Origin of the sequence: Mobiluncus curtisii subsp. curtisii ATCC 35241, assembly GCF_000146285.1 — a bacterium.
Lineage (GTDB): Bacteria > Actinomycetota > Actinomycetes > Actinomycetales > Actinomycetaceae > Mobiluncus > Mobiluncus curtisii.
The window spans coordinates 317,777-375,447 of record NZ_GL385912.1; the positions used below are offsets into that span (position 1 = coordinate 317,777).

48 protein-coding genes (1 of these 48 cut by a window edge) are annotated in these 57,671 nt (G+C 56.2%); 20 read left to right on the forward strand and 28 right to left on the reverse strand.

Annotated elements, in window-relative coordinates:
• The first annotated feature begins 180 nt into the window (after positions 1-180).
• Together HMPREF0574_RS09340 and HMPREF0574_RS09700 are read left to right on the forward strand one after the other, a co-directional pair.
• Positions 181-447: a hypothetical protein gene (locus HMPREF0574_RS09340; protein ID WP_211574966.1), complete on the forward strand. Its 267-nt coding sequence runs from the start codon at positions 181-183 to the stop codon at positions 445-447.
• A 90-nt stretch (positions 448-537) separates the two neighbouring features.
• On the forward strand, positions 538-750 hold the full coding sequence (locus tag HMPREF0574_RS09700; protein ID WP_172460971.1) for a PIN domain-containing protein: 213 nt from the start codon (positions 538-540) through the stop codon (positions 748-750).
• 720 nt (positions 751-1,470) lie between these two features.
• On the opposite strand, the gene HMPREF0574_RS01430 is transcribed toward HMPREF0574_RS09700, so the two are convergent.
• A complete protein-coding gene (locus tag HMPREF0574_RS01430; protein ID WP_004006888.1) occupies positions 1,471-2,427 on the reverse strand; it encodes a tyrosine recombinase in 957 nt (318 codons plus the stop codon).
• Between the two features lie 96 nt (positions 2,428-2,523).
• On the opposite strand from HMPREF0574_RS01430, the gene tkt reads away from it, so the two are divergent.
• Entirely contained in the window at positions 2,524-4,605 is a 2,082-nt protein-coding gene (gene tkt, locus HMPREF0574_RS01435) for a transketolase (protein ID WP_004006889.1), read from the forward strand.
• Between the two features lie 71 nt (positions 4,606-4,676).
• Here the strand turns inward: tkt and secG are convergent, their stop codons facing one another.
• Positions 4,677-5,024 (reverse strand): preprotein translocase subunit SecG, encoded by a 348-nt coding sequence (gene secG, locus HMPREF0574_RS01440; protein WP_004006890.1) that lies wholly within the window; start codon positions 5,022-5,024, stop codon positions 4,677-4,679.
• A 74-nt stretch (positions 5,025-5,098) separates the two neighbouring features.
• Here secG and HMPREF0574_RS01445 point away from each other — a divergent pair, with 74 nt between their 5' ends.
• From HMPREF0574_RS01445 to HMPREF0574_RS01455, 3 genes are all read left to right on the forward strand, one after another.
• Positions 5,099-5,578: a fluoride efflux transporter FluC gene (locus HMPREF0574_RS01445; RefSeq protein ID WP_236585874.1), complete on the forward strand. Its 480-nt coding sequence runs from the start codon at positions 5,099-5,101 to the stop codon at positions 5,576-5,578.
• Positions 5,575-6,069, forward strand: a complete 495-nt coding sequence (locus HMPREF0574_RS01450) for a fluoride efflux transporter FluC (RefSeq protein ID WP_004006892.1) — start codon at positions 5,575-5,577, stop codon at positions 6,067-6,069. The genes HMPREF0574_RS01445 and HMPREF0574_RS01450 overlap by 4 nt, the downstream gene beginning before the upstream one ends.
• 190 nt (positions 6,070-6,259) lie before the next feature.
• A complete protein-coding gene (locus HMPREF0574_RS01455) occupies positions 6,260-7,711 on the forward strand; it encodes a hypothetical protein (RefSeq protein WP_236585873.1) in 1,452 nt (483 codons plus the stop codon).
• A 109-nt stretch (positions 7,712-7,820) separates the two neighbouring features.
• On the opposite strand, the gene tpiA is transcribed toward HMPREF0574_RS01455, so the two are convergent.
• From tpiA to gap, 3 genes are all read right to left on the reverse strand, one after another.
• Entirely contained in the window at positions 7,821-8,597 is a 777-nt protein-coding gene (gene tpiA, locus HMPREF0574_RS01460; protein ID WP_004006894.1) for a triose-phosphate isomerase, read from the reverse strand.
• 2 nt (positions 8,598-8,599) lie between these two features.
• Positions 8,600-9,793: a phosphoglycerate kinase gene (locus HMPREF0574_RS01465; protein ID WP_004006895.1), complete on the reverse strand. Its 1,194-nt coding sequence runs from the start codon at positions 9,791-9,793 to the stop codon at positions 8,600-8,602.
• 93 nt (positions 9,794-9,886) lie between these two features.
• A complete protein-coding gene (gene gap, locus HMPREF0574_RS01470; RefSeq protein WP_169760214.1) occupies positions 9,887-10,894 on the reverse strand; it encodes a type I glyceraldehyde-3-phosphate dehydrogenase in 1,008 nt (335 codons plus the stop codon).
• Positions 10,895-11,206: 312 nt separating this feature from the next.
• Between gap and HMPREF0574_RS01475 the strand changes: the two genes are divergently transcribed.
• From HMPREF0574_RS01475 to HMPREF0574_RS09885, 3 genes are all read left to right on the forward strand, one after another.
• Positions 11,207-12,640 (forward strand): leucyl aminopeptidase, encoded by a 1,434-nt coding sequence (locus HMPREF0574_RS01475; protein WP_004006897.1) that lies wholly within the window; start codon positions 11,207-11,209, stop codon positions 12,638-12,640.
• A 101-nt stretch (positions 12,641-12,741) separates the two neighbouring features.
• Positions 12,742-14,109: a dihydrolipoyl dehydrogenase gene (gene lpdA, locus HMPREF0574_RS01480; RefSeq protein WP_004006898.1), complete on the forward strand. Its 1,368-nt coding sequence runs from the start codon at positions 12,742-12,744 to the stop codon at positions 14,107-14,109.
• 38 nt (positions 14,110-14,147) lie between these two features.
• Positions 14,148-15,860, forward strand: a complete 1,713-nt coding sequence (locus HMPREF0574_RS09885) for a biotin/lipoyl-containing protein (RefSeq protein WP_050748341.1) — start codon at positions 14,148-14,150, stop codon at positions 15,858-15,860.
• A 23-nt stretch (positions 15,861-15,883) separates the two neighbouring features.
• On the opposite strand, the gene HMPREF0574_RS01490 is transcribed toward HMPREF0574_RS09885, so the two are convergent.
• Positions 15,884-17,527 carry a protein kinase domain-containing protein gene (locus HMPREF0574_RS01490; RefSeq protein ID WP_004006901.1) on the reverse strand — a complete coding sequence of 548 codons (1,644 nt, stop codon included), beginning with the start codon at positions 17,525-17,527 and terminating at the stop codon, positions 15,884-15,886.
• Positions 17,528-17,651: 124 nt separating this feature from the next.
• Between HMPREF0574_RS01490 and HMPREF0574_RS01495 the strand changes: the two genes are divergently transcribed.
• The 4 genes from HMPREF0574_RS01495 to HMPREF0574_RS01510 all read left to right on the forward strand — a co-directional run bounded on the left by HMPREF0574_RS01495 (position 17,652) and on the right by HMPREF0574_RS01510 (position 21,414).
• Positions 17,652-18,365 (forward strand): DUF4191 domain-containing protein, encoded by a 714-nt coding sequence (locus HMPREF0574_RS01495; protein ID WP_236585872.1) that lies wholly within the window; start codon positions 17,652-17,654, stop codon positions 18,363-18,365.
• Between the two features lie 147 nt (positions 18,366-18,512).
• A complete protein-coding gene (locus HMPREF0574_RS01500) occupies positions 18,513-19,448 on the forward strand; it encodes a transporter substrate-binding domain-containing protein (protein WP_004006903.1) in 936 nt (311 codons plus the stop codon).
• A gap of 107 nt (positions 19,449-19,555) precedes the next feature.
• Positions 19,556-20,479: an amino acid ABC transporter permease gene (locus HMPREF0574_RS01505; protein WP_004006904.1), complete on the forward strand. Its 924-nt coding sequence runs from the start codon at positions 19,556-19,558 to the stop codon at positions 20,477-20,479.
• Positions 20,476-21,414, forward strand: coding sequence for an amino acid ABC transporter ATP-binding protein (locus HMPREF0574_RS01510; RefSeq protein ID WP_004006905.1), 939 nt, complete (start codon positions 20,476-20,478; stop codon positions 21,412-21,414). Before HMPREF0574_RS01505 ends, HMPREF0574_RS01510 begins: the two co-directional genes overlap by 4 nt.
• On the opposite strand, the gene HMPREF0574_RS01515 is transcribed toward HMPREF0574_RS01510, so the two are convergent.
• From HMPREF0574_RS01515 to glgA, 6 genes are all read right to left on the reverse strand, one after another.
• The gene (locus HMPREF0574_RS01515) at positions 21,409-22,044 is read right to left on the reverse strand and encodes a phosphatase PAP2 family protein (protein ID WP_004006906.1); all 636 of its coding nucleotides are present in this window, start codon (positions 22,042-22,044) and stop codon (positions 21,409-21,411) included. The two genes, HMPREF0574_RS01510 and HMPREF0574_RS01515, sit on opposite strands and share 6 nt — an antisense overlap.
• A 62-nt stretch (positions 22,045-22,106) precedes the next feature.
• Positions 22,107-22,811: a histidine phosphatase family protein gene (locus HMPREF0574_RS01520; protein WP_036324827.1), complete on the reverse strand. Its 705-nt coding sequence runs from the start codon at positions 22,809-22,811 to the stop codon at positions 22,107-22,109.
• 117 nt (positions 22,812-22,928) lie between these two features.
• Complete coding sequence (locus tag HMPREF0574_RS01525; RefSeq protein WP_004006908.1) at positions 22,929-26,129, reverse strand: bifunctional [glutamine synthetase] adenylyltransferase/[glutamine synthetase]-adenylyl-L-tyrosine phosphorylase; 3,201 nt, start codon at positions 26,127-26,129, stop codon at positions 22,929-22,931.
• 55 nt (positions 26,130-26,184) lie between these two features.
• Positions 26,185-27,528, reverse strand: a complete 1,344-nt coding sequence (locus HMPREF0574_RS01530; protein WP_004006909.1) for a glutamine synthetase family protein — start codon at positions 27,526-27,528, stop codon at positions 26,185-26,187.
• 60 nt (positions 27,529-27,588) lie between these two features.
• On the reverse strand, positions 27,589-28,377 hold the full coding sequence (locus HMPREF0574_RS01535) for an ABC transporter ATP-binding protein (protein WP_004006910.1): 789 nt from the start codon (positions 28,375-28,377) through the stop codon (positions 27,589-27,591).
• A 36-nt stretch (positions 28,378-28,413) separates the two neighbouring features.
• Positions 28,414-29,643 (reverse strand): glycogen synthase, encoded by a 1,230-nt coding sequence (gene glgA, locus HMPREF0574_RS01540; RefSeq protein WP_004006911.1) that lies wholly within the window; start codon positions 29,641-29,643, stop codon positions 28,414-28,416.
• Positions 29,644-29,810: 167 nt separating this feature from the next.
• Here glgA and glgC point away from each other — a divergent pair, with 167 nt between their 5' ends.
• Entirely contained in the window at positions 29,811-31,049 is a 1,239-nt protein-coding gene (gene glgC / locus HMPREF0574_RS01545; RefSeq protein ID WP_004006912.1) for a glucose-1-phosphate adenylyltransferase, read from the forward strand.
• Between the two features lie 3 nt (positions 31,050-31,052).
• Positions 31,053-31,973 carry a phosphoserine phosphatase SerB gene (gene serB, locus HMPREF0574_RS01550; protein ID WP_004006913.1) on the forward strand — a complete coding sequence of 307 codons (921 nt, stop codon included), beginning with the start codon at positions 31,053-31,055 and terminating at the stop codon, positions 31,971-31,973.
• 52 nt (positions 31,974-32,025) lie between these two features.
• Here the strand turns inward: serB and HMPREF0574_RS01555 are convergent, their stop codons facing one another.
• The 13 genes from HMPREF0574_RS01555 to HMPREF0574_RS01615 form a co-directional block, all read right to left on the reverse strand.
• Positions 32,026-33,165, reverse strand: a complete 1,140-nt coding sequence (locus HMPREF0574_RS01555) for a cell division protein FtsQ/DivIB (RefSeq protein WP_004006914.1) — start codon at positions 33,163-33,165, stop codon at positions 32,026-32,028.
• Positions 33,162-34,661 carry a UDP-N-acetylmuramate--L-alanine ligase gene (gene murC / locus HMPREF0574_RS01560; protein WP_004006915.1) on the reverse strand — a complete coding sequence of 500 codons (1,500 nt, stop codon included), beginning with the start codon at positions 34,659-34,661 and terminating at the stop codon, positions 33,162-33,164. The genes HMPREF0574_RS01555 and murC overlap by 4 nt, the downstream gene beginning before the upstream one ends.
• 2 nt (positions 34,662-34,663) lie before the next feature.
• Complete coding sequence (locus HMPREF0574_RS01565; protein WP_004006916.1) at positions 34,664-35,836, reverse strand: UDP-N-acetylglucosamine--N-acetylmuramyl-(pentapeptide) pyrophosphoryl-undecaprenol N-acetylglucosamine transferase; 1,173 nt, start codon at positions 35,834-35,836, stop codon at positions 34,664-34,666.
• Positions 35,837-35,950: 114 nt separating this feature from the next.
• The gene (locus HMPREF0574_RS01570) at positions 35,951-37,303 is read right to left on the reverse strand and encodes an FtsW/RodA/SpoVE family cell cycle protein (RefSeq protein ID WP_004006917.1); all 1,353 of its coding nucleotides are present in this window, start codon (positions 37,301-37,303) and stop codon (positions 35,951-35,953) included.
• On the reverse strand, positions 37,278-38,765 hold the full coding sequence (gene murD / locus HMPREF0574_RS01575) for a UDP-N-acetylmuramoyl-L-alanine--D-glutamate ligase (protein ID WP_004006918.1): 1,488 nt from the start codon (positions 38,763-38,765) through the stop codon (positions 37,278-37,280). The genes HMPREF0574_RS01570 and murD overlap by 26 nt, the downstream gene beginning before the upstream one ends.
• Positions 38,762-39,862: a phospho-N-acetylmuramoyl-pentapeptide-transferase gene (mraY, locus tag HMPREF0574_RS01580; RefSeq protein WP_004006919.1), complete on the reverse strand. Its 1,101-nt coding sequence runs from the start codon at positions 39,860-39,862 to the stop codon at positions 38,762-38,764. The genes murD and mraY overlap by 4 nt, the downstream gene beginning before the upstream one ends.
• A complete protein-coding gene (locus HMPREF0574_RS01585; protein ID WP_004006920.1) occupies positions 39,859-41,310 on the reverse strand; it encodes a UDP-N-acetylmuramoyl-tripeptide--D-alanyl-D-alanine ligase in 1,452 nt (483 codons plus the stop codon). Before HMPREF0574_RS01585 ends, mraY begins: the two co-directional genes overlap by 4 nt.
• A 73-nt stretch (positions 41,311-41,383) precedes the next feature.
• A complete protein-coding gene (locus HMPREF0574_RS01590; RefSeq protein ID WP_004006921.1) occupies positions 41,384-42,934 on the reverse strand; it encodes a Mur ligase family protein in 1,551 nt (516 codons plus the stop codon).
• A gap of 6 nt (positions 42,935-42,940) precedes the next feature.
• Positions 42,941-44,836, reverse strand: a complete 1,896-nt coding sequence (locus HMPREF0574_RS01595; RefSeq protein ID WP_004006922.1) for a peptidoglycan D,D-transpeptidase FtsI family protein — start codon at positions 44,834-44,836, stop codon at positions 42,941-42,943.
• Between the two features lie 3 nt (positions 44,837-44,839).
• Entirely contained in the window at positions 44,840-45,256 is a 417-nt protein-coding gene (gene ftsL / locus HMPREF0574_RS01600) for a cell division protein FtsL (RefSeq protein WP_236585871.1), read from the reverse strand.
• The gene (gene rsmH, locus HMPREF0574_RS01605; RefSeq protein WP_004006924.1) at positions 45,249-46,388 is read right to left on the reverse strand and encodes a 16S rRNA (cytosine(1402)-N(4))-methyltransferase RsmH; all 1,140 of its coding nucleotides are present in this window, start codon (positions 46,386-46,388) and stop codon (positions 45,249-45,251) included. Before rsmH ends, ftsL begins: the two co-directional genes overlap by 8 nt.
• A gap of 150 nt (positions 46,389-46,538) precedes the next feature.
• A complete protein-coding gene (gene mraZ / locus HMPREF0574_RS01610; RefSeq protein WP_036324503.1) occupies positions 46,539-46,970 on the reverse strand; it encodes a division/cell wall cluster transcriptional repressor MraZ in 432 nt (143 codons plus the stop codon).
• A 297-nt stretch (positions 46,971-47,267) separates the two neighbouring features.
• The gene (locus HMPREF0574_RS01615; protein ID WP_236585870.1) at positions 47,268-47,687 is read right to left on the reverse strand and encodes a DUF3040 domain-containing protein; all 420 of its coding nucleotides are present in this window, start codon (positions 47,685-47,687) and stop codon (positions 47,268-47,270) included.
• Positions 47,688-47,850: 163 nt separating this feature from the next.
• Here HMPREF0574_RS01615 and HMPREF0574_RS01620 point away from each other — a divergent pair, with 163 nt between their 5' ends.
• Positions 47,851-49,161 (forward strand): hypothetical protein, encoded by a 1,311-nt coding sequence (locus HMPREF0574_RS01620; RefSeq protein WP_004006927.1) that lies wholly within the window; start codon positions 47,851-47,853, stop codon positions 49,159-49,161.
• 30 nt (positions 49,162-49,191) lie between these two features.
• Here HMPREF0574_RS01620 and HMPREF0574_RS01625 read toward each other — a convergent pair whose 3' ends face one another.
• The gene (locus HMPREF0574_RS01625; protein WP_004006928.1) at positions 49,192-50,241 is read right to left on the reverse strand and encodes a PAC2 family protein; all 1,050 of its coding nucleotides are present in this window, start codon (positions 50,239-50,241) and stop codon (positions 49,192-49,194) included.
• 115 nt (positions 50,242-50,356) lie between these two features.
• Here HMPREF0574_RS01625 and HMPREF0574_RS01630 point away from each other — a divergent pair, with 115 nt between their 5' ends.
• From HMPREF0574_RS01630 to HMPREF0574_RS01640, 3 genes are all read left to right on the forward strand, one after another.
• Positions 50,357-52,744: a HelD family protein gene (locus tag HMPREF0574_RS01630; RefSeq protein ID WP_236585869.1), complete on the forward strand. Its 2,388-nt coding sequence runs from the start codon at positions 50,357-50,359 to the stop codon at positions 52,742-52,744.
• 68 nt (positions 52,745-52,812) lie between these two features.
• Positions 52,813-54,054 (forward strand): phosphoglycerate dehydrogenase, encoded by a 1,242-nt coding sequence (serA, locus tag HMPREF0574_RS01635; RefSeq protein ID WP_004006930.1) that lies wholly within the window; start codon positions 52,813-52,815, stop codon positions 54,052-54,054.
• A gap of 122 nt (positions 54,055-54,176) precedes the next feature.
• Positions 54,177-55,970 (forward strand): AMP-binding protein, encoded by a 1,794-nt coding sequence (locus tag HMPREF0574_RS01640; protein WP_004006931.1) that lies wholly within the window; start codon positions 54,177-54,179, stop codon positions 55,968-55,970.
• Positions 55,971-56,032: 62 nt separating this feature from the next.
• Here HMPREF0574_RS01640 and nrdR read toward each other — a convergent pair whose 3' ends face one another.
• Positions 56,033-56,485, reverse strand: a complete 453-nt coding sequence (nrdR, locus tag HMPREF0574_RS01645) for a transcriptional regulator NrdR (RefSeq protein ID WP_036324506.1) — start codon at positions 56,483-56,485, stop codon at positions 56,033-56,035.
• Positions 56,486-56,579: 94 nt separating this feature from the next.
• Entirely contained in the window at positions 56,580-57,026 is a 447-nt protein-coding gene (locus HMPREF0574_RS09780; RefSeq protein ID WP_236585868.1) for a LysM peptidoglycan-binding domain-containing protein, read from the reverse strand.
• A 237-nt stretch (positions 57,027-57,263) separates the two neighbouring features.
• Between HMPREF0574_RS09780 and lexA the strand changes: the two genes are divergently transcribed.
• On the forward strand, positions 57,264-57,671 hold the 5' portion of the coding sequence (gene lexA / locus HMPREF0574_RS01655) for a transcriptional repressor LexA (protein WP_004006934.1). Its footprint extends 276 nt past the window's final position; 408 of the gene's 684 nt are visible here — the first part of the coding sequence; the start codon lies at positions 57,264-57,266; its stop codon lies off the right edge, out of view.

Sequence of the window (57,671 nt, forward strand, 5' to 3'; positions counted from 1 at the left end):
ACGGCTCCACCACTGCCACCAAGCCCACCCACACACCACCCACCACCAGCAAACACCACCTGCAAACGCAACCCGAACTGGGTATCGGGCGCGACCGGAGCAGGAGGGCGACTCAGCGACGAAGCACCCACAGCGAACACCACCCTTGTGCGATAAACCCGTGTTTGCGATAATTAACATATGAGTACCACCGTGGAATTACCCCCTGACTTGGCAGAGAAAGTTAGCCAACTCGCTTCTGCACGCGGTGTCGACTCCAGCGACTTAGCTGCCAGTTTTATCCGTGAGGGCATCGCCTCCGTGCGATTCACCCCAACGCCTCCCCCGTTTAGGGTCGTGAAAGACCCCAATACCGGATGGTCATCGCTTTCCCTAGGACACACGGTAACTTCCGCGGAAGTCAAGGCACTCCTAGCGCAAGACGAAGATGACGAACTACCTGATTGACGCCAATGCGCTGATAGCTTTCAATGTCAGCACCCACCAACATCACGATGTGGTTCTGCGCTGGTTTGCACAGGCGGATACAGTCCTGCTGTGTCCCATCACGGAGGGCGCGCTATTCCCAAAGTGCAGAGAATCCCTGACGACCTACACTACGACAATGCCGACTGGACAGGAGTTCAGGGACACCGCCAAGTTACCGATGTTTACTTGACCGAGCTCGCACAGCATCACGATGCCTTGCTGGCAACTTTCGACCAAGGCATTGCCTCCCTACGCCCAGACGCAACATTTCTGATTCAATAGACGGCTCAGAACCTTTGTCGCGGCGTTTTCATTACTCCCGACGGCAATGCGCCGACTGGTTCAGTGCGCACTGTTTTCACCCAGGTTTACGCCCCGAGGTTTCCGACCGGCAGGCTCAACCCTATTAATTTGCGTCGGTGTGCCATATATGACATACCTACGCGTTATAAATAGTTTTTATCCCAGTTACTTCGAGAAGCTCAGGGCACCGTCAGTGTAGATAACTAGGGGGATTTGGGCTGTAGCTGCCATTATTGGCAGCTACAGCCCAAATCCCACCCTTTATCACCCAACGCAAGCAAACTTGGTGTCGGGCGCGACCAGAGCAAGGGAGGCGACTCAGCGCCTCCACTAAAAGCGATACCTCGGCAGAGGGCATATGCACGAACGACCGATTTCAAACCAAAAAAACACGCCATTACCCCACCAAGAATTTCTAAAACCCCTGGTAGACACGTTTCCGAAGTGATTGAGTTGCGCCAAACCGAACCGAAATCGGTCATTCACGCACCGGACACACCAAACCAGACTCACTGTATTACGCACCATGAACGCAAGCCGAACCAGGATGCTGGGCGCGACCGGAGCAAGGGGGCGACTCAGCGAGAGGCTGGGGGGTGAGAGTTTTGCGACAATAGTCGCGCAAAACGCGAGGGGGTACTCCCCCTTCCGCCTCTCGCGAGCGCCCCCGCGACGAAGCGCCCAACGAAGACCGATACTTCACCATCGCGCACGCGGATGTGCCGAAGCGTAGACTTCCCGGAGCATGTCGTTCGAGACTTTCGTATAAATCTGAGTGGTGGTGACCGAGGCGTGGCCGAGCAATTCCTGTACCGCGCGGACGTCCGCGCCACCTTGCAACAGGTGCGTAGCAAAGCAGTGTCGCAGAGTATGTGGGCCAACCGGAACGGTAATCTGAGCGCGCTGCGCCGCGGCTTGGATGATCGCCCAGGCACTTTGCCGACTGAGGGGTCGCCCCAGAGTATTCAAAAAGACCCGCCCTTGTGAACGACCTTTTTCTGCCAAACGCGGACGCACCCGCACCAGGTATGCTTCCAGGGCATCTTTGGCGAGGTGACCCAACATGGACAGGCGTTCCTTACGACCCTTGCCGAACAGTCGGACCAGCGGAATTTCCTCATCGAGATTAATATCATCCACCGCCAGATTAACCGCCTCAGAAATTCGGGCTCCCGTCGCATAGAGAAATTCCAACAACGCCCGATCTCGCAGCGCATTGTCGTCACCGGGCGCGCTCGCGGCCTCCAGCAACGTTTGGACTTCTTCCACCGTCAACACCGTGGGCAGATGAGCGCCGACTTTGGCTGGTGCGATACCTTTTGTCGGATTGGCGCGAACAACCCCGGTTTCATAAGCATAGCGATGCCAAGAGCGTACACTAGCGATGACACGGCGCGCCGAGGAGGGCGCCACCGCGGCATAATCGCCAAAACCCGCTTCTAGGGCTCGCGCAAACGACTCCAATACCGGCAAGGTGACTTCATCGAGACTGTTGACACCGTTAGCAATCAGGAACGTGATGTAACGACGCAAATCCCTGGTATATGCCGCCACGGTATGCGGGGAGGCACCGCGCTCCACCGCCAGATAGTCCAGGTAGGGTTGAGGATTCAACAGTTCGGGACACATGAAATCGGGGGCAGGTCGTGAGCCCATGTATTCCCCCTTTCGCCCGGTTTTTTTATAGTATCGAGTGGTGGGACAAATTCCGCGAGTATCTATCCAACTTTCCGATATTTTAGGTGATGAGTTATGTCTTTTGTGGCAAGTGAGCTAGACAAACAAGCTATTAAAGCTGCCAAAGCTCTGGCGGCAGACGCAGTGGAAAACGCCGGTAATGGGCATCCGGGAACCCCGATTTCTTTAGCCCCCGCTGCTTACCTGCTCTATCAATATGTGATGCGCAGTGACCCGGCAGACCCCTGGTGGTTGGGTCGAGATCGTTTCGTTTTGAGTGCCGGGCACGCCTCGGCACTGCAGTATGTCCAGCTGTTTCTGGCTGGCTACGGGATAGAGTTGGAGGATCTGAAACGGTTCCGTCAATCGGGCGGGCTGTTGACCGGTCATCCTGAATACCGTCACCAGCCGGGTGTGGAAGTGACCACCGGACCTTTGGGCACCGGCATAGCGGCAGCGGTCGGGATGGCTATGGAACAGCGACGCTTGCGCGGACTGCTGGACCCAGACGCAGCACCCGGCGAAAGCCCCTTTGACCATCATATTTATGTGGTATCCGGAGACGGCTGTCTGCAAGAAGGCATCAGTTACGAGGCGATGTCCCTGGCGGGTACTCAGGAACTCGGAAACCTCATCTATCTGTATGATGAAAACCGGATTTCTATTGAGGACGATATTGAGATTGCTTTCACGGAGGATATTCGCGCCCGGTTTGAATCTCAGGGTTGGCACTACCAAGAAGTGTCCTGGTTGCAAGACGACGGGTCTTACGTGGAAAACCTGGAGGCTCTGTTTGCCGCTTTCGAGACTGCAAAAGCCGAAACGCGCAAACCCTCAATCATTAAGTTGCGTACCATTATTGGCTGGCCGTCGCCGAACAAACAGAACCAGGGGGGCATTCACGGCTCCGCTCTGGGCGCTTCAGAGCTGGAGGGTCTTAAGGCCGCGCTGGGGCTGGACCCCACAAAGATGTTCGACATTCCTGCCGAAATTGTTGCCGCGACCAGGGAAAACGTCGCGAAACGGGCACAGGCATTCCGCTCCGAATGGGACCCGCGCTTTGCCACCTGGCAGCAATCCCACCCGCAGCAGGCTGCCTTGCTGAAGCGTCTACAGGATGGGAAGTTGCCCGCCGACGTGGAATCAGCACTGCCGCAGTTCGAGCCCGGCAGCGCAATCGCCACCCGCGCCGCCTCCGGCAAAGTCATCAACGCTTTGGCAGGCGTGCTGCCCGAGTTGTGGGGCGGCAGCGCGGACTTGGCAGGTTCCAATAACACTGCCATTGCTGACGAGTCGTCTTTTGCTCCTGCCGACCGCGCCACGAAGGCGTGGACGAACGTTAGCGAATGGGGGCGTAATCTGCATTTTGGGGTGCGCGAGCACGCTATGGCAGGGATTCTCAACGGCATCGCTACCAGCGGTTTGACCCGTCCCTACGCGGGTACTTTCCTGGTATTCTCAGACTTTATGCGCGGGGCGGTGCGCCTCTCGGCGTTGATGAAGCTGCCGGTCACTTACGTATGGACCCACGATTCTATCGGGGTCGGTGAGGATGGGCCGACTCACCAGCCGGTAGAGACGCTGACCAGCTTGCGCGCTATTCCGAACCTGGCGGTGGTACGTCCTGCGGACGGCGCGGAAACCGCGTATGCCTGGTTAGAAATCATGCGGCGACGCGGTCCGGCAGGGTTGGCGCTGAGCCGTCAAAAGCTGCCCAATCCTGCCCGCGGGGCAGACACCGGCTTGGCGAGTGCAAAAAATGTGGCGCGCGGTGGTTACGTGCTGAAAGACTTTGGGGACAATCCCGCGGTCATTTTGCTGGCGACCGGTTCCGAGGTCGCTCTGGCTCTGCAGGCTGGCGAGAAGCTAGCGGAGGAAGGCGTGGTGGCACGAGTGGTTTCTCTGCCTTGCCTGGAGTGGTTCGAGGAACAGGACGCAGCTTATCGGGAATCGGTTTTGCCGACGTCAATCCGAGCCCGGGTGTCCATCGAGGCTGGACTGGCGATGCCGTGGTATCGCTATCTGGGCGACGCGGGGACAGCCGTCTCGGTGGAAACGTTTGGTACCCCGGCAAGTGGTGCGGATAACTTTGCCCACTTCGGGTTCACCGTGGAAAACGTAGTCGCGAAAGCCAAAGAGAGCTTGGTTAAAGCCTAAGCAAAGGTCCCAGAAACCAGTGGAAGCCCCGGATATATTCCGGGGCTTCCACTTTTAAGTTTAAACGTGACTTACTTTTGAGCCGGAGCGGGACTGGTCGGCAATGCCGGAGTCGGGTTGGCAGGAGCCGTAACCGGCGCGGTAGGCGCGTGGTTTCCTTTGGCGTCGGGCGCTGCCGGTTTATCCATAGTGAATGCAAACAGCACGATGGCAAAAAGCCACACTAGGGACACCACAACGGTCAAAATATTCAGATTGCGCTGACCCACACCAGAAGAGGACATTGCCGAGGTCAAGCCGCCGCCGAACATATCGGACATGCCACCACCTTGACCCTTATGCATCAAAATGGACAATATCAGCAGCAGCGAAGTAATGACCAAAAGCACCTGCGCCACAATGTTGAAAGCAAATAACATGTTTTCCTCTGCGTTTATCAGTTCATGAACTCAGCCTTGCAATGATACCACGACCCAGGTATTAAGATAGTTTCGTGCCCGCAACACCCAAAGATTTATCGGCTCTCAATGCCACTCTCGTTGTCTTTATCGGCGGGGCACTAGGCGCGATGCTGCGATGGGGTGGGTCTTTAGCGGCTCACGGTGTCGCCACGTCGCCAATATGCCGGGGAATGTGTCAAAGCATTGTCGGGGGCGGCGGAGTCAACATCGACACCTGGATATTGAACCTACTGTCGGTGCTGGTACTGGCATATTTAACGGGTCGTTTAGTGTCCAATCCACATCGGCGTCATTCCCAAGCCCTGAAATTGTTAATCGGCACGGGTTTTTGCGGAGGTCTGGGAACGTACGGGGGTCCAGTCTGGCAGATAGTGGTCTATCAGCAGTTTCATTTGAGTCACCTGCTGGAATTATTGGCGATGTTTGCTGTGTCTCTGCCGCTCGGGCTATTTGCGCTGTGGCTGGGGACTCGGCGGGCTTTCGTGTCTGGCGATGACGGGAGGTTGGCATGATTCCCCTGTTGATAGCTCTCGGTGGAGGACTGGGCGCCATTGCCCGCTTTGGCATGGATAAGATGACCACGCACTTTATCGACAAGTTACGCGACCGATGCAGCACCAAACACCCCAGTGAAACCGTGACCGGAAAACGCTTGTGGGGTGGCTGGGGAATTATTTTCGTTAACGTCACGGGGTGTTTCCTGGTGGGCTGGGTCGCGACCGCGCCGTGGCTCGATGTTGTCATGAGTGGACCTTTGCAAGCGCAGCTGCCCACGCACACGGTGGCGGACGTGCTGCAAGCCGGTTTCCTGGGTGCCTACACGACCTTTTCCACCGCCATCATGGACACTATCGGCTATACCTGGAAACCCCAGTTTGACTTGGGTTACGCCATGAAAGCCACGCTACTAATTGGTGTGGTCATTTTTGTCTGTATCGGCGCGGCGCTGGCAGGCGTGGCGCTGAATACCGGCGTTTTCGTCCTGCCGAACTTGCATTCCTAGGGGTGCCGGCGACAAAACGCCAGTTCGAACACGACACCAAGAGGACTTCTGGTGGGCTGGGGGTCGGGCATCTGCGCGCCGGAGTATGTCACATCTAAGCACATAAAAAACCTGTACTTTTGCGGAATCTAGACGTAAAATTGCGCCATCGCGCTCTGTACAAGATGAAGCGAAAGTGAGGGAAGTTAACATGGACGTTTTTAGCATTAGAACTCATACTCCTCCCCCAGATTATTTGATGGTTAATTCCACCCAGATAAACTCAGCACCGAGTTTCAAGGTCGATAGTCTAAATCTGGGTTCACTGATTACTGACAATATAGAAATTAGTGATGCCGCTAAATTGGCAGCAGCAGCTTTCAAGGACTTTTCGAGCGTAGACAACATTCTGCGCCGTGCCGATAATTCTTTAAACGCTTTCGCAAAAGAATATGTTCGGCGACGCGATTTAATAATTAAGGCTGGACAAACTGATGAAACCTACAAAGCCAATCAAGCGAAGTTGATTGACGCTCTCGATACCGCGATGCGAGATCGAGTTTCAGCCTTTGCTGATGACTGTGTGGCGCTGATTAGTAATGCAGCTTCTATTGTCTCAGCTGGGGATGCGGATTTGGTGCAATCTGGCTGGGTGCGAGGCTATAAAGGAAGCGAAAAACTCTGGCTTTCAAGCTCTGAAGAACGCGGCATTAAGGCTGATATCAAAGAAATGTTCTCTCAGGTCATGAAGTCCGGGGGCGAGTCCGTGCCGTCTGGCAAAAACGACAGTTCGGTCCCTAATGGTCGATTCTTAGCCTCTTCTGATTTTGCGGGGCGCTCTTTTTACCGAAAGCTGGAGGATTTTTCCAGTGCGATAATCGATAAAGGGTTTACTCGTTGGGCTATGAAAGGAACCGAGGAAGGGCAACGTTCCGTACGGGCGATTAACGATCAAAGAGCAGCTCAAAATTCGGATTTGCAACGTCTAGACCTTAAAGCCTTTCAACATGATTGGGAAAGCTTTATTGTCGATATGGAGGATACCTCGGCAGTTGACAAATTCTCTGACGGTCTCAAAGCCATTTTGAGCCGATTCGATGAAGCAGCGAGCGTACACAAGAGACATAGTGATCTCGAATATGACCAAAGCCCAGCTGTGGACGAGTCAATGAAAAAAGTCGCGGATAAATTGGACCCAAAGGTTCTCGCTGCGGGGACCAAGACCTTTGAGAAATATGCTCCACGCCTAGCGCTATTTGCCGATAAACTGTCCGATTCTCAAAAGTCTTTGCTCGGAGTCATGTATCACGATGCTGAAACTCTGGGGACAAAAAACGCTTTTAAGAAAGTCGACGCATTCGCGAAAGCTTTGGCGACTAAAAACTTTTATGGGTTCAGGTTCGAGCCGCTCAACAACCCCAAGAATCTGACCATATTGAACCTGTTGCAATGGTCTAATGATGACGAAGCGAGCACGGGAATCCCTAAGGATCGCGCTCCACAAAAGTTGACAGCTGATGAACGAAAGGCGTTAATTACCCAGAAATACCTCCCTCACATGGTAGTTGGCAATGAGATAACCCAAAATGAGCTTGCTCACGCCCTGTTCAAACTAGGCAAAGCCGACGAGGTTAAGAGATTGAATCTGAAATACTCTAAATAGCTTTACCGCTCAGGCGGTGATGACTGGCTCAGAATCATAAAAACTTTCCCGGGGAGGCTACTGGTTATCAATAGCCTCCCCGGGAAAGTTTAGGGTGTGTGCCGTGGCGTTACTCGCCGAGGCGGCAGATTTTCCCGAATTCTTCAGCCTTCAGAGAAGCGCCGCCGACCAGGCCGCCGTCCACGTTGGGTTGAGCCATGAGCTCCGCCACGTTCGCGGATTTCACCGAACCGCCGTAGAGGACGCGGATTCCCTCAGCGGTTTCCTGACCGTAAAGCTCTGCAAGCTTGGCTCGGATAGCCCCACAAACTTCCTCGGCGTTTTCCGGGGTCGCGGTCTCGCCCGTGCCAATCGCCCAGATAGGTTCGTAGGCAACCACGCACTTGGCGGCATCCGGGGTGGGAATAGCGTCAAAAGCCGCTGCAATCTGTGCCAAGACGTGCTCGACGTGCTTTCCTGCCTTGCGCACCTCCAAAGCCTCGCCACAGCAAACAATCGGCACCATACCTGCCGCCAGAACCTTGCGCGCCTTTTCATTAACGACGGCGTCGCTTTCCTGGTGATATTCGCGGCGTTCCGAGTGCCCCACTACCACGTAGGTGCAGCCCAGCTTGGTCAGCATCGCGGTGGACACTTCGCCGGTGTAGGCACCGTTGTCGTGAGTGGAGACGTCTTGAGCGCCATACTTAATTTTCATGTCGTCGCCGTCGATGGTGGTTTGCACCGAACGAATGTCGGTAAACGGCGGAATGACTGCCACCTCTACTTTGCTAAAGTCGTGACGATGATCTTGCAGATCAAGGTTCAGCTGATTGACCAACTGAATTGCCTCGAGGTGGTCGAGGTTCATCTTCCAGTTGCCTGCCATCAGGGGAATACGTGCCATGCTTAGGCCTCCAATACTTCAATACCGGGCAAGACTTTGCCCTCCAACAATTCTAGTGATGCTCCACCACCGGTAGAGATGTGGCTGAACTTGGACTCATCAAAGCCCAGTTGGCGCACCGCCGCCGCGGAGTCTCCGCCGCCAACGATGCTAAAGGCCGTGCCGTCCTGCATTGCCTTTGCTACCGCTTTGGTACCACCCGCGAATGCCGGGAACTCAAACACGCCCATCGGTCCGTTCCACGCGACGGTCTTTGATTCAGCAATCTTGGCAGCAAAGAGTTCGCGCGATTTCGGTCCAATATCCAGCCCCATCTGGTCTTCAGGGATAGCATCAGCAGCCACTACGGTGGTTGGCCCATCAGGTTTAAACTCGGGCGTCACCACAACGTCAACCGGCAACACCAGTTCAACCCCGTTTTGTTTTGCCTGGTCCAGGTAGCTTTTCACGGTGTCAATCTGGTCAGCTTCCAGCAGGGACTTGCCTACCGCATATCCTTGTGCCGCCAGGAAAGTGTAGGTCATTCCTCCCCCAATCAGCAGGGAGTCAGCTTTCGTCAACAGATTCGCGATAACGCCGAGCTTATCGGAAACTTTCGAGCCTCCCAGCACTACCGTGTAGGGGCGTTCCGGGTTGTCGGTAGCTTTACGCAGCGATTCAATCTCTTTTAACACCAGGAAACCGGCTGCTGCGGGCAGCAGTTTCGCCACGTCATAGACCGAGGTTTGCTTGCGGTGTACTACCCCGAAGCCATCGGACACATAGCAGTCAGCCAACGCCGCCATTTCCGCGGCAAAAGCAGCACGTTCAGCGTCATCTTTCGAGGTTTCACGAGGGTCAAAGCGGACATTTTCCAACATCAAGATTTCACCGGTCGCGAGGGCCTCAGCTTTTGCTTTCGCGTCCGCACCGGTCGTGTCCTGGGCTAAAGTGACTTTGACCCCAATCAACTCAGCGAGTCGCTGCACCACCGGAGCCAGAGAAAATTCGGGCATGACCTGACCTTTGGGACGCCCCAAGTGCGCCATAGTGATGACTTTGGCGCCACTGTCCAGCAACTTTTGCAAGGTGGGCAGAGCCGCGCGAATACGCCCATCGTCAGTAATCTTGCCTTCCTTGAGGGGCACATTAAAGTCGCAGCGCACCAAAACGCGCTTACCGTTCAAATCTCCCAAGGAATCAATAGTTTTCAGCATATTTTTCCTTCCTTATACACTCTGAGGATGCGAAAGGACGCCCGCAAGTCACAGAGAAATGCAGGCGTCCTATCTCAACTCAAGACCCCAAAATTAGAGCTGCTTGCCCATGAACATGGCCAGGTCGACCACGCGGTTGGAGTAGCCCCATTCGTTGTCGTACCAGGACACACACTTAATCATGTTGTCAATCTGCTTGGTCAGAGGAGCATCGTAAATCGAGGAGTGCGGATCGGTAACGATGTCGGTGGAGACGATGCCATCGTCGTTGTAATCCAAAATGCCCTTCAACGAGCCCTCAGCGGCAGCCTTCATAGCGGCATTGATGTCATCAATGGAGCAAGACTTCTTCGGGATAAAGCTCAAATCGGTAACAGAACCGGTGATTACCGGCACGCGCAGGGCGTAACCGTCGAGCTTGCCCTTCAACTGGGGAAGCACCAGGGCAACCGCACGGGCAGCACCGGTGGAGGTCGGAACAATGTTTTGAGCCGCAGCGCGGGCGCGACGCAGGTCCTTGTGCGGAGCGTCGTGAATGCGCTGGTCACCGGTGTAGGCGTGGATGGTGGTCATCAAGCCGTATTCAATACCGAACTCATCGTCCAGGACCTTAGCCATCGGAGCCAGGCAGTTCGTGGTGCAAGAAGCGTTAGAAACCACGTTATGCTTTGCCGGATCGTAAGTTTCGTGGTTCACGCCCATGACGAAAGTCGCGTCCACATTGCCCTTGGCAGGAGCAGAAATAATGACCTTCTTGGCGCCAGCATTGATGTGCGCACGAGCCGCGTCACCATCGGTAAAGAAACCGGTGGATTCAATCACGATATCCGCGCCCAAATCACCCCAGGGCAACTTCGAAGGATCGCGCTCAGCCATAGCCGCGAACTTCTTGCCGTCAACGGTGATGGAATCGTCATCATAGGTGACGTCCTTGCCCAGGCGACCGGTCACCGAATCGTATTTCAACAGGTGAGACAAGGTGTGGTTGTCGGTCAAATCGTTCACGCCAACAATCTCGATGTCCGCGCCCTGCTCCAGGGCAGCGCGGAAGAAGTTACGACCAATACGGCCAAAGCCATTAATACCAACACGGACAGTCACAGTTTCCTCCATCTTGTGCAATCTCTCGTGCACATGTAGGTCCTTTAGATATTAATCCCAGCAGTGAATGCACTGCGGAACCCGGTCAAAATGTCGACCAGCCCTTAAAACCTACCCGAAACGCCCCTATAAATCATCAAAAATCGCGGTTAATTTCTGGTTAATTTCACTCTTTTGCGCCAGAACCTGCACAAAAAACATGTTTTATTAATTCGTGACGCCCTCTTTCGGTGATTCGCACCGCATCAGCCGGTACTGCTGGGCATGGAGATAAAACCGCAAACCAACCTAAAAAGGACGTAGGATTCAGGTATGACCAACATTGATGTTTTTTCTAAAGATTTGTCCGCTCTGTACACTCCCCTGGTGCTGGCAGTCACCAAAAAAGGCGATGAGCTGCAGGTTCCTACTTTCCCCGCCCTGCTGGATTTTGCCCGCGCCGCCGGGATGACCGGAAAACTCGGAGAAGTCAATAGAGTCCCCTCCCCACATGACTTTTCCGCCGACTTTGTCGTGTTTGCCGGGGTCGGTTCCCCGAATACTCCTGCCGACACGCTCCAGAACTTCCGTGAAGCTGCCGGCAACGTAACCCGCAGCATCACCAGTGAAGAACTTGCTTTTTCTTTCCCCACAAAGAACCGGGAGGAAGTCCTCGCCACGCTAGAGGGGGCACTTCTGGGAGCCTATCGTTTCGCCAAATATCAGTCCAACCCCGCTAAAACTCTGCAGACGCTGTACTTTCCGTCTGGTGATGCTCTCACCGAAACTGAGTACTCCCAGTTGCAAGCCACTATCAAAGCGGTGACGCGAGTCCGTGACCTGGTAAATACCTCGCCCTTGGAGCTGTATCCCGATTCTATGGCTCAGGCTTTCAAAAAAGCCAGCAAGAACTTGCCGGTGAGCTTTGAGAAGTGGGATTACCACGATCTCAAGGACCAGGGCTTTGGCGGACTCGTCGCGGTAGGGAAAGGCTCCAAACGCAAACCCTGCCTGGTGAAGTTGACCTACGCCCCCGAAGGCGCCAAAGCACATGTCGCGCTGGTCGGTAAGGGCATTACTTTTGATTCCGGTGGCTACAGCTTGAAACCGAGCTCTTCGATGCTCACCATGAAGTCCGATATGACCGGCGCCGCCACCATGGGAGCGGTGTGCTTGGCGGCAGCGGAAATGCGCCTGCCGGTTACGGTCACGGCGTGGCTGTGCTTGGCAGAAAATCTGGTCAGCGGGAATGCCTCGCGGGTTGATGACGTTATCACCATGAGAAGCGGGAAAACCGTGGAGATTACTAACACAGATGCGGAAGGGCGCCTGGTGCTGGCAGACGGTTTGACCATGGCGACTGCACAGCATCCCGACTTGGTAATCGACATGGCGACTCTGACCGGCGCCCAGAGAATCGCTTTTGGGACCCGAATTGCCGGGGTAATGGGCTGTCAAAAGGATCGGATACGCGACGCCTCCGTAAAGGTTGGGGAACCGGCTTGGACCGCACCGCTACCCGATTACCTGTTGGAACACTTGCATTCTGATGTGGCTGACATCGCGAATTCTTCCTCGAAACGCGAGGCTGGCATGTTGGTAGCAGGAATCTTCTTGAAACAGTTCGTTGGTGATACACCGTGGGCACATATCGACATCGCTGGTCCAGGTTTTAATACTGGCTCCGCCTGGGGATATACCCCGAAAGGTGGCACCGGTTACGGAGTGCGCACCTTGCTGGAAGTCATCGCCGAGATGGGACGCTAGCTGCGATTTTCTCTCACTTTGTGGGCATTAGCACATGAAAAACATTTAGTGAAAGAATGAACTTGCTGGCATTTGTTCCTATGACAGACTGGAGTTAAACATTGGGCGAAGAACAATACGATGTAGTGATTTTGGGCGGCGGAAATGGCGGTTACGCCTGTGCTTTGCGGGCGACTTCGCTGGGCATGAGCGTGGCTCTGGTCGAAGCGGACAAAGTCGGTGGCACCTGCCTGCATCGCGGTTGCATTCCTACCAAGGCTTTGCTCAGGGCGGCGGAAGTCGCCGATACCGTGCATGAGTCCGGGGAATGGGGCGTCGTTTCTGCTTACGGCGGTGTCGATATGGCTAAAGTGCGGGAATTCCAAAGCGGAATCATCAACAAAATGCATCGCGGTCTGTCCGGGTTGATTAAGAGTCACAAGGTCGAGTTCGTCAACTCTCGCGGTGTGCTTAGCGGGATTGATACGGTCACTGCCGGTGACCGGGTACTCAAAGGTCAGAACATCGTGTTAGCCTCCGGTTCCGTCACCAAGACTTTGGGAATGAACCTGGGTGGGCGCATTATCGGTTCCGAGCACGCCCTGTTCCTAGATCGTGTTCCCAATTCGGTAGTGATTTTGGGCGGCGGGGTCATTGGCGTCGAATTTGCCTCCATGTGGAAGTCTTTCGGGGCAGACGTCACCATCGTTGAGGCTTTGCCGCACTTGGTGCCTAACGAGGACGAGGACGTTTCTAAGGGATTAGAAAAGGCATTCCGGTCTCGCGGGATTAATTTCATGACCGGGACTCGTTTCCAAAACGCCATAGAGGATGAGTACGGAGTAACGGTCAACACGGAGGACGGTCAGACGCTGCGTGCGGATTATCTGCTGGTGGCGATTGGTCGTGGACCGAACACGGCAAATATGGGTTATGAGGCGCAGGGTATCCCGATGGATCGTGGTTTTGTGCTAGCCAATGAGCGCTTGCACACCGGTGTGGGGAATATTTATGCAGTCGGGGATATTGTGCCCGGTCTGCAGCTGGCGCACCGGGCGACTATGCAGGGGGTCTTTGTGGCTGAGGAAATCGCGGGACTGCAACCACGTGTAGTGCCCAATGACAACATTCCGCGCGTGACGTTCTGCGAACCCGAAATTGCCTCCGTAGGCTTAACTGAAGCGAAAGCTAAGGAAGTTTACGGCGCGGACAATGTCATCACGAAGCAGTCTAATATGCTGGGCAATGCGAAGTCACAAATGCTGAAAGCAGCTGGTTTCGTGAAACTGATCCAGGTCAAGGACGGTCCGATTGTGGGATTTCATGCTCTGGGTCAGCGCATCGGGGAACAGATTGGTGAGGGTCAGCTCATTGTGAACTGGGAAGCTGACGCAGAGGATTTGGCTTACCTGATGCACACCCACCCGACCCAAAACGAAATGATTGGTGAAGCGGCGATGGCTTTGGCTGGGAAACCGCTACACGGCTGAAACTTCGGGAAAGTCAATCAAAGGATAAGGACGAAATCATGGCTCAATCAGTTGCAATGCCCGCACTTGGGGAATCGGTAACCGAAGGTACCGTCACTAAATGGCTGAAAAACGTCGGCGACACCGTTGCCCTAGACGAACCCCTCCTGGAAGTCTCCACCGACAAAGTCGACACGGAGATACCCAGTCCCGTTGCGGGTGTGCTGACCAAGATTTTGGTTCCAGAGGACGAAACAGTCGATGTGGGCACCATTTTGGCTGAAGTTGGTGATGCTTCTGAGGTCAGTGCCACCCCGGTCGCTCCCGTTGCCCCGGCAGTTTCGACAGTGCCAGAGCTGCCGAATCCGGAGATTCCCTCCACCGTCACCGCTGGCAGCAATGGTGGCGCCCAGGTTGAGTGGTCCTATCCGACAATTCCCCCCATTCCTCCAAAGGCCGCAGAAGTTCCGGTTCCCCCGGTGCCTCCGGTAGTGGCACCAGCTCCGGCTGAACCGACTGTTTCGACTCCCCCGGTGCCCCCGGTTCCCCCCGCTGTGCCGCCGGCTCCAGTAGAATTGGCTGCACCAGTTGCGCCGGTCACACCATCAGTCGCTCCCGCAGCTCCCGTTGCCCCAACTGTCACGGCTCCACCGATTCCACCGATTCCACCGGTTCCACCGGTTCCACCGATTCCACCGATTCCACCGGTGCCGCCAACTGTACCAACCACCACAGAGTTTCCGGCAGCACCAGCAATCCCCACACCGCCACCCGCCCCCACAGCACCAGCTGTTCCCGCAGCATCGACGGCTCCCATAGTTGCTGAGACACCGAAAGCGCCAGCTGCCCCCGTGACTCCACCGGCTTCGGTTACTCCGGCTCCGCTGGCAGCACCTGCCGTTCCGGCGACACCTGCCGATAATCAGGCAGAGTACGCCACCCCAATTGTGCGAAAGCTAGCTGCTGAAAAGGGCGTTGACCTCAGCAAGGTGCACGGCACCGGGGTGGGAGGACGAATTCGCAAGCAAGATGTTTTAGACGCTGCTAGCAACATTTCTGACCATTCGCAGCCTCCCGTGGCACCTGTAGCTCCAGAGGTTTCACCAACGCCACCGGCTCCTGCGGATGTAACACCGCCGGTTCCCCCGGCTCCGACCGTTCCCGCCGTTCCGGATTCGCCGGTGCCACCAGCTCGGGTTACGCCTGAGGTTCCGGCTCCACCGGTTCCCGTTACAGATGTCCCCCGTGCCGCTGCCCCGAGCGGAGATTTGGATATGGCTCGCCTGGCGCAACTCTTTGCCGAAGTGGCAGAAGCCTTCGCGCATAAAGATGCCACGCCGGTGCCACCAGCTCCGGCAGAATCGGCTGCACCAGTCGCGCCGGTAGCAAAATCAGTCGCTCCCGCAGCTCCCGTTGCCCCAACTGTCACGGCTCCCCCGGTTCCGCCAACTGTACCAACTACTACAGAGTTTCCGGCAGCACCAGCTGTTCCAGCAGCACCGGCGGCTCCGGAGACTCCTGTCTCCCCGGCGAATGGCACAGGTCAGCCCATTAAAATGCCAGCCCTGGGTGAGTCCGTCACCGAAGGCACTGTCACCAAATGGCTGAAAAACATCGGCGACCCTGTCGCCTTAGACGAACCTCTCCTGGAAGTCTCCACCGACAAAGTCGACACCGAGATTCCCTCCCCCATCGCTGGCACCATCACCCAAATCGTCATCACTGAAGACGAAACCGTAGACGTCGGCACCGTCCTCGCCTACATCGGTTAGAGCCGGAATTATGTAAAACCGGCTCAATTAAGTCGGACCACCGAAGCAATCTTCCACGGATTGCCGGATAACAGAATCTCAGATTCCGTATCGGGAATTGCCGCAATCTGGTGGTGGTTCCCGATACGGTCAATTTGAGTGTAGGCACCTTGTGTCAGGGTCACTTGCAGACGTACCGAACGCGTGTTCTTGCCAGCGTTGCTTTTATTTCCCGACACGATAGTTGCCGACTTCACCGCGGTGGATAAACCTTCAATCTGAGCTTGGCTAGACCGCAAAGCAGCCAGTAAGCTCGCATCGGCAGACCCAGCTATCGAATCTTTGACACTGAGTTTTTCCAAAGCCGCCCGGTCCTGACGAATCAGGGCGGTATCGCGTTTGGTCAGTAGCTGCTGCAGGATTTCCTGGGCGGAGGTGTCATCCGTGATGGGATCGCGCAAACTTGGTGGGTGCGGCTGGTCTCCCTCAGAATTGGGCAGCAGATTGGTGGGCGGCGTGGCTGCTGGTGTGGATGACATCACCGGCGAAGCAGTTTCAGGACCTGCCGGGTCCGCAAGGCGTTCCGATGGCGTCGGTACATTGTGAGGAAACGCAGAAGTGTGGTCCGCTGCGTGAGGTGCATTTGCGCTGTTTTTTCGTCCCGCCCCAGGGCTGACTACCTCGTCTCCGGCGGGTAGCGACGTGATTGGGGTCGTGGATTGCACGGGGAGAGCTTGGGCAGTATTAGGCAGATTCCCCAGGCGCGGGAACAGGACCGCGCCCAGTGCCAGTGCAGCTCCCATTAAAGCCGGCAATCCCCAGCGCAGTATTGGGCTGGGAGGGCGTATTTCGCGACGTTGCCCCTGTCCGAACCCCGGTCGGCGCAGGTGACGCGAAGACGAAACCAGCTCCGTCGCTACATCGCGTCCTGCCGCCCGCATTCGAGCCGCCATCAGCTCCGCCCCGCTCAGCAAGTCAATGCCGCAACACGGCAAGTTTTCCCAGGCATCGGCGAGTTCCCCCGCGCAGGGACGCGACCTGCCCTCCGGATGTAACGCTGCTTTCAGAAGCCCCGCGTCCATTCCCAATGCCAGCAACACCTGCGCCATCGCATAGACATCGCCGGCTTGTCTGGCTGCTAATGACTCGCCGGAACCTTCAGAGGATGTCCCCGCTGGGTGAGGCGACTCCCCCGCTGCCCCACTCCCGCCCAGCTCGTCTGTTTCCGGCGCGCTAAAAGCCCGAGTCATCCCTACGTCACCGAGCAGATCCACCAAGACCACCCGACCTTGTGCCGTCACCATCACATTGGCAGCCGAAACGTCCCCGTGGCTCAAACCGACCTCGTGCAGCGCTGCCAAACCCCGCGCCAGAGACAGAGCAATGAAGTTGACCTGTGGCGTGCTGAACTCGCGCCCCGCTCGCAAGACCTCGAGGTCTTGCCCGTCAAGATACTCAAAAATTGCTACGTAACGACCATCGGTCAGTTTGCGCAACTCGTGCAATTTCAGCAGGTTCGGACAGGATACCTTTCGCAGTGTTCGCAGTCGCGAGTCCAGCTGCGCCGGCAGAGTCCCACCCAACAGCTGCAGCGCGTGGGTACCGCCCTGTTCATCGACAACTCTCCACATGGGACCGCTCTGACCAAACCCCACCGGTTCATATACGACATAACCAACAAGTTCCATACCACAATATATATCTAAGCAAAGGAACATAAATCAACAGACATCTTCAAACCTGTGGATAACTTTTGTTACCATGGCGCAACTCGGTTTACCCCTGAAGCAAAAATCCCCTAAGATAAAGGCGATGGCTAAGAAAAGTAACACTGTGACCGGGGGCGACGCATCCGGCAAGAAACGCAACATATTTCAGAATCTCAAGGACTCTTTCACCATCGTGAACCGGTCCTTCCCGTGGATTGTGTGGGCGATTTTGGCGACGCTGGTCGTGGCAGAAGCGTTAACCGTGTGGTACATGATTGTGGGCAAGCACTGGGTCATGGGCGCAATCACCATTGTTTTGGTGCTGATGGTCGTGCCGATGGCTTGGATTTCCGCGTTTTTGTCCCGCGCTATGCTGCGTCAGATTGAGGGGATGAAAGGCTGCGTTGGCGCGCTGCGCCAGCTGCTGCGCCGGTCCTGGTTTGCTGAGGAAGAGCCTGTGGCGGTCAATAAGGATCAAGATTTGGTATGGCGTTTCGTGGGTCCCCGCGGGATTTTCCTGGTTAGTGAAGGACCGCACTCTCGCGCCAGCAAGCTGCTCAACGATGAGACGAAAAAGACCACGCGAGTCGTCGCGCAGGTGCCGGTACACGCCGTAGAGTGCGGCACCGAAGATGGTCAGGTTCGCCTGGAACACTTGATGAAAACCATGTATAAAGCTCCACGCGCTTTGAATCGAAATGAGATTCCCGCAGTACAAAAACGACTGCTGGCGATTCACCGCAATCAGGGACTGCCGATCCCCAAGGGAATTGACCCTTACCGAGTTCGCCCTAATCGGCGCGCTTTGTACGGATAAAATTTATCCACCACTATCACAGACATGCGGGATGAAAAACTGTTACAATTTCTGAATTTTTTATGCGCGGGGATTTGCATAAAGTTGCACAGCTCTGTAAATTTATACCGATAGTTTATTTACACGACCGTCAACAAGGAGAATCTCATGCGTCGTCTTTCCGTTGCTATGCTTCTAGCTGCAGCCTCTTTGGGCTTAGCCGGATGCTCCACCGCTTCTACCGGAAATGCCGGCGGTGACGATGCTAATAATCCGCAACCCAGCGCCGCCCCCACTTTTGATTTTTCAACGATAAAGCCTGACCCCAAGGTCGAGGCGATGGTTCCCGCCGAGGTAAAGGAACGCGGCGTGCTCCGCAACGGCGCTTCTACCAGCTACGCTCCGGCGGAATTCTTGCTGGATGACGGCACCACCCCCACCGGCTATGAAGTAGACATGGTAAAAGCTATCGCCCTGACAATGGGTCTGGATGACGGCACCACCACTACCGAAGCGTTCGGCGCTCTGCTGCCCAAGATTGGCACGACTTACGATTTGGGGGCATCTTCGTTCACGGTTACACCGGAGCGCGTCGCAAACTATGACATGCTGGCTTACATGCGTATGGGTTCCCTATTTGCGGTGGCAAAGGGCAACCCGCAGGGCTTTGACCCCAAGGACATCTGTGGCAAAACCGTCGGAGTGCAGACCGGCACCCTGCAGGAAACTGAGCTGTTGCCGAAACTGAGCAAGCAGTGTGAAGCCAGCGGCAAACCGCCGGTAGACATCCAAAAAGAAGAGCTGCTGTCCAATGTATTCCCGAAAGTCATCTCGGGTCAGTATCAGGCTATGCTAGCCGATGATCCGGTCACGTCTTACTACGTGAAACAAACCCGCGGTCAGATGGAGCAAATTGGTCAGATTCTCGACCCTAGCCCCATCGGGATTGTGGTAGATAACAAAAATCAACAACTGTCCGCCGCGATTAAAGCGGCGATGGATTCCCTGCTGGCATCAGGAAAAATGCGGGAAATCATGGATAACTATGGCGCTGGCGCAGGCTTGTACGACGCGGTGGAGCTGAAAACTTCCGAGGCGAAATAACCCCTCAGCTCGCAGTCTTTGACGTTTCACTTTCCGATTCGGGGAGTCCGTCCGAGAACTACATCGGCGAGACTGAGCAGCCCAAGACATCAAAAGGACGATAACGCATGAGCGAAGAAGACCTGAAATTCAACCATCCACGACCGGTATTCCGTTTAAGCAGATGGGTCAGCGTGGCAGTGGTCGCGCTGGTAGTGCTCGGACTGGTCAACTCCCTTCTCACCAATCCCAACTACCATTGGGAGATGGTGCGAGAGTATCTGACGCACCCGAACTTGATTAAAGGAATCGGCTTCACTCTGGCACTGACGATAGGAGCGATGACAATCGGCGTCACCCTCGCTATTACCATGGCAGTGATGCGCCAGTCCCCGAACCCGGTGTTGAAGGGCGTTGCCTGGTTCTATATCTGGTTCTTCCGCGGCACTCCCGTATATACCCAGTTAATCTTTTGGGGCTTGCTGCCGACGCTGTACCCCATGATTACCCTGGGGATTCCTTTCGGACCGCAACTGTTTGCAGTGGAAACGAAGCTGGTGCTAAACATGTTCTGGTCAGCCATGCTGGGGCTAGGACTGAACGAGGGCGCTTACTTAGCTGAAATTGTGCGCGCTGGGCTAAACTCGGTGAATCCGGGACAGTGGGAGGCTGCTACCGCTCTGGGCATGAAGCGCAGCATGATTTTGCGTCGCATCGTCATTCCCCAAGCTATGCGCGTCATTGTCCCGCCCACTGGCAACGAAACGATTTCGATGTTAAAGACCACTTCCCTGGTTTCGGTGGTGCCGTTTACTTTGGAGCTGAACTTCCAGGCTCAAAACTTGGGACGCCTCACTTTCATGCCGGTGCCGATGATGATTTGCGCTGCGATTTGGTACCTGCTCATCACCTCGATTTTGATGGTGGGTCAGTACTACCTTGAGAAATACTTTGGCAAGGGTTTTAACACGCAGCAGTCCCCCACCTCATCGCGTAGCAAGTCTCTGAGCGCGGTTCCGGCAACGAAAACTCTATTGGATGTGAAATCGTGAGTAATGAGCTGATGCCAAACAATCCTCTAGACAGTAAAGATCCTGATGGTATCATCGATACTTTCCCGGATTTACGGCCGGGTAATCACATTCCCGCCCCTGCTGACGTGGTGGGGACCATGGTGGCTTTACGCGATGTCCACAAGTACTTTGGTCACCTGCACGTGTTAAAGGGTATTAACCTGGACATTCACAAGGGCGAGGTGTGCGTTCTCATCGGGCCCTCCGGTTCTGGTAAATCTACAGTTTTGCGCTGCATCAATCAGCTGGAAACTATCACTTCCGGACGAATTTACCTGGACGGAGAGCTGTTGGGCATGTCCGAGGAAAAAGCTCCCCTGCCGGGACGGAGACGCTCGTGGTACTTAAAGACCGGCGCTTTGACTGAACGGAACACGGTGCTGCGCGAGCTACCTGATGAAATCGTGTCCGCTCAACGGGAACGTATCGGCATGGTATTTCAGCGTTTCAACCTGTTTCCTCACAAAACTGCTCTCGAAAACGTCATGGAGGCCCCGGTTCACGTCTTGAAGAAACCACGTGATGAGGCTGCCGAGCAGGCAAAAGCGCTGCTGGATCGGGTTGGTCTGGGAGATCGCATGGACCACTACCCGTCCCAGCTGTCCGGCGGTCAGCAGCAGCGGGTGGCGATTGCCCGTGCTTTGGCGATGGATCCTGAACTGATGCTGTTCGATGAACCGACTTCCGCGCTCGATCCGGAACTGGTCGGTGAAGTGCTGCAGGTTATGAAAGATTTGGCTCGGGACGGGATGACTATGCTGGTGGTGACCCACGAAATTGGCTTCGCCCGAGAGGTCGGTCACACTCTGGCCTTTATGGACGAGGGACAAATCATGGAAATGGGAAGCCCTATCGAGGTTTTGGACAATCCTCGCGAAGCGCGCACCCGCGAATTTGTCTCGAAGGTGTTATAGGTTAAGCCACGCCTGAATCGGCTCGGTTCCGCCAGCTGCTGTCACTCCAAAACCTATGGTCAGCGATATTGCCGCGACCGGAATAGCAGTCAGCAAATCCACCACGGCGTGCTGCTTGGTGAACTGGGTAGCCAGAACAATAGCCACAGCTACCAAGACCGAGACGACTCGTAGCCACCAGGGCATCTGCACTGTCACCACGGCGGTGAAAGCAATCATCATCGAGGTGGAACAGTGCAAGCTGGGGGCGCAATTGACCCCGCGGTAGCTCGTCTTGTACACCAGTGCCAACAAGCGTTCGGTCAGGCTTTGTCCCAATTCTTGACGCTGAAAAGTAGTGGGATACGCTAAATATGCTGCCACCGAAATGACTACGCAAAATATCCACGCAATCTGGAACACCACCCAGTTTCCCGGTGAAAAAAAGTACAGCGAAATCGGGAAGAATACAATCAGCGGAAACCACAACACGTATGGATAGACGAAAGCGGGAATGCGCGGGATGTGCCGATCTAGACCGCATTGGGGATTATGAAACACGTGCTGGAAACGCTCTGAGCCAAAGTACAGGATACTCTGCAGCAGCAAGATTGCGGCTTGGATTAATATCAACTTGGTCAAGAGGTTCACGGTTTAAGATCTTCTGTTTAGCAGTTTTGCGGGGCGAGCGTATCGAGTCTGACAGCGGTGGCTCAGCTAAGCAACACGGATTCCAGATGTTCGCGGGCTTCTTTGGAGGTGCGGGGTTTACCTCCGGGCACCACCGGCCAATCTTCCAGATGCCGATCGGACCACAGTTCGGCTTTCCAGCCGGCAGTCGGGCTGCCAGTCGCCAACGTGAGGGAACAATTTTGGCAAGGGAACTGCGCCAATAGGTCAAGGGTCAATCCCTCAATCCGGTTTGCGCCCCACACGCGCATAATTGCGCCGTGAATGACGACCGCTACGGTCGCTTCCGGATCATCCTCCAATCCGGCACACAGCCGCGCAATCCCCCGGTCGAAACGCGCTAAAGTTTCGGCACCAGATTCCGCTCCGGGCATCCGTCGCTCCAGGTCGCCAGTCACCCAACCGATAGCGGTATCGAGGTATTCTCGGGTGTCTTCGAGGGTCGTAGACATTTCCAGCGCGCCGGCTCGAACCTCACGCAAATCCGGATCTACCTGCAAGGGAATATTGAAAGCCTGTGCCAACGGCTCGGCAGTTTGGCGTGTTCGGAGGATGAAAGAGCAAGCCAAACGCTGCGGAGCCGACCCCACTAACTTGTGAAATTTATCAACCAAAGCCACCGCCTGTTCGCGCCCCGTGGCATTCAAGGGACGTCCCGGCCAAGCCGTGTCCAAAGCCCCTGAGAGGTTCGAGTCAGTTTCCCCATGACGAATCAATACCAGTCGCAACGTTATTCCTTTCTGTGCCCATCCCACCTTAGCGCGTTTTCTCGTCTCAAGCTTATTTTGCTGAGTGGCTCTCAACAGGGTAGACCTGATGATTCCCGCGGTGCCGTGAAGTGCAGGTTATTCATAAAAAATCTGTTCCACTACTCCGCGCGCCAGGCGCGCGGCGCGCATCCAGTCATCGGTTAAGTCTTGGTGCGTGCCCTCTGGGTAGCCCAACAGCGCCGCGGTGGTCACCAATAGGCGATCGACTGGCAACACATCGAGTTTTTTCCCGGTAGTCCGCCCTGAGCCCAACACGTTCGCTGCCCGAATAGACATTGCCATCATCCATGCAGTGCGCAAGATTTCCGCGTCCGAGGCAGGAATCAGCCCCGCGCTCACCGCTGCTCGCAGGGCGTCGCCGGTGGACACGCAGCGCAACCCGGGCACGGTGTGGGCATGACACATTTGCAATAATTGTACCGACCATTCCACGTCGGATAGTCCCCCCGGCCCCAGCTTAACGTGGCGTACTGCCGCCCCGGTCTTGCCCGCACCGGACACCTGACCGCCACCAATCCGTTCCGACTCCATCCGGGCTTTTAACCGGCGAATCTCTTTCAGTTCTTTATCCTCCGGCGGGGTGTCGAACCGCACCGGATCTACAATCTCGGCAAAATCTGTGCGCAAAGTCGATGAACCCACCACGGGACGCGCCCGCAGCAGGGCTTGACGCTCCCAAGCGCTAGCCCAGCGCGCATAATAATCCTTCAGCAAATCTAAGTCCTTGGACACAGCCCCGGAACGACCTTCGGGACGTAAATCAGTATCGACGCGCCAAGCACCGGCTTGGGACCCGCTCAAGATTGAACTGACGGTATTGACCAGGCTGGTCGCTTCCATCACGGCACGCTTGCGAATTTCTGACGTGGCAGAGTCTGCCTCTGTCCCCACTACCGGCAAATCCGCCGGCGTTGCCCGCAAATATCCCCCTGCCGGATTGCCCGGCTCCTGCCACGGACGATAGTAAAACACCACGTCAGCATCAGAAGGGTAACCAGATTCACCACCGCCAAATCGACCCATCCCCACTATTAAGTGGTCCGCATAATATCCAGCGGACGCTAAAGCGCGCGTCGCAGGACTCGCAAGCGCAACCTGCGCGGACGGTGGCTCCCCACCGCACTTGTGACCAGGTGCAGTCGGAGGCAGCTGCGCTTTGAGCTTCCGTAATGCCAGGTCGAAAGCCCCCGCGAGGACGGCTTCACCCACGTCAGTTAAACGCTGGGCGGTTCGCAGCGGGTCAATGCCTTGCAGCACGTCCACCATAGCTGCCCGCAACAGTTCCCGTCCGCGCACTGCCCGCAGCCGCGCGGCTTGCTTGTCCAAATCCGGTTGGCGCTCAAAAGTAGCCAGGATTTCGCGCTCGAGTTCCTCGCGTGTACGCCCGCGTAACTGAGACTCGTCATCAAGCCACTTAATAGCGTCTGGATTAGCGGGCAACAGACCCGCCACCAAAGGCGAAGACGACAGCAACCGGGTCAAACTCCGGGCAGCGGTACCCGAATCACGCAGCAAACCAAGATACCAATGCGTATCCCCCAAGGCATCGGACACTTGCCGGAAAGCCAACAAACCGCCATCAGGATCCACCCCATCAGCAAGCCAATCCAGCAGCACCGGCAAGAGCTGGCGTTGAATCGCCGCCCGCCGACTCATTCCAGAAGTCAAAGCTTCAATATGTTCCAAAGCGCGCTTGGGGTCGCGGTAACCGATAGCTTGCAACCGGGATTGCGCGGCAACACTGTCCAAAGCCGCTACCCCCGCTGACAGTTTCGCCATCGCAGGCAGCAACGGGCGGTAGTAAATCTCCTCGTGCAGTCCCCGAACCTTGTGCCGCACTTCCTGCCAAGCCTGAGTCAGTTTCGCCCCCTCAGAAAACCGCGTCACATCAATAGAGCGCGCGACCCTCCGCAGCTGAGCATCCTGGGGAAACAGGTGCGTGCGGCGCATTCGGTCCAGCTGGGTGCGATGCTCAATGACCCGCAGGAACCGGTAATAGTCAGCCATTTCTTCGCCCTGGTCGCGACCTATGTAGCCTCCAGCAATGAGGGCTTGTAAAGCGTCCAAGGTTCCGCGCACCCGCAGGCTCTCATCGACCCTGCCGTGCACCAGCTGCAACAGCTGTACCGTAAACTCCACATCACGCAGCCCCCCGGTGCCGAGTTTAATTTCCCGGCCTGCCTTTTTCGGATCCAGCAGCTTTTCTACCCGCCGCCGCATAGCTCGGGTATCTTCCACGAAACCTTCGCGTTCTACCGCGGACCACACAAAAGGACGGATGGTGCTCAGGTAACGGGCGCCCAGTTCCCGGTCCCCTGCTGCCGGGCGAGCCTTCAGCAGTGCCTGAAATTCCCAAGTCTTTGCCCAACGCTGGTAATAATCCAGGTGAGATTCCAGATTACGCACCAGCGCGCCATCCTTGCCCTCGGGACGCAGCGCGGCATCCAAAATCCACAGTGCCGGTTCCGGTCCAGTCGCAGAACAATAGGAACCGAGCGCCTGCGCCATCGCGGTGGCACGCCGATTTACCTCGGCGGGGTCCAGGTCGGCATCCTCCTGGGCTTGCCCCACATAAATAACATCGACGTCGGAAATATAGTTCAGCTCCCGCGCCCCGGTCTTTCCCATTGCCACCACGCTAAAAGCAATCAGACCCTCCGGGTCATGATCGCGGCGAGCTAATGCCAGACTCGCCTCTAGCGCGGCATCGACCAGGTCGCTGATGCGCCGGGAAGTCGCTTGAAACTCAGCCTTGGCGGCTGTTTCTCCCGCGTGAGCCAGGTCCTCCGCAGCCAGTTGCGCCAGCAGCGCGTAGTAAACCCGCCGCAGTTCCAAGTCGTGAGCTTGCGGGTCAGCGACCCAGCACGGGTTTTTGACCGTACCCAGATTCTTTGCCCCTACCGCGCGAAGCAGCCGTGCCGAGTAAGTCTCCGGTTCAGGCTCCTGTTCCAGGAGTTCAAGGGCTGCCGGGTGCGTCGCCAGGTAACTGGCAAAGAATTCAGACGCCCCCAGCAGCTGCAATGTGCGGTTTCCAATTTGGCGCACACTCAGCGTCTCGGTAATGCCCGACGGGTGGGCGGCATCCTCAGAAAAAATTCGATCCAAACCCAACAGCACCAGGTCAGGGTCCGCTGTCTGACCGAGATTCTCGATGAGTTGCGGGATGTACACCTGGGGAGCTGCCTGCGTGATGGCAGTCAACCGGGTCTTGGCACGCTCGACGTCTTCCACCCCGGAGGTTAGCAGCGCCACCGTCTCGGAATACTCTCGAGCCATTCTCTCCCTTTCAGCCCCACAGTCCCCACCGCCGCGGGGGAACCATTGGCATGGACTAATGCAAATGCAGCAACAAGCGTTTCTCTTGTTCCGTCACCTGGTGGCGGTACTCGGTCCATTCCGCCAGCCGCGTGCGCAACACGTAATCAAAGACTTCTTCACCCAGGACCGCCGGCACCAACTCGGAATCTTGCAGATAGCGAATCGCGTCTTCCAAAGAACGCGGCAGAGTCTCGATGCCGTAGGCTTTCCGTTCCGCATCGCTCATCTCCCACACGTTGTCCTCGGCTTCTTCGGGCAGTTCCATGCGCTGTTCAATTCCTTTTAGCCCCGCTTCGATAATCAGGGCAAACCCCAGGTATGGGTTCATCGCGGGGTCGGGAGCACGGTACTCGACCCTGGTGTAAGTGTGCAGACCTGGCTTGTGATCTGCCACACGTATCAGAGCGGAAGGATTATGGTGCCCCCAGCAGACGAAAGCTGGCGCCTCATCCCCGCCCCACAGTCGCTTATACGAGTTCACATGCTGATTGACAATGGCAGAGATTTCCTTGGCATAGTGCAGCAGACCGGCGGTGAACTGGCGTCCCACAATGGACAGATGGTCAGCGGCGGCAGGATCATAAAACGCATTTTGGTCGCCCTCCCACAGCGAAAAATGCACGTGCATCCCGTTACCGGGAAAATCAATATCCGGTTTAGGCATAAACGTCGCCAGCAGACCTTTGACTTCTGCCAGGTCCTCTACCGCTTCACGCGTAGTCACCAGATTATCCGCACAAGACAGGGCATCGACGGAACGCAAGTCGATTTCGTTTTGTCCGGGACCCCCCTCGTGATGGGAAAACTCAACCGAAATGCCGCACTCTTCCAGCATCCGCACTGCCCACCGACGAAAGGCGTTGCCCGGACCTGCAGAAACGTGATCGAAGTAACCGCCCTGGTCCACCGGGCGCAGGCGCTCCTCCAAACTGCTGGGCTGTTTGAACAGGTAAAACTCGATTTCGGGATGCGTGTAGGGCACGAATCCCAGCGCTTGAGCCCGTTTCATGGTGCGTTCCAGCACGTAGCGAGGGTCGGAATGCGAACGGGTCCCGTCCGGGTTGTACACGTCACAGAACATCCTCCCGATAGTGTCCTCCGAGATGTCCGCGAGCTGGGGCATAATCTGAAACGTTGTGGCATCGGGGAACAGCAACATATCTGATTCCGCCACGCGGGTGAAACCTTCCACGGAAGATCCGTCAAAAGCCACTCCTTCTGTAAAGGCTCGTTCCAGTTCTACCGGCGCAATCGTGACAGATTTCAAGACACCCAACACATCGGTGAACATGAGACGCACATATTTCACGTCGCGTTCCCCCACCTGCCGAATCACGTCTTCTTGGCGAGAATCCAAGGTTTTCTCCCTTTCAATAGTCTGTTCCGGGGTTTTCCCGGATGTTCAAAGTGTCCCGGTCTAAGACTTCATTCTGGCAGTGTAGCGCCCCTGCTCCGTGTGCGTTATCTCCAGTTCAAGACCGTACATGGCGCTCATAGTGGAGCTGGTCAGCACGTTTTCAAGGGGGCCGGAGGCAAACACGCGACCTTCCTTAAGCGCTAGTGCGTGGGTAAACCCGGGAGGGATTTCCTCCAAGTGATGCGTGACCATGACCATGACCGGGCTTTTCGGGTCACGTGCCAGTTCTGCCAGCCCACTGAGCAATAGTTCACGCCCACCCAGGTCGAGGGCAGCTGCCGGTTCGTCCAAAATCAGCATTTCCGGGTCTATCATGAGGGCTCGTGCCACTAAAACGCGCTGTTTCTCGCCTTGGCTCAAAGTGGCAAAGTCGCGGTCTTTCAAATCTGCCACCTCAAACATGCTCATCAGAGCTTGGGCACGTTGCACGTCCACCGTTTCGTAGCTCTCCCGCCAGGATGCCGTCATCCCCCAAATCGCGGATAGTACGGTCTTTTCTACAGTTTCCTGCGGGGGAATCTGACCGGCGAGAGCCGGGGAGGCGTATCCCACCCGCTGACGAATCTCCGCAATCTCGGTTTTTCCTAATACTTCGTCCAGGATTTCCACCCGCCCTCGCGAGGGGTAAATCCGCCCCGCCAGCATATCCACCAAGGTGGTCTTTCCTGCCCCATTGGGTCCCAGCACCACCCAGTGCTGTCCCAGGTGAATCCGCCAATTGACGTTATGCAAAATAGAGGTGCGATTACGCCACAATTCAACGTTGTCACACCGGGCGACCAAAGTCATACTGTTCTTTCCTATCCGTGGCTGGAGGGCTTTAGGTTAATTGTGACGCTGGGCAATGACTTTTTCATACAGTGCCATAGTTTTTTCCCCAATTGCCTCCCAAGTGAAGTGTTCTTGGGCGCGCTTACGACCCGCCTGTCCCATCTCCCGGGCGCGTTCGGGATGAGTCAGCATTTCGGTAATCCGCTGCGCCATCGCGCACTCAAATTCTTCGGGATGCAGAGGCTTACCCGTACCGTCATTGACCTGTTCAATCGGCACTAAAAAGCCGGTTTCCCCATCGACTACCACATCGGGAATGCCCCCGGTATCGGTAGCGACCACGGGCAAGCCGCAAGCCATCGCCTCTAGGTTCACGATTCCCAGCGGTTCGTAAATCGAGGGAGTCACAAACAAGGTCGAGCCGGTCAACAGGGCAATCATGTGGGCGCGGTCCAGCATGTCCGCAATCCACACTACTCCCGGACGCTCCCGCTGCAGGCCATGCACCAGACTTTCGACCTCCGCCATAATCTCTGGGGTGTCGGGCGCTCCCGCGCACAAAACGATTTGGGCGTCACGAGGTACGTCGCGCAGCGCCCGCAACAGGTAAGGCAGACCCTTTTGTCGAGTAATACGCCCGACGAAAGCTATCGTGAGGTCATCTTCGTTCAGACCATAGTCCGCCCAGACTCGACTGCGGAATTCGGGAGTGATATTAGAGAAATCCCAGGTCGTCAGGTCAATGCCGTTGTGGATGACATGGACTCGATCAGGCTCGACAGCGGGATAGCAACGCAAAATGTCGTCTTTCATAGCGTGAGACACTGCCACGATGGCGTCTGCGGCTTCGTAAGCCGTTTTTTCTGCCCAGGAAGAGATCCGGTATCCCCCGCCGAGTTGTTCAGCTTTCCACGGACGCAACGGTTCCAGGGAATGGGCGGAAATAACATGCGGAATGTCATACATCAAAGAAGCCCAATGCCCGCCCATATTTGCGTACCAAGTATGGGAATGCACCACGTCAGCCCCGGCTGCATCAGTCACAAATTCTAGGTCCACACCCAAAGTGCGGATGGCAGCGTTCGCGTCTGCCAACCCTTCCAGATAGTCGTAGCCGGTGACCCCCGGCTCGCCGCCTTCCGTGCCGGGGGTGCGAGGTCCCTCAAAACAGTGCACCCTCACTTCTGCCCGCTGCCGCAAGACCTTGGCGAGTTCGGTGACGTGAACTCCAGCTCCCCCGTAGACTTTCGGAGGATATTCCCGACTCATCAAATCAACCCGCATGGCAACCTCGCTTTAACACAAATCGACCCAGTACAACTCGGCCCGTAGTATCCCCGGAAAGACCCTGAGTGGCGAACCGCGACTGCACCTCTAACCTATCCCATTTGCGTGTAAAAAAACCTGAGAAATACCACACAAAAGCTAAAAAAATCTCCTAGAGTTAATGCATGGCACAACCAAAAGTTTTGACAATTATTCTCGCTGGCGGCGAGGGCAAACGCCTGATGCCTCTCACTGAAGACCGCGCCAAGCCCGCGGTGCCTTTCGGCGGTCACTACCGACTGATTGACTTCGCGTTGTCAAACGTGGTGAACTCCGGCTATCACCGGGTTATCGTCCTGACCCAATACAAGTCACATTCCTTAGACCGACACATCGCTACGGCCTGGCATATGTCGAACATTCTGGGCAACTATGTGGCACCTGTACCAGCTCAGCAACGCACCGGGAAACACTGGTACATGGGGTCAGCAGACGCAATTTTTCAATCTGAAAACATCATCAGTGACGAACGCCCTGACTACGTGCTGATTATCGGAGCTGACAACATCTACCGGATGGACTTCTCACAGATGGTGGAGGAACACATCGAGTATGGACTGCCCGCCACGGTGGCAGGCATCCGGCAGCCTCTGCAAATGGCATCTTCCTTTGGAGTCATTGAAGCCGACGAAGCCGGAAAAATCACTGCTTTCCGGGAAAAACCCCACGATGCGGTCGGGCTGCCCGATGCACCCAATCAAGTCCTCGCCTCCATGGGTAACTACGTATTCAACACTGATGCCCTGCTCGAGGCACTGCAGCGAGACTCTCAAAATGACGACTCAAATCACGATATGGGTGGGGACATAGTGCCATATTTTGTCTCTCGCGGGGAAGCCCACTGCTACGACTTTATCCGCAACGATATCCCCGGTTCGACCGAACGGGACCGGGACTATTGGCGTGACGTCGGTACTATTGACGCCTATTACGAAGCGTCAATGGACCTCATTGCGGTCCACCCCATTTTTAACCTGTATAACCCGAAGTGGCCGATTATGACGACGGTGGACGGCGAACTGCCCCCCGCCAAATTCGTCTACGGGGATGATTCCCGTATGGGACACGCCATTGACTCTTTTGTCTCCAGCGGCACGATTATTTCTGGGGCTCTGTGTGTCCACTCAATCATTTCCCCCGGAGTTCGTATGAATTCCTGGTCCGAAGTGACTGACTCGGTCTTGATGAACGGCGTGGTACTGGCGCGGCATGCAAAAGTCGACCGTGCCATCTTGGACAAGAACGTTTACGTTGGTGAGGGCGTCACTATTGGCGTTGACCTCGAACAAGACCGGGCGCGCGGCTTCCTGGTGACTGATTCCGGGATTACGGTCGTCCCCAAAGGCACTCGGGTCGAGCAGTAGCCCATGGCTGAACTCTCGCTGCCCCTGCGTTTTACGTGCGTGTGGGAAAAAGACACTGCGGATATAGCCCCGGAGGCGTTTCTGTCCGCGGTGCTACACGCTACCGGACTGAACCCCGCCGCGCCACCAGTCCGTTCCTCGTCAGAGGAACTTAGTCGAGTATCTCTGGAAGTTCCGGCCGCACCATCTACCTCTCGGGAACAGAGAGCGGCGTGGACCCGCGCTATTGAAATTGAACTGGATTCACCGCAACTCGCTGTAGCGATAACGTCTGGAGAAATGGCGTTACGAGGTCCTGCCCTGGTGGTTTTGGACGGGGATTCTACGCTATTTACCGGGGAAGGCATCGACCTGGTGGCTGCCCACGCCGGGACACAGGCAGAAGTCGCTGCCATCACTGCTGCCGCAATGCGCGGAGAACTCGACTTTGCCCAGTCCCTGCGGCGTCGCATGGGAACATTACGGGGTCTATCGGTCAGTGTCTTGGATCAAGTGCGCCAGGATTATCATTTTTCACCGGGAGCGACACAGATGGTGTCGGCTTTTCATCACCACGGTGTAAAAGTCGGGGTGGTGTCCGGCGGGTTCATGGAACTGGTGGAACCACCCGCAACGCAAATCGGGCTGGACTTCGTTAAGGCCAACCGGTTCGAGGTGGCAAACGGTCAGCTCACCGGTGCCCCTGAGGGAGACATTGTGACCGCCGAAACTAAGGAAACTTGCCTGCGTTCGTGGGCAGCCGAGCTAGGTATAGGTCTCAATCGCTGCGTAGCGATGGGAGACGGCGCCAATGACCTGAAAATGGTGCGCGCCGCTGGATTGGGGGTTGCCTACCAAGCCAAACCTGCCCTGCAAGCCGCTGCTGATGTGCGTCTCTCGTGGTCTAACCTCGCGGTGCTCGCGGCGCTCACTCTCCCGAGCTGACTCAATCCGGTTCTCGCGAAAGTTGTTTGTCTGAGCAGCTCCACGTTCGCATTCAGCGGGTTGAAGGGCGCTCCGGGTTGGAAACGTCGACCACTTTCACGTCCTGCACCGTGAACAAAAGCTTAGCTACCTGGGCTTTTTCCACCGAGTCACGCGAATTACCCCAAATTAAACTGCGCCCGTCACGCAACTTAAACTGCAGCTGAGCCGGATCGTCGGAAGTCACCGCGGCAATCATAGATCGCAGTTCCTGGGGCATATCCCCAAAGGCAATTAAAGCTGCATCTACCAGCTTGCGAGTTTGCCCGCCGAGCTTCTCCATATCGACATCCAGCTGCGGCAGTCCCGCCACATCGCCAGGGGCAATCTCCAACACCACTCCGGATCGATCAACACCCACGACCTTGCCATTTTGCCGCACGGTAGCCACCGGAACACGCTCCACAACGTGAATGTTCAAACCGTGCAGCCAAGCCGGTGAGACTTTCGCGTCCTTCAGGGCACTAACTTCCTGCAGCACCGTTTTTGCCACACCTGCCGTCGCCAGACTGGTGATAGAGCGTCCCTCGAAACGTTGAGTAGCTTGGCAAATCTGGCCAATGTCTACATTGCGAGTGCCCGTGACATGGCATTTGGAGAGCTGGTAGGCAAATAGTGGCGAAAAAAACAGCACATACAAAACAATCAGGATTCCCAGCAGCACCCCTATCAGTCCGGAAACCCGCAGTCGTAGCCGGTGACGGTGAATAAATTCTTGTTCCTCTAACCGATCCAACAACGTGTTATCTACGCTTGCCACCCGCAGCGAATCCCAGGGGGAACTTGCCTCAAAACGAGCCCCCCCAACGGAGGATGCCTTTGGATTGCGTTTATGCTGAGAAACTTTTTGGGCAGCTTTCACCGCCTCTCGGTTTGCTTTCGCAGCTCGCTTTTGGGCTTTCTTAGTAGCTTTTTTTTCGTCGCGTTCCTGTTTGTTGAGTTGCGCCGGAGTCGGCTTTTTTGATTTTGTTTCGGAGGCAGAAGTTCCGGGGTTCGCCGTATCGGTCGCGGTGGCGCGCTCACGAGGGCGGGACGGAGCGTCCTTGCCGAGGTCAACGCTTTTGGGGTCAACTACGGGTCGCCGGGATCGCCCCCGACGAGAGCCACGACCCTCTGCGGGCTTCCCCAGGGTGGGACGAGAAGGTGGTTTCACGCCTGGCTCGCTTTCGCCTGAGTCGCTTGTTCCACCGATGCATAGTCATGTCCTGCGGCGATAGCGTGACCGACGTGAGTGATGGAGCCAGCCCCCAAGAACAACAGAAAATCGCCGGGACGAGCAGCCCGGAACGCGTGCAGTCCCGCCGCGTACATATCCGCTACGTAGGTTCCCTTCCCGAGATGCTCGGTGATGATATTGCCATTCACACCGGGAATCGGCGCTTCACGGGCAGCATAGACCGCGCATACGGTCAAGTCATCCACCGTAGCAAAAACGCGGGCGAAAGCATCGACGTTATGGTAGGTCCGGGAATACAGATGTGGCTGGAAACACACCAGCAATCTGCCCTTACCAGCCAGGTCACGAGCCGCCTGCAAGGTAGCGGCAATCTCGGTGGGATGGTGTCCATAATCGTCATAGATGCGTACCCCATCGCGTTCCCCAACCGGCTGCATCCGGCGGTCAGCTCCCGAAAAAGTCCTTAACGCCGCGATGAACTGGGACAAGTCCGCCCCCAGGACATAGGCAGCCCCCAGGGCCCCACCCGCATTCAACAGCATGTGTTTACCGCCGATACGCAAGTTCAACTGCCCATGAAACACCTGCTGTCCAGCATCGGTGATAGTAACTTGGCATTGACCTCGACCCGGTCCCAGTTCCGGTTCGTGCAACTGCACTACGACATCTCCAGCCAGGGGGACCCCGAAACCATAGGAAATAACCCGCGGTCCGTCAGCGTCGCCTCGCGCTGAAACCTGCTCAGCGAGCCTTTTGACCCCGGCATCATCGGCACACAGCACCAACGCCCCACCCTTGCGCAGTCGACCGGTAAAGTTCACGAACGCCTGCTCAAACGCTGCCGCGCTACCCCAGTGATCGAGGTGATCCGGCTCAATGTTGGTGATGACTTCCACCGCGGGTGAATAATTCAGGAAAGATCCATCGGATTCATCAGCCTCGATGACAAAGGCGGAGCCTGATCCCAAACGTGCTCCCGTCCCCAAATCGGCGATAATTCCCCCGATAGCAAAGGACGGATCCGCGCCAATGTCCAGCAAGGAATGAGCCATCATGGATGAAGTGCTGGTCTTGCCATGCGCGCCAGCCACTGCCACCAGCTCGTGAGAACGAGTACAAAAGTCTAGGGCTTGAGAACGATGCCAGATTTCTAAGCCCAGAGCCTTGGCGCGGGCAGCTTCGGGGTTATCCTCATGTATCGCCGAAGTCACCACCACGATGGCATTAGCGGGAACCTGTTCCTCCCGGTGTCCCACGTGAACATTGATACCCGCCTCGCGCAGTTGTCCCAAGGTATCAGCTGGCACCTGGTCGGAACCGGACACCTGATACCCCAGTTCATGCAGCAGTAGCGCGAGGACACTCATGCCCGCCCCGCCGATACCAATCAGATAAAATTCCTGGTCAGAAGGGACCTCGTGGGCAGCAGTGACGTTGGACAGATTCGTGGAACTGTCTTTAAATTCGGGCATGTTTAGGCCTCCTCGGATTTTCCGGATGTTTCACGCCAGACTGTCAGGATGAGATCGCAGAGATTTTCTGCCCCGCGCGTGGTACCGACCTGGGCTGCCGCCGCGCGCATGGTGGCGTTTTGCTCGGGGTCTAGCAGACGTAGCAGCAGTTCGGCAGCGGTAGACTCGGTCAGTTTCTTTTGATCGAGCAAGAACGCTCCCTCGGCTTCCACTACCCCGCGCGCGTTCAGAGCCTGTTCCCCATTGCCAATGGGTAGAGGCACGTAAAGAGTAGGAATCGCCAGGGCGGTATTTTCCGCGACAGTTGCCGCCCCCGCACGGCACACTACACAGTCAGCTAGCGCCAGACCATAGTGCATCTCGGTGAGATAGTCTCGCACCTGGTAACGCTGCTCCAGATGATGTTTCGTAACGAAATCCTGGACCGGACCGTCCTTACCTTTCCCGGTGAGGTGAATGACCTGGGCGGAAGGATTTTCCTGGAACACTCGCAAAAGCGCGTCGGGCAAGACTTCGTTGAGACGTTGCGCTCCCAGAGAGCCTCCGGTTATCAACACCGTGGGGTGCGAAGGCGGCAAACCAAAGAATTCGGCAGCTTCAGCACGGGCTGCGTCCCTGGTCAGGGGCATTTCCAACTGATGAGCCAGTGCGAGGATGCTGGGTCGCAAGGGCAGACCGACCACGCGGGTCTCACCGTGTTTCGATTTCAACCCGGTGCCCTCAAAAGTCAGACCAACCCCAGCGGCGTAGCGTGACCCCACCCGATTGGCAAGCCCCGGCCTGGCATTTTGTTCATGAATGACGATGGGAATGCCCAGGCGTTTCGCGGCGAAATACACCGGAGTGGAAACGTAGCCACCAAAGCCAACCACCAGGCGTACCCCCCGTTTTTGGAAAGTATCGCGCAGCAACGCCACCACGCGACGCATCTTGACGGGCAAACGGACCAAATCCGAACTGGGACGACGCGGCATGGGCAAGCGGGGAATGGTCAACAGTTCGTAGCCGGCGGCAGGAACTAACTCACTTTCCAGCCCTTCGGAAGTACCCACAACCAGAGGATCGAAGTCGAATTCAGTGGACTTTAGTGCGGCAATAGTCGCCAGCAAAGGATTCACGTGTCCCGCGGTACCGCCGCCTGCGAAAACAATGACCGGTCTCGAGATGTCACTCACACCCTCAACTTTAGCGTGTTTTATCCAGAAACTTTTTCAGGGCACGGTTTAAGGTGCGGTTGTCGGGGAGTATGCGACCGTTTTTCCCCACTTTATCGATGTCAAGAGAAACGTTCAACGGTGCACCCGTCCGGGCAGCAACACCGCTGCCCCGCGTCGCAGGGGACGCATCCGAGCTTTCAGGGCTGCGTCAGCCCCTGGTTCGGCACGCGCGAAACACATCATCATTCCCATCGCTGCCATGATGGAGAGCAGGGAGGAGCCACCTGAAGAAAGCAGCGGTAGGGGCACCCCAATAATCGGGAGCAGACCAATCACGGCACCGATATTGATGATAGTTTGGGAAAAAATCCAGCCTGTCAGACCCGCTACGGTGTAGCACACGAACGGATTGGTTTCGGGAGTCATCATCCGCATCATTGTCAGGCACAGCACCACAAACAAACCCAGAACCAGGAAAGTCCCCAGAATTCCAAATTCCTCACCCAAGATGGCAAAAATATAATCCGTATCCGCTTCCGGCAGGTAGGACCATTTTTCTCGGCTGGCCCCCGGACCGACCCCGGTCAACCCCCCGGTAGCCAAAGACCACAAGCCGTGCTGTCGCTGGTAGCCAATACCGGTGGGGTCAGTGGTGGAGGCATCCATGAATCCAAAGACGCGGCGGCGACGGTTGGCGGAACTCATCACTGCCAGGGTGACCCCAAAAATTCCTAACAGGATGGTCCCCGCAAAGTATCGCCAGGGAATCCCTGCCACGAATACCGCCGACAAAATGAGCGCTGCCATCACCATCGCGGTGCCCAAATCTCGCCCAATCATGACCAAGCCCAGCGACCCTACCGCGGGCAGCCCGGCATTGAGCAGCCAGCGTTTCTGATCTCTAGCCTCCCGTAGTTCCGGATCCGCCAAGACCCGCCCCAACGCAACTACCAGAGCCAGCTTCATAAACTCGGAAGGCTGGATGGTAAAGACACCACCGAGGTTAATCCAGTTCGTGTTACCGCCCGCAGAAGCACCGTGCATACCCGGCACGAATACCATAATCTGCAGCAACCATGACGCTCCCAGGAACCACCAGGTCCACTTTTGATAAAAAGCCAACGGAATTCTGGAAGTAATCAGCAAAATCAACAGTGCCGCGACATAAATCAGCGAACGTTTCCCAAAGGACAGAAACGGGTTTGCCCCACTTTCCAGGGCAGTGATGGTCGAGGCGGAAAACACCAGGATAAAGCCAATGATGAACAGCAGCAGGGTGGTGACCAAAATCAGGTAATAACTCAGGACCGGCTGGTTCTTCCACCCCCCAATCAAGGTAGGGAGCGCGGGCTTTTCCCGGGATGACGCGGCAGCTTGGGCTGAGGCGGAGTTGACGTCAACCAAGACGGGGGCTGACTTTCGCGAGGAAACCTTCGGTAGTTTCGCGTCTCGAGGTGTCTTAGGAGCCTTGTTCCTCCCCGCCATCTTGGTTCTCCCCCAGTCTCCGCGCCACCTGAGCAAATTGGTCGCCACGCTCGTGATAGTTGTTGAACTGATCCCATGAGGCACAAGCCGGAGCCAACAGCACGGTGTCCCCCGGAACGGCTGAAGCTCGCGCCTCGTTGAGTGTTCTTTCCATAAGATTGTCCCCCGGAGCGACCCGTTTCACTGGGATTCCCGCGCCGTTTTCAGCAAATGCACTCTCGAAAGGCTCCGGATCCAGACCAATCAGCACGGCAGCTTTCACCTTCGGAGCCACCGCTTGCACCAGAGAATGAAAATCTTGACCTTTCGCGTCGCCCCCGACTATCCACACGGCACGCTTATCGGCAATATCACGCAGTGACGCGGCTGCCGCGTGTGTATTTGTCGCTTTGGAATCATCAATATAGGTCACGCCCCCGAACGTGCCGACTACAGCACGGCGATGATTTGCCAGCTCAAACTCGCGAATTCCGCGGCGCACCCAAACAGGCTGCAAACCGTAGGAGCGCGCCAGTCCGGCTGCTGCCAGAGTATCTGCCAGCAGGGCTGAGGTCGGCGTTTTTGCTCCGCTCAAGTGTTCCAGGTCCGCAAAAGTTGCCAGTTCCAGCGCCTGGGTTTCGTTATTTTCCCCAAAAGCGCGGTCCACAATGACATCCTCAATCACACCCAAAAAGCCCGGGGCGGGAATACCCGGCGTTAAACCGATGCACTTTTCCGCAGGAAAGCCCTGTTCCTGGACGAAACGTTTGCTTAGCACCTTGGTCGGCAGTTCCTCAGTAGCAGGATACAGGGCGGCACGCTGCACCCCGCAATAGACTTTCGATTTGTCCCAAGCATACTCGTCGGCGCTGCCGTGCCAGTCGATATGATCAGGCGCGAAGTTTAGCCACACTGCTGCCCAAGGTTTCAAGCTGTAAGTGGAATGTAGCTGTGCCGAGGACAATTCCACCGCTAGTGCATCCACGGCTCCTTCGGCAGCCACTTGGACGATGGGCGTGCCATAGTTACCCACTGCGGTTGCTACGACGCCACCAGTAATGAGCATCTGTGCCAGCATTCCGGTCGTGGTGGTCTTTCCATTCGTGCCGGTAATGCACAACCACTTGCAGTTACGGTTACCGATGGCTTCCTGAATCTGCCACGCCAGTTCGACTTCTGACCACATGGGCGCGCTAGCCTCGGGGAGGCGATAGAGAGGATTATGCGGAGCAATTCCTGGAGAGACTATGAAAAGTTTGTGCCCTTTCGCGGCGGCTGCCTCGCCCTGGAGCTGTTCGCCCGTGGCAGCGCAATAGTCCACCCGGTCACCAAGTTCCTCACGTGCCTGTTGCAAGGCGTCCGGGTTCGCGTCGTAGCAGGTCACATGGGCTCCGAGAGCGGCCAGCACGTCGGCTGCGGCACGCCCGGACTTCCCCAGCCCCAATACGCCAATGGAAGCACCGGAAAATTGTGTATCTTTCACAGTTTCATCACCCAATCGAAATAAAACAGTCCCACTCCAACGGCCGTCATCAACCCAGCAATAATCCAAAAGCGCACGACCACGGTAATTTCTTTCCAACCCAACAATTCAAAGTGATGATGAATCGGAGCCATCTTAAACACGCGCTTGTGAGTGGCTTTAAAGAACCCGACCTGAATAATGTCACTGATGACTTCCATCACGAACAGACCACCGATAATGATTGCCAGGAACTCAGTGTGGGTGAAAATCGAAACTCCCGCCAGGATACCTCCCAGTGCAAGTGAGCCGGTATCGCCCATAAAAATACGCGCCGGTGAGGCATTCCACCACAAAAATCCAATCAGTGCCCCGACCACTGCCGCACAGAAAATCGCAATGTCCAGCGGGTCGCGGATTTCAGCGTAACACGCGGGGGCTTTCGTGCCCTCGATACCGCAGCGCTGCGAGAACTGCCAGAAAGACATCATGGTGTACCCGCCGAAGACGAAAATCGAAGTGCCGGTCGCTAACCCATCCAGACCATCCGTCAGGTTCACCGCGTTAGACCAGGCTGCCACCAGGAAGTTTGCCCAAATCAGGAACAGCACCACGCCCAGCCCAATACCGGCGAAAGCCAAATCCAGGTTCGTGTCCCGGATGATAGAAATTTTCGTGGAAGCGGGGCTCAGCCCACGTGAGTTCTCAAATCCTAGTGCCAGTCCAGAAAATATGGACCCTACCGCCAACTGACCAAGTATCTTCCCAGTCGGGTTTAGCCCTAGAGAACGGTGTTTAGAAATCTTAATCCAATCGTCTAACCAGCCGATGAATCCCAGACCGACCAGCAAGAAGATGAGAACCAGGGACGAAACGGTAGGTCCCTTTCCACTGGTCACGACCTGGTGAACGTGTCCCGCTCCCCACCCGATAATGATGGCAAGGATGATGATGACCCCGCCCATGGTGGGCGTACCGCGTTTCGTATAGTGCGCGGTGGGACCATCCTGGCGAATAAACTGACCATACTGCATGTTGACCAGCCATTTCGCATAGAACGGGGTGACCAGCAGGGCAAATAGAAGGGCGATAAAACCGGCAGTCAATACCGCAGTCATCGGACGCGGCCCCTTTCTTCAATTTCTTGCGCCAATTTCCACAAACCCGAACCGTGAGAACCTTTAACCAAAATCAAATCACCGGGACGCACAATCTCTTGCAGCAACCGACCGGCAGCGGTGGCATCCATCACCTGATGACTTTCCCCATCGCGCTTCAGCGCGGAGTAGGCGCTTTCGATGTGCTTCGCCATCGGTCCGACGGTCAGCAGCACCGAAATTCCGAGGTTCGCGGCGTAACGCCCGATTTCTCCATGCAGTTGCGGAGACGTCTCGCCCAGTTCCAGCATGTCCCCCAGCACAATCACCACGCGCCGAGTGGCTCCCGATTTCGCAATCACGTCCAGGGCGGCTCGCACCGAATCCGGGTTCGCGTTATACGCATCGTCAATGAGGTCGACTCCGTCTGCCAAATGCACCAGGTTCATGCGATGTTCGCTGACCGGAGTAGCATTTGAGAGCACAGTTGCAATCTCGGCAGGAGTCATCCCGGCGACATGCGCAATCGCCGCGGCTGCCACCGCATTGGTGACGTGATGCGCACCGAGGAGCTGCAGCTGTACCGGAGCGCTACCCTCCGGGGTGTGCAGCAGGAAACTGCCCCGTGCGGCCTCGTCCAGTCGCAAGTCGGTGATGCGCACCGGGGTGTTCTTTTTCGTTGAAAAGTACATGAGGCGTCCCGAAGTCCGTCCGCTCATGGCTTCCACCCGCGGGTCGTCCGCATTCAAAATGGCCATCCCTGAAGGTCCCAGGTTTTCCAGGATGGTCGCTTTCTCGGCTGCTAAGGCCTCAACCGATGAATACGACTCCAGGTGTGCTACTCCCACCATCAGGACCAGAGCCACATCCAGTGGCGCAATGTCGGTCAGATAGGCGATGTCACCGGGCTGCGAAGCGCCCATTTCCAAAACCAGGTACTCGGTAGACACGTCCGCTTCCAAGACTGTCAGCGGCAGTCCGACCTCATTATTGAATGATGCCACGGGGGCAACAGTGGCACCTTTGGTGGATAAAAGCTGCTTCGTCAGGTCTTTGGTGGTGGTCTTCCCGGCGGACCCCGTAATGCCAATGACGAGTTTTAGTTTGCCGGTTCCTCCGCGGGCTTGGGCACGCAGTTGTCGCAAGTGCGCCCGAGCCAGCCGCCCCAAGGCATATTGCGGGTCGGAGACCTGCAGCACGGTCAACTGGTCCAACTCTTCGGCGGTCGCCCACCCTTGATTGAGAATCTCGGCGCGGTCGTGGCTGACGATGGCAACCTTTCCCCCACGGCGAGCCACGGAACCCAAGAAGTGATGCCCGTCAGTGTTTTCTCCAGGCAACGCCACAAAGACATCTCCGGTGCTGACCAAACGCGAATCGGTGTGCGCACTGCCTTGAATCCGAGTCGAGTTTTCCCCAGGTTCCAAACCAATCGCCTCACGTAGGGCGTCAAGGGTCATATCTATCAAAGGTGGACTCCTTCAAAAGGCAAACAAATCAGCTTTAATCTTATCCCACGCCATCCCCGGTCAGAAAAGGGGGTCAGTTCCGCTTGGACAGAGCCTCGCGGGCGACCACCCGATCGTCGAGGTCATATTGACCTTCCGGCGTGAACATGATGGACTCGTGTCCCCGCCCCGTAATCACGACCGTATCTTCGGGACGCGCGTCTAAAATGGCTCGCTCTATTGCCACCTCCCGCGGGGCGACCTCCACAAATTTTTCCTCGTAACCCTTCATTCCAGCCATCACGTCTCGGCGAATCCCGCTGGGTTCTTCCTCGTGAATATCCCCGTCGGTAACGTAGGTGAAATCTGCCAGCTCGGCAGCAATCTGACCCAAAATCGGACGTTTCCCCGGATCACGCTGTCCGTCAGCGCCCATCACCAACAGCAACCGACCTTTGGTCGAAATCCGCATGGTGTCTAGCAAAACCTTGGTGGAATCCGGGTTGTGTGCAAAGTCCACAATCACCCGTGGCTCTTCACACAGCAGTTCCATCCGTCCCGGCACGTCCAGTCGGATGGGATTCACGGTAAGGTGGCGCAAAATGTCGCCGTCTAACTGACGCGGGCTGGGAGACAATCCTGTCACCACCATGACGATGGCAAGGGCGGCATTGATTGCGTTAAACGTGCCGGGCATCCGTACCTGCACGGAGGCTTCTTTGCCATCGAAAGCCCGCAGTCGCAGTTCGGTAAAGCCACCGTCCAGCTCGATAATTTTCCCTTGCCAATCAGCCGGTCGACCCGTCAGAGACAGGGTCACGAAATCATGTTGCCCGCTACGTTCCAGCTGCTCTGCCAGGCGCTGACCCCACACGCCGTCAACGATGATGACTTGGCGATCACTGCGCTGCTGGGAGAACAGCGAAGCCTTGGTCTGGAAGTATTGTTCCATCGTGCCGTGGTAATCCAAGTGATCCTGGGACAGGTTCGTAAATCCGACGCAAGCAAAATGCAGCGGATCCACCCGCCCCATCGCCAAAGCGTGCGAAGAGACTTCCACCACCATGTGATGCACATTTTCCTGCACCGTCGTAGCCGCGAAAGCTTGCAGCTGCGGGGCTTGCGGTGTCGTGATGAAAGCGGGAGCGGTTTTCTTTCCCACCGCGGCTTCTACCGTGCCCACCAGCGAGGACAGGTGCCCCACTCGGTGCAGCAGATGACGCAAAAGGTAGGTGGTGGTGGTCTTTCCGTTTGTACCTGTCACGCCCCACGCGCTCAATTGCTGACAGGGACGGTTGAAGGCAATAGCTGCGGCTTGACCAGCCACGGAAGCCACATCGGGCACGATAATAGCGGGGATGTCCAGGTCCGTGAGGAACGCCATCCCTTCCGGATCGCTCAACACTGCCCCGGCTCCACGCGAAGCTGCGTCGGCGGCAAACTTGGCGCCATGCACGTGGAACCCAGGCATCGCCACAAATAGTTCACCGCCGAGCACCGCTCGATTATCAATCACCGCACCGCGCACACTCCCGCCGTCACCGTGAACCGTGCCGCCCACGGCTTGTGCCAAATCCGTAACTTCGACCCAGGGCAAGCGATGCAAATCCGGCGCGTAGGGGTCAAAAGCAACTTCCAGAGTCATATTTCTCTAATCTCCAATCGGATACAGCTGTGGCTTCGTGTCGGTGGGTGGGATTCCCAGTTCTCTAATCGTAGCCCCCGCAATCTCTTTAAAGGCAGGTACCGCCACCACTGCACCATATATTGAGGCAGAAGGGCGGTGTACCACCACGGTGATAACCACGCGGGGATTATCTGCGGGAAACACCCCGGTAAAGGACCCGACGGTCCCGGTTTGCCTGCCATTGGCTTCAATAATCTGGGTGGTACCGGTCTTTCCTGCCACCGGGTAGCCCTCAATTTGGGCATCAGGAGCGCCACCCTTTGCAGAGACAACACCTTCCATCATGGTCAGCAATTCCCGAGACGTATCCTTGGTATAGACCCTGGTCCCCGCATCCACAGATCTCTTTTCCATGCTGCCGTCAGGTTTCTTCCACGATTCGATGAGATGGGGTTGCACTTCCACTCCCCCGTTCGCCACCGTGGCGATACCGTTGGTGACCTGGAGGATGGTTGCGGCGATACCTTGACCAAACATGATGGTGTAACGTTGGCGTCCGTCCCATTTTTCGGGCGCTGCCAGTAGACCTGCACTTTCGCCGGGCAGTTCAACACCGGTGAGCTTGCCAAAACCGAGTTGTTTCAGCTTTTGATACCGATCGGTGTCCGTCACCAGGTCACCAACCTGGACGATTCCCACGTTCGATGATTTCGCAATAATCCCCGCCGCGGTGAGTGCGTAGGTACCGTGGGGAGTCGAGTCCCGGAAACTTTGCCCGTTAGACATGGTGATTGCAGCCGGCACAGTAAATGTACTGGTAGGAGTAACTTTACCGGCATCAATGACCGCCCCCATGGTGTGAACTTTCAAAGTCGACCCCGGCTCATAAACCGTAGAGACGGCTTTGGATCCGCGATTTTTATCACTGGTTTTGGTGGGATCTGAGGGGTTGACAGTATCCGTCTCGCACAGGGCAAGGATTTTTCCAGTACCGACCTCTTGGACTTCTGCCATGACGGATTGCGCCCCGAACTGAGAGCGAGATTTTTCGACTACCTGCTGACAGGTATTCTGCAAATCCAGCAGGATAGTCGTCTTAATGGTTTGCCCGGCAATGGCTTCCTTGCGATAGTTGTCTTGAACCGGGATGGTTTGTCCCTTCCGACCGATTTCCGTGAAGTCTTTGCCATCCACCCCGGCGAGCTTGCTATTTTGGCTCAATTCCAGCCCTGCTAAGCCCACCCCGTCGATATTGGTAAAACCGATGATGTTTCCTGCCACGTTGCCGTTGGGATAAATCCGTTTCGTGATTTCTTCGGGCTCAATGCCTGGGATTCCCAGTTTCGCGACTTTGCGCCAGACTTCGGGGGTCACTTCTTTGGCAATGTACACGAACGTTGAAGGCTTTTTACCGGGTTGCGCGGTCAGTTTTCCGCCCAGCTCGGCGGGTTCAGCTTTCAAAATCGGAGCCAGTTTCTTTGCTGCCGCTGCCGGTCCGTAAGCCGCAACCTCGGGTCGGTCGAATTGGTCATAGATAACCTTCGGGTTACCCTGGGCATCTTTACCCGCGGTCTTCGGCTGAAAATAGGTATTGATTTTAACCTGATTAACCCCGATATTGTAACGTTTCACGGAGGTTGCCATCTGCCTGCCAGACGAGTCCAGAATGTCCCCACGCTGAGCCTTAATGACGTGAATGCGACTGCGCTGATCCTGAGCTGCCGCGGCGAGTTCCGGTCCCTGTACCAACTGCACCACCACCAAACGAACTGCAAAAATGCACAGCACCGCGATGATGGTCCCCACCAACAGGTTTTTTCGGACTCTACTCACCAGACCAGTTTCGCCCCGAGCTGCCCTGTTTTCACGTTCCCACGCCGTGAACGCGAGGGGTTTCGCCAGGCGAGACGCCCTCTGCAACCCCTAGTGCGCAGCTTTCCCGGGAATGATTTCGCCAGTCGACAATGTCACATAGCCCTGTTCCCCGGCGGGAACCAATCCGATTTCGCGGGCTTTTTCTGCCAGATATTGCGGCGATTGGGCTTCACGAGCCTGGGTCACCAAGTCAGCTTGCTGGTCGAGCAACAAGTTCAACTCGTTTTGCATGGCGTACATGTCGTAGGAAGTCATCGCCAACTGAGTATTGATGACGACGGGTACGACCAGAGCAACGACGAGCATCGCTGCCACCGTCAGCCACATCGGCCACGTGATACGACGCTTCTGAAAATTCGGAACCAGTTGCAGCTGCGGTCGGGAGGCACTCCGAGCCGGGAGCGGCGTCCCAGCAACATTGCCGGGTTTGCGCAAAGCCAGGTTGGAAGTGGCTACGTTAGTCACGAGGGTCTCCTTCATCTAGGGGGCGGACGGGGTTTTGAGCACGTAATTTCATCAGGGTGGGAAACCGTTTTTCTGCCGGTTTTGGTTTGGTTCTCACAAGGTTCCCCGCGCGAGTTTCCGGGTGGGGTTCCCGCGTCTTTTCCACGGCGCGCAATCGCAACGAGGCGGCGCGTGGATTCTGAGCGACCTCAGACTCATCAGCTAGACGAGAGCCATGTGTGAGGTCGCGCAGCCAAGGCTGCGCCTGTTCAGGCAGCACGGGTAACCCCTTGGGCGCCGCGGGGTGAATCCCTGCCGCGAAAGCCCTCTTGACCAGGCGGTCCTCCAGGGACTGATAGCTTTCAACCACGATGCGTCCACCGACTCGCACGCTTGCCAGCGCCTTTGTCAGGAAACGTTCCAAATCGCCGAGTTCGTCGTTAACCGCCACCCGCAGGGCTTGGAACGTGCGTTTGGCAGGGTTCCCTCCGGTACGCCGCGCCGGGGCGGGAATCGTGTCGCGGATGATTTGTACCAGTTGTCCGGAAACTTGCAAAGGCTGATTCTGTCGGGCTTTCACGATAGCTTTCGCGAGGGGCCAAGAAAATTTTTCTTCACCGTAGGTGTGCAGCACCGCGGCAATTTCTTCTACCTCTGCCAAGTTCAAGAAATCGGCGGCGGTGAAACCGGAGCTCTGATTCATTCGCATGTCCAGAGGAGCTTCCGGATGCGCATAGGCAAAACCGCGTTCCGCCTCGTCCAGCTGCAGTGACGAAACTCCTAGGTCAGCTAAAATCCCGTCGACTTGGCTCAGACCGTGTTGCGCCAACACGTCGTCCAGTTCCCCGTATGTCGTACCGACGATGCTGAGGCGATTGGCGAAATCACTGAGTCGAGTTGCCGCCAAATCCCGAGCCTGCGGGTCACGGTCGATACCGATGATTCGCAACTGCGGATGGCTCTCCAATAGGTATGCGCTGTGTCCCCCCATACCGAGAGTGGCATCGACCAAGACAGGACCTTGAACATTGTGAAAGTCGGCGGTGGAGGAAAGTGGGGTGACAGCTTCTGAGGTGGGGGTCAAAGCGGGTGCCAGTAAATCAGCGCACACCGCAGCCAGCACCGGCTGGTGGATTTCGGCAACTGATTTCACGTTTCTTCTTTCTCCTCAGGGTATGCCCCCGTGTTTCTAGCGTCTCCCGCGTTAGCCAGGTTTCCCACCGTGTCTGCCTGCGGGGAAGAGCATTCAGAATCGGTAGGACACCAAACCCACGCGGGTTTATGCAGTTATGCGCGAGTTTTCTCACAGCAGCCCCGGAAGGATTTCTTCCGAAACTTCTGAAAAGTCCTCCTCGGCGGCAGCCAAGAATTCGTTCCAGGTCTTGAGGTCCCAAATCTCGACCCGGGAACCCGCTCCGAAAACCGCCAGGTCACGGTCTAATCCGGCGTATTCACGCAGTGCGGGCGGAATGTTAATCCGTCCTTGCTTGTCCGGGATTTGATCGCTCGCCCCAGATAGCAGCACGCGGGAAAAGTTGCGCGCCTGCTTGTGGGTGAGGGGAGCCTGGCGGAGTTCCGCGTACAGGGCTTGGAACTCGCCAGTCTCAAACGCATAAACGCAGTGGTCTTGACCTTTGGTCAAGACGACTCCGCCTGCGAGTTGCTCCCGAAAGCGGGCAGGCAGTATCAGGCGACCCTTGTCATCGAGCTTTGGCTCGTAGGTCCCTAAGAACACGACCTTCCCTTTCACCCTCAGCGTGACGCTGAATTTTGACCCGATACCTATAAGGTTTTCGTTATACCCCACTTTACTCCACTTTCATCCACGAATATGCAAAAACGCGATAAATTTCGCATTTCTAACAAAAGAATCGTTGAAAATTCAGAGAATTATTGAGTGGAGGAAATATTTGCAATTATCCCCTCAGGGACGGATTAAAAGGGATGTTGAGAAACAAAAAACCGGCTACCGAAACTCGGTAACCGGATAAAACCCTCGAGTCAGCGACTCGACACAAGGCGAGATAACAGACTATTCACCCTGTTGGCGACGCTCCCAGCGTTCATTTTGGCGATCCATAAAGGAACCGCGGGAAGCTGGCGCGCCGGCGGGCTGGCTGCGAGGGGCAGGCTTCGAAGCGGAAGACTTTGACCCGACCCCAAAAATTTTCAAAAACCCCAGGACGATAACCACGAACCCCAGCACTCCCACGAGAGTACCTAAGAAATCCAGACCATTCAGATAGGGCGTGGCAATGAGCCCTCCAATCAGGACCGTCGCCCCAATCAGCACCAAAACGACCCCGAAAGCAACCCGCCGCGGGCGACTCACCGCAGGCTCGCCGACCTTCGTGGAAGTCTGACGCATCCTGTCAGCCATTCTGGGATCCTCATTGTGGAGCTGAGCTTCCATCTGCGCCAGGACTTGCTTTTCATAGTCCGACAATGCCATGACCATGCCCTTTCAATGCGCGGTCGAGGAAAACATCCCAAAACCAAAACCAACATGTTACTACAAACCAGTTTACCTGTTTTTATCCTAATCGCGCCACATGACCTGGAAACGAATCGACCGAAACTCGATAAACAGCCCTTTTTACTGGTTTAATTGTGTTATGCAAGCGTTAATTATTGGTCTGTGGTGGGTTGTGGCACTAATCTTAGCGGCAATCCTCATCTATCGAGCACGTCCTCAGAGCAGCGTAGAACGCTACCGTATCCAGGCGTATATCAAAGAAGTCGAGCCCCTCACCGAGGACGACACCATGCGTTCCCTGCCTTACGAGGTCACGGTCCTTTTGCCATTTCAAGACCCCGGTGAAGCTAACTCATATTATTACGTAACTTTAAACCCCGAAGACCTCCATGTCGGTCGAGCTCGGACCTGCGCTCGCTATCACCTTCCGCTGCCCGCATGGGTCTCGGTTGTCGATCCACGCGACATCCGTTTTGAAAACTCTCACTCCTGGAACACGGAAACCATCATCAACGCAGTACTGCTGTTGATTGCACAGTTCATCATGACTGGCATCTGCCTGTTCAACATGGAACTCATCACGAACTCAGACCCCTATTTCGTGCTCCTGTTCCCGCCCACGATACTGTTCTTTGCATTCGCCACTCTCTATGGTCTCCTGCGCTTTGGACAAGCTGTCGCGGTGTGGGTTCGCGTGACGTCCAGCCCCGCCACCGTGCCGGCTTCGATCAGCGGCATTCGACGCCTCAACGGTCGCGCCGGGCGCCCCGGCGGCTTTGAAGTGTCCCTGCTGTGGGCACCGCTAGGAATGCCGGCACAATACGGCAAGGTGCGGATTCCCGGCTTCCAGCGACGCACCAGCCTTTTGCTGCAAAAACTGGTGCGAACCCAGCTAAAGGAAGAAGCGGAAGGAGTGTGGCGGGTCGCCCCGGCAATTCCCCCGGAACGTCCCCAACCCCATACGGCAGTTTCTGAACTGCACACTCCCGACGGACCTACCATGGTGAAAATCACCGCTTTACCGGAAAATGATCCGCGATTTGACCCACGTCCTCCAAAAGCTCGTGCCGCCGCAGAAAAAGCCCGACTAAAGCGAGAGGCGGAACTGTTGGCGCAACGCGAAGCCTTTGAACGCGCCACCGCACGAGCCCGCATTGAGGAAGCTAATCGGGCGGAACTCGGCGACGAAACAAACAGTCTCGATGAAGTTGCCGCCCAGGGACCTCAGGCTTGGTATTACCCGATGAACCCCTCGCGGGTAAACCTGGTGGGAGTGGGCACAGATCCGGGAAATCGCGCAAATCTGATTGGACCCGGCATCGGCTGGCTCGGCATAGCTATATTGACCGCGCTGACTGTAGCATGGCTCGGTTTTATCAATCCCGACATTATGTTCCCGGTCTACAATGCCCCCTCCGGGGATCAGCCACTGGGTGGTTGGACTCGCTAACCATCCGGTATTTCAGGAGACCGGTCCGGGTTAATCCTCCGGGGTATCGCGACGGTGACGCCCCCGACGAGGACGGAGCCGTTCAATGTTGCGTTTCTCATAAGGCGTGTCGCGCAGGGAAGAAATCCCAGAAGCATCGGCGACCGGGAGGGACTCTTCATTAAGGTTTGAGAGTTTCGCCCCGCGATTCAACCGATCGGCGCGTTTCAAAAATTCTTCAAGACGAGCCCCGAGTTCTTCAGCGGTAGGCAGCGGTTCCTCTGGAGTTTCAATAATCGCCATCGGTTCGGCTTCGTCAAAATGCTGTTCTAGAATCTCGACGATGTGTCCAGCTTCCTCGGACTGTTCAACCATCTGGTTGATTTGTCCCAAGGTGAGGGCAGAAGCCGCTTCGATGTCTCCTACGGGCAGTGCCAATCCGGTCTTTGCTGCCACCGCGGACATCAGCGCCGCAGCCGCCGGCGGGTAGTCCCCTTCTGCCAAATAATACGGTACCGCCGCAATGATTCCGACCGCATCCAGACCGGCTTGTCCCAAGGTGAACTCGATGAGTTGGTCCATCCCTGCCGGCAAAATCATCTCACCGACCATTTTGGGCTGCTTGGGCAGGCTCTCGGAACGAGCCCCGTGCAGGTGCACCGGAGTGGGACGAGTATGGGGTACTCCAGCGGGCATTCCCGTCACACCGACGGTCTGACGCACACCTAAACGCCGCACAATCTCCTGGATAGTCTCCAAAAACAGATTCCATTGGGCATCCGGCTCGGGACCGTGGAGCACCAAGAAATTTCGATCATTGTCATCGCTGAGTAAATCGAGACGAATTTCGGGCATTTCCACTTCGGTAAACTTCCAGTCCGAAAAGCTCAACCAGGGACGATGGGAACGAAAATCTACCAATTTATCGGAATTGAAGGTCGCAATAGTCTGATGCGGCAGGGCTTCCACCAGGTGTTCCAACATACCCCGCCCAGAATGTCCGGCATCCATCGCCCCGTTGAGGTGATGAAGCATGACATCGGCATGACCACTGAAGTCCGCGCCGGGCGCTAATAAAGAATCAAATTTGTCTGCGTCCATTTTTCCCTCGAAAAGTTCAACCCCTAAATGTTATCAAGACTTGCCCCCAATTCGCTCCCCGTAAGCCTTTTAGGGCATAATTGAGTACCCTTTTGATGCCTTGAGGAGAGAAAAATTGGCTGACGCAACGGTGCCGTCGTCCCAGCAATCCGAGATTGCCAAGGAACAGACTTTCGTTGACCGCGCCTATAAAACTCTCGATGAAATGCGGGTCTATTACCGCCGGCGACAAGACGAGGTCGCCGCAGAGATGAGTTCTAATCCCTCTGCCAGGGCTGACCGCGATGCTTTAGCAGCCCATTATGGTGATGCCGCTACACGCCTGGAAAGTGTGGAAAATCGCCTGGTCTTTGGAGGTTTAAACCTAAACGACGGGACCAGTTTCCACATTGGTCGGATTGGTTTACGCGACTTTGACCCCGCCGACGCTGAGTCCGCTACCCCGGAGCTTTCCCCGACTGAGAACTCTCCCGCGGACCTGGCGCCGACATCACCAGAAAAACTTGCCGATATGCCTGGCGAAGGCATGTCTCGTCAACTGCTGGTGGATTGGCGAGCGAAAGTCGCCCAGCCTTTCTATCAAGCTACGGCAGTAGCCCCGATGGGAGTGTGGAAGCGGCGACACGTCGCCACCAGTTTGCGTCAAGTGGTGGGCGTGGAGGACGAACTGTTGACTTCCTCCCCTGACACTGATGCTGTGCAAACGGCAACGCTGCAGGGTGAAGGTGCTTTGATGGCAGCGCTCTCACGTGCCCGTAGTGGTCAGATGTCGGACATTGTCTCAACGATCCAAGCGGAACAAGACCGGGTGATTCGTTCTGACCTGAATGCTTTTTTAGTGGTGCAGGGCGGACCAGGAACCGGCAAGACCGCGGTGGCACTGCATCGGGCGGCTTACCTACTCTATGCCCACCGCGATCAGTTGGATTCACAAGGGGTGTTGGTCGTTGGTCCCAATCACACGTTTTTGCGCTACATCGAGCGGGTACTTCCTGCCCTGGGCGAGACCGGAGTAGTTAGCCTGACTATTGGAGAATGTTTCCCCGGTGTACACACCGTGGCAGAGCGTCCGGAACTGCGCGCTCTGAAAGGCGACACCCGCTGGATTAAAGTCGCTGCCGCGGCCGTAGCAGATTTGAAACGTCCGCCCCGCGAAGATCAAATGCTGCAACTGGATCACGTTCAACTAAATCTGAGCGCCGCTTTGATTCGTGACGCGATGGAAGCCGGATCACACGGTGGCTCCACACACAATCAACACTGGGCGGCGTATGCCAAATTCCTGGTTCGCGAGTTGACCAAGCTCTATGCCGGTCAGACCCCCACCAAAGAAGACATGGAGTGGATGACCGAGGAAATCCGAGCTTCTGCGGAAGTTCGCCGAGCCGTCAACCGCTGCTATCTCCCCGCGTCTGCCCCTGACCTGTTGGCGCGTCTCTATGCTTACCCGGATTATTTGCAGCGTATCGCTTCGGGGATTTTCACCGCGGAGGAAATCGCCGCCTTGCAACGTCCCAAGACCAGTCCCTTTACCGATGCTGATGTGCCCATTTTGGATGAGCTGGCAGAGTTGCTGGGGCCCCTACCCGGAATGACAGATTCGGCGACGCAGCGTCGCAATCGCGAACAGCGCGAAATTGAACGCGCGGCAGAGGCCATCGAGGCAATGGATCTGGGCGGAGGACTCATCAACGCACGGATGTTGGCGCGTTCATCCCGCGGTGAAGTGAGTCTCTCTCCCCTGGCTCAACGCGCCCGCGCGGACCGCTCCTGGGCTTACGGTCACGTGGTTGTGGACGAGGCACAGGAGCTTTCCCCGATGGACTGGCACCTGTTGCTGCGCCGGTGCCCCTCCCGGTCGTTCACCGTGGTTGGTGACGTGAACCAAACGTCGCAGCGCTCATCGACTCCACTGTCTTGGGAAACCCTGCTGGGACCTGCCCGGCGCGCTGCGCCGGTGATGGAGCAGCTCACCATCAACTACCGTACCCCTCGTGCCGTGATGGATTTGGCGCAAAAGGTGCTGGCGGCCACCAAGCACACGGTAGTGCCGTTGCAATCAGCGCGGGACGTAGCGGACTCCCTGGTGTTTACACGTCTCCAGGGTGAGCCACATGCGAATCTGCACGAACCAGTCTCTGGACCGGGGAACCTGGTGCCTACGCTCCGCGAAACCCTTCAGTCGGAAACGGCACGTTTAGAGGCAGAAGTCGGTTCGGGTGCCGGTAAGCTGGCGATTATTGTCCCCACTGCGGCGCATTCGTACCTGGCTGCGACTTTGGGCTTGGAAACCGCGGATGTGGTAGCTGACCAGGTGTGTTGCCTGGATCCGCGAGCGGCAAAAGGTCTGGAGTTTGACACCGTCATCCTGGTGGAACCAGCCGTTATCGCTGACCAGTCCGCCGGGGATTTGTATGTGGCGATGACGCGCTGCACGAAACGGATGCATGTTTTAGCCAGCGTTTTACCCGCCGGAATGGAACTTTGCCCCACCGCGCCGTAAAGCCACCCCTTGAGATGCGCCCTGACGTGGGATTTCGGCACTGCGCTCTTTTGGTCTAAAGTGGTGATATGACGAAGATACTGCTGCTTGAAAACCCCCACGAAGTCGCGAACAAAGTATTTAGCGACGCAAATGTCCAAGTCGACCGGATAGATGGTTCTCTGGATGAAAACGACCTGATTAAGGCTCTCCAGGGCTATCAGATGGTTGGGATTCGTTCCAAGACGAACCTGAGCAAACGAGTTTTTGATGAATGCCCGGACTTGGTCTGCGCTGGGACTTTCACGATTGGTACCAACCAAATCGACTTGAAAGAAGCAGCGAAACACGGGGTGGCAGTGTTCAACGCCCCTTATTCCAACACGCGTTCCGTAGCGGAGCTAGCCATCGCTGAGATTATTGCGCTGGCACGTCAACTGCCAGTACGCAACGCCCACCTGCAAAATGCTGATTGGCAAAAGACCGCCAAGGGCTCTCATGAGGTGCGTGGCAAGACCTTGGGGATTATCGGCTATTCTTCGACCGGTACCCAGCTGTCCATCTTGGCAGAAGCTATGGGGATGAAAGTCCAGTTCTATGACTTGGCAAAGAAGCTGCCCATCGGCAACGCGAAACAGTGCAACTCCCTTGAGGAAGCCCTGCAAGGCGCTGATTTTGTGTCCTTGCATGTGGATGGGCGCGCTTCTAATGAAAATATGTTTACCAAAGTACAGATGAACCAGATGAAGCCGGGGGCGAAGCTGTTGAATCTGTCCCGTGGTTTCGTTGTCAATCTCGATGATTTGGCAGAGGCTCTGGATTCCGGTCAAATTGGGGGCTGCGCCATCGACGTGTTCCCTGATGAACCGCGCAAAAATGGTGAGGAGTTCCACTCCCCGATTATGGGTAAGGAAAACACCATCCTTACTCCGCACATTGGCGGGTCCACCTTGGAAGCTCAAGAGGACATTGGCTGGTTTGTGGCTGGCAAGATTTGCACTTACCTACAGTCCGGTGAAACCGTGATGAGTGTAAACATGCCAAATTTGAGCCTTGAGCCGACGGATAACACCAAGTACCGCATCACTTTGATTCACAAGAACGTCCCCGGCGTAATGGCGAAAATCAACCAGTTGTTCTCTGATGCTGGAGTGAACATCGAAGGTCAGGTCTTGGGCACTAACGGCGAAGTCGGCTACGTTATCGGTGATATTTCCTCCGAAATGCCCAAGGCAGCGCTCGATGAGATTGCCAAGTTTGATTCCACGCTCTCCGTGCGCTGCATTCCGATGGCGCACTTCGTTCGCGACGAAGAGACCGCGATTAACTAACTCCTCTACGGGGCTCAAAAGGTCGGGTCGGAGGCTTGGCATGTTCCGTAGACTGATTAGTGTTTCCGTGCAAATTCCGAGTGAAAGGGATTTGACCGGCGTGTTTGCGTTAGGGTGGGAGTATGACTGAAACAGTGGATTTGTTGGAACTGGCTCCCGCCGCGGGTATTCACCTACCTAGGTACGTGCATACTCCGCCCGAGGATGATTCTGAGCTGACCAAAAGGATGCGTCTGCTCTACAATCCTGACGTTCCAGCGCAAATCCCCGTCACTGATCAGTTGATGATCGACGTCTTGCGCACTCAGTCCAATAAATATCCCCGCCGTGTCGCTTTGGATTTTTTCGGCGCCCCCACGACTTATCGGGAACTGGGCGAAAATGTGCAGCGCACTTCGGCGCTGTTACTTCAGCACGGGGTCAAGCGCGGGGATCGAGTTTCGGTTGTGGCTCCGAATTGTCCCCAGTTCGTCTATCTGCTCTATTCCTGCCTGCAGCTGGGAGTGGTGTGTGTGTTGCACAACCCGTTGGCTGCCCCCATGGAGTTGAAGTGGCAAATCGAAAATGCCGAATCGAAACTGGTTTTTGTATGGCAAAAGACTGCTTTAAGCGTCGCCGAAATGGTACGTGGCATGGACACCGAAATTATTTCTCTCGATGTCTCTGCCGCCCTGCCGCGCCGGTTGCGTTTTGCCCTGCACCTGCCGATTAAGAAGGCCAAGGAGTTTCATAATCAGCTTTGCGACCCGCAAGCCAAGGATTTACCCGATTACGATACCCTGCTGGAAAAGCAAAAACCGCATAACCGCATCGTGCGAGTCGATCCTGACGTTCCCGCCGTGATGCTGCACACGGGCGGAACCACCGGCAAGCCGAAAGCGGTTATTTTGACCAACCGCAACTTGGTGTCGAACTTATTTGCCAATACAACTTGGGTGACCAAGCTGCGTCCCGGCAAGGAAACCTGGTTCTGTGTTCTGCCGTTTTTCCACGCTTTCGGTCTGACCTTGTCTCTGAACGGTGCGATTGGTTTGGGAGCCACCGCGGTGATTTTCCCGAAATTCAGCACCAGGGCAGCCCTAGCCGCTCAACGCCGACGTCCGGGCACATTCATTGTGGGAGTGCCTCCGATTTTTGACCGGCTCGCGAAAGCAGCCGAGAACAACCCGAAGATTGACCTTTCAACTTTCCGATACGCCATTTCCGGAGCCATGCCACTGACCCAGGAGGTTGCAAAACGCTGGGAAAAAGCTACTTCCGGCTACATCATCGAGGGCTACGGGATGACGGAAACTTCTCCGACGGTATTGGGTTCCCCGATGAGCCCCGAACGCAAGCTCGGTTATATGGGTATCGTGTTTCCTTCCATTCAAGTGCGAGTCGTCGATCCCGACACCCTCGTTGATGTTGAACCTGGCGAAGTCGGGGAACTTATCGTCAAAGGACCGGGGTGCTCTCCCGGTTATTGGCGTGACCAAGTGGAAACCGATTTACTGTTCACCCCGGATCGTTGGTTGCGCACCGGCGACTTGGTTGAAGAACACGAGGGATTCTTACGGATGAGTGACCGTCGCAAAGAGCTCATCATCATTTCTGGTTTCAATGTCTACCCCTCGGTCGTGGAGGCAGCAATTGCTTCAATGCCCCAGGTCGCAGAGGTCGCCGTGGTCGGCATTCCCGATCAAGCTGACCCTGCCCGAGGTGAACAGGTCCATGCGGCAGTGGTGCTCAATCCCGGAGCGACCCTGACTTTAGACAAGATTCGAGATTGGGTTGCCGATTCACTCCCCCGTTACGCAATTCCGCGTTCAGTTTCCTTCCCCGAGCAGTTGGCACATAACCAACTGGGCAAGATTCAGCGTCGCAAAGTGCGTCAGACCGTTATGGAACGCCTCTCTGAAGGCTTCCGCATGTAGGGGTTATATCCGCGGAGGAAAGTGGCGTGACGGCTTCCTGAGGAATCCGGATCAGCTCCCGTCTAGCTGTGCGAATGATTCTTTAACGAAGCAATGGCGTCCTCAAAATCCTCCAGGGAATTGAATTCAGAATAGACCGAGGCGAAACGCAGATAGGCCACTTCATCCAGTTCCTTAAGCGGTTCCAAGATAGCTTTGCCGACTTCTTCGGAATTGATAATGGCCTTTCCGGAGGCGCGCAGGGTTTCCTCCACGCCTTGCGCCATGAGAGCAAGCTGATCCTCGCTAACTGGACGACCTTGGGTAGCTTTAGCTAGACCGGCAATGACTTTACTGCGCCGGAACGGTTCCGTCGCTCCGGAGCGTTTTTTAATCAGCAACATTGTGGTTTCCAAAGTGGTGAAACGCCGACCGCAACTGGGACATTCGCGACGCCGCCGGATGGAGGCACCATCATCGGCAGTACGAGAATCAATCACTCGGGAATCCTCGTGATGACAAAACGGACAGTGCACGTCGCCCTCCTTAACCGCTGCAAGACTATAGGTTTCACCGTAAGTGCAAACCGAAGTTTTCGCAAGCTGGAGAATAGGGCTGGACACATCCATTTCAGTAAACCGGAACCAGCAGCGTTTGCCCGGCGTTCAACACAGAACTCGCATCCAAGGCATTTGCGTCCATCATATCCGCCAAGACCTCGTCAGCGGGGACACCGGTAGCGTTAGCAGCGGCAATGTCCCACATCGTGTCTCCCGGCACCACCGTGTGTAGCGTGAAATCCGTGGGGACGAAATCCGGGCTGAGCCCTAGCCCCAGCACCATCCCCAGGAACACCATCACGAGAGCAGCCAAGATAAACAGTGCCACGCGTAAAGCCGCGGCATCCCACGACAAAACCGACTGTGCAGATGCAACAGAGGACTCCCGCGCTTTTGAAACCAGATGTAAGTAAGCCGGACGAGATTGCCGCCCTCTCGAAGCACGCACCGCCGGATGATTTGGAGCTAGCTCACAAAGCTCAAAATCCGAGAAACTCGGCGCTAAAACCGCTGTCATGGTAGTCCCTCCATTCATTCGAACATTTGTTCGTTCGAACATCTGTACGTATAATATAAACCATCGCCGGCGCGTTGTCGAGTCAAAATCGAACATTTGTGCGACTATTGATTTTGAACGCAAAACCAGCCGGACGATTGCCAGTCTGACATAGACCCCAGAGACGAAAATCTGCGAGTTACGTCAGATGCCTATTGCAGCTATTGCGCGCAAATTATCCAGATAAAAGGAGCAGCAGTGAGCGACCTGACCAAACGACAGCAGGAAGTATTAACCACCTTGTACCGGCTCAGTCAAAAGCTCGCCTATCCCCCTTCGGTGCGAGAACTCGCCGAGGCCATGGGTCTGTCCTCCCCATCCTCCGTCAAGCACCACCTGGATGTGCTGACCCAAAAGGGCTACCTGCGCCGAGCTCCCAACACCCCACGCGCTTTGGAATTTGTGAAACTTCCCGAGGGCTTCGAGGCACCCTCACCAGACCCGGTATCCGGGGCATCCCAATCTGCCACCATTACCACCATTCCGGTGGGTATCGCGGACACTGCCGTGGCAACCCCGGTTCCCCTGGTAGGACAAATTGCAGCAGGTGCCCCCATCACAGCAGAGGAAATGGTTGAAGATACTTTTGCCCTGCCCCGACGCTTC

Coding starts and splice junctions, on each gene's coding strand:
- HMPREF0574_RS01455 (WP_236585873.1), top strand. CDS start 6,260: ATGGACGTTTTTAGCATTAGAACTCATACTCCTCCCCCAGATTATTTG.
- HMPREF0574_RS01615 (WP_236585870.1), bottom strand. CDS start 47,687: ATGGCATTGTCGGACTATGAAAAGCAAGTCCTGGCGCAGATGGAAGCT.
- HMPREF0574_RS01590 (WP_004006921.1), bottom strand. CDS start 42,934: ATGACTCTGGAAGTTGCTTTTGACCCCTACGCGCCGGATTTGCATCGC.
- HMPREF0574_RS09340 (WP_211574966.1), top strand. CDS start 181: ATGAGTACCACCGTGGAATTACCCCCTGACTTGGCAGAGAAAGTTAGC.
- HMPREF0574_RS01505 (WP_004006904.1), top strand. CDS start 19,556: ATGAGCGAAGAAGACCTGAAATTCAACCATCCACGACCGGTATTCCGT.
- HMPREF0574_RS01620 (WP_004006927.1), top strand. CDS start 47,851: ATGCAAGCGTTAATTATTGGTCTGTGGTGGGTTGTGGCACTAATCTTA.
- HMPREF0574_RS09885 (WP_050748341.1), top strand. CDS start 14,148: ATGGCTCAATCAGTTGCAATGCCCGCACTTGGGGAATCGGTAACCGAA.
- HMPREF0574_RS01570 (WP_004006917.1), bottom strand. CDS start 37,303: ATGGCGGGGAGGAACAAGGCTCCTAAGACACCTCGAGACGCGAAACTA.
- HMPREF0574_RS01525 (WP_004006908.1), bottom strand. CDS start 26,129: ATGGCTCGAGAGTATTCCGAGACGGTGGCGCTGCTAACCTCCGGGGTG.
- tkt (WP_004006889.1), top strand. CDS start 2,524: ATGTCTTTTGTGGCAAGTGAGCTAGACAAACAAGCTATTAAAGCTGCC.
- HMPREF0574_RS01625 (WP_004006928.1), bottom strand. CDS start 50,241: ATGGACGCAGACAAATTTGATTCTTTATTAGCGCCCGGCGCGGACTTC.
- HMPREF0574_RS01640 (WP_004006931.1), top strand. CDS start 54,177: ATGACTGAAACAGTGGATTTGTTGGAACTGGCTCCCGCCGCGGGTATT.
- tpiA (WP_004006894.1), bottom strand. CDS start 8,597: ATGGCACGTATTCCCCTGATGGCAGGCAACTGGAAGATGAACCTCGAC.
- glgA (WP_004006911.1), bottom strand. CDS start 29,643: ATGCGGGTTGATTTGATGAGTCGGGAATATCCTCCGAAAGTCTACGGG.
- secG (WP_004006890.1), bottom strand. CDS start 5,024: ATGTTATTTGCTTTCAACATTGTGGCGCAGGTGCTTTTGGTCATTACT.
- glgC (WP_004006912.1), top strand. CDS start 29,811: ATGGCACAACCAAAAGTTTTGACAATTATTCTCGCTGGCGGCGAGGGC.
- HMPREF0574_RS01500 (WP_004006903.1), top strand. CDS start 18,513: ATGCGTCGTCTTTCCGTTGCTATGCTTCTAGCTGCAGCCTCTTTGGGC.
- mraY (WP_004006919.1), bottom strand. CDS start 39,862: ATGACTGCGGTATTGACTGCCGGTTTTATCGCCCTTCTATTTGCCCTG.
- murC (WP_004006915.1), bottom strand. CDS start 34,661: ATGCCCGAATTTAAAGACAGTTCCACGAATCTGTCCAACGTCACTGCT.
- serA (WP_004006930.1), top strand. CDS start 52,813: ATGACGAAGATACTGCTGCTTGAAAACCCCCACGAAGTCGCGAACAAA.
- HMPREF0574_RS01450 (WP_004006892.1), top strand. CDS start 5,575: ATGATTCCCCTGTTGATAGCTCTCGGTGGAGGACTGGGCGCCATTGCC.
- HMPREF0574_RS09780 (WP_236585868.1), bottom strand. CDS start 57,026: ATGACAGCGGTTTTAGCGCCGAGTTTCTCGGATTTTGAGCTTTGTGAG.
- HMPREF0574_RS01465 (WP_004006895.1), bottom strand. CDS start 9,793: ATGCTGAAAACTATTGATTCCTTGGGAGATTTGAACGGTAAGCGCGTT.
- HMPREF0574_RS01535 (WP_004006910.1), bottom strand. CDS start 28,377: ATGACTTTGGTCGCCCGGTGTGACAACGTTGAATTGTGGCGTAATCGC.
- HMPREF0574_RS01475 (WP_004006897.1), top strand. CDS start 11,207: ATGACCAACATTGATGTTTTTTCTAAAGATTTGTCCGCTCTGTACACT.
- serB (WP_004006913.1), top strand. CDS start 31,053: ATGGCTGAACTCTCGCTGCCCCTGCGTTTTACGTGCGTGTGGGAAAAA.
- HMPREF0574_RS01490 (WP_004006901.1), bottom strand. CDS start 17,527: ATGGAACTTGTTGGTTATGTCGTATATGAACCGGTGGGGTTTGGTCAG.
- HMPREF0574_RS01430 (WP_004006888.1), bottom strand. CDS start 2,427: ATGGGCTCACGACCTGCCCCCGATTTCATGTGTCCCGAACTGTTGAAT.
- HMPREF0574_RS01495 (WP_236585872.1), top strand. CDS start 17,652: ATGGCTAAGAAAAGTAACACTGTGACCGGGGGCGACGCATCCGGCAAG.